The sequence below is a fragment of the Pseudomonas sp. NPDC077408 genome (assembly GCF_050269105.1).
Lineage (GTDB): Bacteria > Pseudomonadota > Gammaproteobacteria > Pseudomonadales > Pseudomonadaceae > Stutzerimonas.
In genome coordinates this window covers 57,137-112,608 of record NZ_JBNNHS010000011.1, presented here as the reverse complement: position 1 = coordinate 112,608, position 55,472 = coordinate 57,137, and the positions used below count along the sequence as shown (strand labels likewise).

The 55,472-nt window shown below is 58.7% G+C and carries 54 protein-coding genes and 3 pseudogenes (2 of these 57 running past the window's edge); 37 read left to right on the top strand and 20 right to left on the bottom strand.

Annotated features, from left to right (window positions below; all coding sequences use genetic code 11):
- Positions 1 to 33, bottom strand: the 5' portion of a protein-coding gene (gene ytfE, locus ACQKEK_RS20775; protein ID WP_499143483.1) for an iron-sulfur cluster repair protein YtfE. The gene continues 639 nt to the left of window position 1, outside the view; the window shows 33 of its 672 coding nt (coding positions 1-33); its start codon is at positions 31 to 33; its stop codon lies off the left edge, out of view.
- A gap of 147 nt (positions 34 to 180) precedes the next feature.
- Here ytfE and norR point away from each other — a divergent pair, with 147 nt between their 5' ends.
- The 5 genes from norR to ubiT all read left to right on the top strand — a co-directional run bounded on the left by norR (position 181) and on the right by ubiT (position 4,714).
- Complete coding sequence (norR, locus tag ACQKEK_RS20770; protein ID WP_499143512.1) at positions 181 to 1,710, top strand: nitric oxide reductase transcriptional regulator NorR; 1,530 nt, start codon at positions 181 to 183, stop codon at positions 1,708 to 1,710.
- Positions 1,711 to 1,816: 106 nt separating this feature from the next.
- Positions 1,817 to 2,026, top strand: a complete 210-nt coding sequence (locus ACQKEK_RS20765; protein WP_045430036.1) for a hypothetical protein — start codon at positions 1,817 to 1,819, stop codon at positions 2,024 to 2,026.
- 291 nt (positions 2,027 to 2,317) lie between these two features.
- A complete protein-coding gene (gene ubiU / locus ACQKEK_RS20760) occupies positions 2,318 to 3,313 on the top strand; it encodes a ubiquinone anaerobic biosynthesis protein UbiU (protein ID WP_045430034.1) in 996 nt (331 codons plus the stop codon).
- A 22-nt stretch (positions 3,314 to 3,335) separates the two neighbouring features.
- Positions 3,336 to 4,226, top strand: a complete 891-nt coding sequence (locus tag ACQKEK_RS20755) for a U32 family peptidase (protein WP_127838501.1) — start codon at positions 3,336 to 3,338, stop codon at positions 4,224 to 4,226.
- Complete coding sequence (gene ubiT / locus ACQKEK_RS20750) at positions 4,220 to 4,714, top strand: ubiquinone anaerobic biosynthesis accessory factor UbiT (protein WP_499143485.1); 495 nt, start codon at positions 4,220 to 4,222, stop codon at positions 4,712 to 4,714. The genes ACQKEK_RS20755 and ubiT overlap by 7 nt, the downstream gene beginning before the upstream one ends.
- 238 nt (positions 4,715 to 4,952) lie before the next feature.
- Here ubiT and ACQKEK_RS20745 read toward each other — a convergent pair whose 3' ends face one another.
- Together ACQKEK_RS20745 and ACQKEK_RS20740 are read right to left on the bottom strand one after the other, a co-directional pair.
- Positions 4,953 to 5,348: a putative zinc-binding protein gene (locus ACQKEK_RS20745; protein ID WP_499143487.1), complete on the bottom strand. Its 396-nt coding sequence runs from the start codon at positions 5,346 to 5,348 to the stop codon at positions 4,953 to 4,955.
- A gap of 97 nt (positions 5,349 to 5,445) precedes the next feature.
- Positions 5,446 to 6,123, bottom strand: a complete 678-nt coding sequence (locus ACQKEK_RS20740; RefSeq protein WP_499143488.1) for a Crp/Fnr family transcriptional regulator — start codon at positions 6,121 to 6,123, stop codon at positions 5,446 to 5,448.
- A gap of 236 nt (positions 6,124 to 6,359) precedes the next feature.
- Here ACQKEK_RS20740 and ACQKEK_RS20735 point away from each other — a divergent pair, with 236 nt between their 5' ends.
- From ACQKEK_RS20735 to ACQKEK_RS20725, 3 genes are all read left to right on the top strand, one after another.
- A complete protein-coding gene (locus ACQKEK_RS20735; RefSeq protein WP_499143489.1) occupies positions 6,360 to 8,366 on the top strand; it encodes a ribonucleoside triphosphate reductase in 2,007 nt (668 codons plus the stop codon).
- Positions 8,367 to 8,457: 91 nt separating this feature from the next.
- Positions 8,458 to 8,622, top strand: a complete 165-nt coding sequence (nrdD, locus tag ACQKEK_RS20730; protein ID WP_045430017.1) for an anaerobic ribonucleoside-triphosphate reductase — start codon at positions 8,458 to 8,460, stop codon at positions 8,620 to 8,622.
- 2 nt (positions 8,623 to 8,624) lie between these two features.
- Positions 8,625 to 9,320, top strand: coding sequence for an anaerobic ribonucleoside-triphosphate reductase activating protein (locus ACQKEK_RS20725; RefSeq protein WP_499143491.1), 696 nt, complete (start codon positions 8,625 to 8,627; stop codon positions 9,318 to 9,320).
- 223 nt (positions 9,321 to 9,543) lie between these two features.
- Here the strand turns inward: ACQKEK_RS20725 and ACQKEK_RS20720 are convergent, their stop codons facing one another.
- From ACQKEK_RS20720 to ACQKEK_RS20700, 5 genes are all read right to left on the bottom strand, one after another.
- A complete protein-coding gene (locus ACQKEK_RS20720) occupies positions 9,544 to 10,002 on the bottom strand; it encodes a GNAT family N-acetyltransferase (RefSeq protein ID WP_128121577.1) in 459 nt (152 codons plus the stop codon).
- Positions 10,003 to 10,355: 353 nt separating this feature from the next.
- Positions 10,356 to 11,732 (bottom strand): 4Fe-4S binding protein, encoded by a 1,377-nt coding sequence (locus ACQKEK_RS20715; RefSeq protein ID WP_499143493.1) that lies wholly within the window; start codon positions 11,730 to 11,732, stop codon positions 10,356 to 10,358.
- Positions 11,729 to 12,586 carry an FTR1 family iron permease gene (locus ACQKEK_RS20710; protein ID WP_499143495.1) on the bottom strand — a complete coding sequence of 286 codons (858 nt, stop codon included), beginning with the start codon at positions 12,584 to 12,586 and terminating at the stop codon, positions 11,729 to 11,731. Before ACQKEK_RS20710 ends, ACQKEK_RS20715 begins: the two co-directional genes overlap by 4 nt.
- 21 nt (positions 12,587 to 12,607) lie before the next feature.
- Entirely contained in the window at positions 12,608 to 12,940 is a 333-nt protein-coding gene (locus tag ACQKEK_RS20705) for a cupredoxin domain-containing protein (RefSeq protein ID WP_045430005.1), read from the bottom strand.
- Positions 12,941 to 12,953: 13 nt separating this feature from the next.
- Positions 12,954 to 13,487: an iron transporter gene (locus tag ACQKEK_RS20700; RefSeq protein ID WP_046164086.1), complete on the bottom strand. Its 534-nt coding sequence runs from the start codon at positions 13,485 to 13,487 to the stop codon at positions 12,954 to 12,956.
- 328 nt (positions 13,488 to 13,815) lie between these two features.
- On the opposite strand from ACQKEK_RS20700, the gene mdtD reads away from it, so the two are divergent.
- Positions 13,816 to 15,225 (top strand): multidrug transporter subunit MdtD, encoded by a 1,410-nt coding sequence (gene mdtD / locus ACQKEK_RS20695; RefSeq protein ID WP_128121580.1) that lies wholly within the window; start codon positions 13,816 to 13,818, stop codon positions 15,223 to 15,225.
- An 11-nt stretch (positions 15,226 to 15,236) separates the two neighbouring features.
- On the opposite strand, the gene ACQKEK_RS20690 is transcribed toward mdtD, so the two are convergent.
- Entirely contained in the window at positions 15,237 to 15,452 is a 216-nt protein-coding gene (locus tag ACQKEK_RS20690; RefSeq protein WP_045432156.1) for a hypothetical protein, read from the bottom strand.
- A 458-nt stretch (positions 15,453 to 15,910) separates the two neighbouring features.
- Here ACQKEK_RS20690 and ACQKEK_RS20685 point away from each other — a divergent pair, with 458 nt between their 5' ends.
- Positions 15,911 to 16,162: a hypothetical protein gene (locus ACQKEK_RS20685; protein WP_499143513.1), complete on the top strand. Its 252-nt coding sequence runs from the start codon at positions 15,911 to 15,913 to the stop codon at positions 16,160 to 16,162.
- 26 nt (positions 16,163 to 16,188) lie between these two features.
- Here ACQKEK_RS20685 and ACQKEK_RS20680 read toward each other — a convergent pair whose 3' ends face one another.
- Both ACQKEK_RS20680 and ACQKEK_RS20675 read right to left on the bottom strand, forming a co-directional pair.
- A complete protein-coding gene (locus ACQKEK_RS20680; RefSeq protein WP_499143497.1) occupies positions 16,189 to 16,938 on the bottom strand; it encodes an MBL fold metallo-hydrolase in 750 nt (249 codons plus the stop codon).
- Positions 16,939 to 16,950: 12 nt separating this feature from the next.
- Complete coding sequence (locus tag ACQKEK_RS20675; RefSeq protein WP_128121582.1) at positions 16,951 to 17,385, bottom strand: hypothetical protein; 435 nt, start codon at positions 17,383 to 17,385, stop codon at positions 16,951 to 16,953.
- A 184-nt stretch (positions 17,386 to 17,569) separates the two neighbouring features.
- Between ACQKEK_RS20675 and ACQKEK_RS20670 the strand changes: the two genes are divergently transcribed.
- Entirely contained in the window at positions 17,570 to 17,908 is a 339-nt protein-coding gene (locus ACQKEK_RS20670) for an ArsR/SmtB family transcription factor (protein ID WP_499143498.1), read from the top strand.
- Positions 17,909 to 17,996: 88 nt separating this feature from the next.
- Here ACQKEK_RS20670 and ACQKEK_RS20665 read toward each other — a convergent pair whose 3' ends face one another.
- Entirely contained in the window at positions 17,997 to 19,379 is a 1,383-nt protein-coding gene (locus ACQKEK_RS20665) for an ATP-binding protein (RefSeq protein WP_499143499.1), read from the bottom strand.
- Positions 19,376 to 20,071 (bottom strand): response regulator, encoded by a 696-nt coding sequence (locus ACQKEK_RS20660; protein WP_045429985.1) that lies wholly within the window; start codon positions 20,069 to 20,071, stop codon positions 19,376 to 19,378. Before ACQKEK_RS20660 ends, ACQKEK_RS20665 begins: the two co-directional genes overlap by 4 nt.
- A gap of 206 nt (positions 20,072 to 20,277) precedes the next feature.
- Here ACQKEK_RS20660 and dsbD point away from each other — a divergent pair, with 206 nt between their 5' ends.
- The 9 genes from dsbD (at position 20,278) to ACQKEK_RS20615 (ending at position 30,934) form a co-directional block, all read left to right on the top strand.
- Positions 20,278 to 22,023 (top strand): protein-disulfide reductase DsbD, encoded by a 1,746-nt coding sequence (gene dsbD, locus ACQKEK_RS20655; RefSeq protein ID WP_499143500.1) that lies wholly within the window; start codon positions 20,278 to 20,280, stop codon positions 22,021 to 22,023.
- Positions 22,023 to 22,838 carry a TlpA family protein disulfide reductase gene (locus tag ACQKEK_RS20650; RefSeq protein ID WP_499143501.1) on the top strand — a complete coding sequence of 272 codons (816 nt, stop codon included), beginning with the start codon at positions 22,023 to 22,025 and terminating at the stop codon, positions 22,836 to 22,838. Before dsbD ends, ACQKEK_RS20650 begins: the two co-directional genes overlap by 1 nt.
- A complete protein-coding gene (gene dsbG, locus ACQKEK_RS20645) occupies positions 22,835 to 23,614 on the top strand; it encodes a thiol:disulfide interchange protein DsbG (RefSeq protein ID WP_499143502.1) in 780 nt (259 codons plus the stop codon). Before ACQKEK_RS20650 ends, dsbG begins: the two co-directional genes overlap by 4 nt.
- A gap of 58 nt (positions 23,615 to 23,672) precedes the next feature.
- A complete protein-coding gene (locus ACQKEK_RS20640; protein ID WP_499143503.1) occupies positions 23,673 to 24,320 on the top strand; it encodes a c-type cytochrome in 648 nt (215 codons plus the stop codon).
- Positions 24,317 to 25,234, top strand: a complete 918-nt coding sequence (locus tag ACQKEK_RS20635) for a c-type cytochrome (protein WP_499143504.1) — start codon at positions 24,317 to 24,319, stop codon at positions 25,232 to 25,234. The genes ACQKEK_RS20640 and ACQKEK_RS20635 overlap by 4 nt, the downstream gene beginning before the upstream one ends.
- A gap of 363 nt (positions 25,235 to 25,597) precedes the next feature.
- Positions 25,598 to 26,368 (top strand): hypothetical protein, encoded by a 771-nt coding sequence (locus ACQKEK_RS20630; protein ID WP_499143505.1) that lies wholly within the window; start codon positions 25,598 to 25,600, stop codon positions 26,366 to 26,368.
- Positions 26,369 to 27,345: 977 nt separating this feature from the next.
- On the top strand, positions 27,346 to 28,848 hold the full coding sequence (locus ACQKEK_RS20625) for a CHASE2 domain-containing protein (protein WP_499143506.1): 1,503 nt from the start codon (positions 27,346 to 27,348) through the stop codon (positions 28,846 to 28,848).
- 364 nt (positions 28,849 to 29,212) lie between these two features.
- Positions 29,213 to 30,679, top strand: coding sequence for a M48 family metalloprotease (locus tag ACQKEK_RS20620; protein ID WP_499143507.1), 1,467 nt, complete (start codon positions 29,213 to 29,215; stop codon positions 30,677 to 30,679).
- 15 nt (positions 30,680 to 30,694) lie between these two features.
- Positions 30,695 to 30,934, top strand: coding sequence for a phage integrase (locus ACQKEK_RS20615; RefSeq protein WP_499143514.1), 240 nt, complete (start codon positions 30,695 to 30,697; stop codon positions 30,932 to 30,934).
- Positions 30,935 to 31,348: 414 nt separating this feature from the next.
- On the opposite strand, the gene ACQKEK_RS20610 is transcribed toward ACQKEK_RS20615, so the two are convergent.
- Positions 31,349 to 31,966 (bottom strand): HAD family hydrolase, encoded by a 618-nt coding sequence (locus tag ACQKEK_RS20610; RefSeq protein ID WP_019407037.1) that lies wholly within the window; start codon positions 31,964 to 31,966, stop codon positions 31,349 to 31,351.
- A gap of 95 nt (positions 31,967 to 32,061) precedes the next feature.
- The gene (locus ACQKEK_RS20605; RefSeq protein ID WP_026006656.1) at positions 32,062 to 32,313 is read right to left on the bottom strand and encodes a PIN domain-containing protein; all 252 of its coding nucleotides are present in this window, start codon (positions 32,311 to 32,313) and stop codon (positions 32,062 to 32,064) included.
- Positions 32,314 to 33,230: 917 nt separating this feature from the next.
- Here ACQKEK_RS20605 and ACQKEK_RS20600 point away from each other — a divergent pair.
- From ACQKEK_RS20600 to tnpC, 6 genes and pseudogenes are all read left to right on the top strand, one after another.
- Complete coding sequence (locus tag ACQKEK_RS20600) at positions 33,231 to 33,635, top strand: DUF6957 family protein (RefSeq protein ID WP_017246334.1); 405 nt, start codon at positions 33,231 to 33,233, stop codon at positions 33,633 to 33,635.
- A complete protein-coding gene (locus ACQKEK_RS20595; protein WP_041016061.1) occupies positions 33,635 to 33,949 on the top strand; it encodes a hypothetical protein in 315 nt (104 codons plus the stop codon). Before ACQKEK_RS20600 ends, ACQKEK_RS20595 begins: the two co-directional genes overlap by 1 nt.
- 53 nt (positions 33,950 to 34,002) lie before the next feature.
- A complete protein-coding gene (locus ACQKEK_RS20590) occupies positions 34,003 to 34,377 on the top strand; it encodes a hypothetical protein (protein ID WP_080585104.1) in 375 nt (124 codons plus the stop codon).
- A gap of 94 nt (positions 34,378 to 34,471) precedes the next feature.
- Positions 34,472 to 35,125 (top strand): 3'-5' exonuclease, encoded by a 654-nt coding sequence (locus tag ACQKEK_RS20585; protein WP_017246335.1) that lies wholly within the window; start codon positions 34,472 to 34,474, stop codon positions 35,123 to 35,125.
- 811 nt (positions 35,126 to 35,936) lie between these two features.
- Positions 35,937 to 36,401, top strand: a pseudogene (locus ACQKEK_RS20580) (Tn3 family transposase); the annotation flags it as partial.
- Positions 36,398 to 36,761: pseudogene (gene tnpC, locus ACQKEK_RS20575) on the top strand (Tn3 family transposase post-transcriptional regulator TnpC). The pseudogenes ACQKEK_RS20580 and tnpC, both read left to right, overlap by 4 nt.
- A 25-nt stretch (positions 36,762 to 36,786) precedes the next feature.
- Here the strand turns inward: tnpC and ACQKEK_RS20570 are convergent.
- Positions 36,787 to 36,957: pseudogene (locus ACQKEK_RS20570) on the bottom strand (arsenic resistance protein); the annotation flags it as partial.
- Positions 36,958 to 36,998: 41 nt separating this feature from the next.
- Positions 36,999 to 37,706: an HAD family hydrolase gene (locus tag ACQKEK_RS20565; protein ID WP_230697813.1), complete on the bottom strand. Its 708-nt coding sequence runs from the start codon at positions 37,704 to 37,706 to the stop codon at positions 36,999 to 37,001.
- Between the two features lie 228 nt (positions 37,707 to 37,934).
- Here ACQKEK_RS20565 and ACQKEK_RS20560 point away from each other — a divergent pair, with 228 nt between their 5' ends.
- From ACQKEK_RS20560 to ACQKEK_RS20515, 10 genes are all read left to right on the top strand, one after another.
- On the top strand, positions 37,935 to 40,298 hold the full coding sequence (locus tag ACQKEK_RS20560) for a heavy metal translocating P-type ATPase (protein ID WP_081002777.1): 2,364 nt from the start codon (positions 37,935 to 37,937) through the stop codon (positions 40,296 to 40,298).
- Positions 40,299 to 40,402: 104 nt separating this feature from the next.
- Complete coding sequence (locus ACQKEK_RS20555; RefSeq protein WP_014822249.1) at positions 40,403 to 40,783, top strand: hypothetical protein; 381 nt, start codon at positions 40,403 to 40,405, stop codon at positions 40,781 to 40,783.
- Between the two features lie 92 nt (positions 40,784 to 40,875).
- Positions 40,876 to 42,129 (top strand): TolC family protein, encoded by a 1,254-nt coding sequence (locus tag ACQKEK_RS20550; protein WP_003292652.1) that lies wholly within the window; start codon positions 40,876 to 40,878, stop codon positions 42,127 to 42,129.
- Positions 42,126 to 43,577 carry an efflux RND transporter periplasmic adaptor subunit gene (locus ACQKEK_RS20545; protein WP_019407035.1) on the top strand — a complete coding sequence of 484 codons (1,452 nt, stop codon included), beginning with the start codon at positions 42,126 to 42,128 and terminating at the stop codon, positions 43,575 to 43,577. The genes ACQKEK_RS20550 and ACQKEK_RS20545 overlap by 4 nt, the downstream gene beginning before the upstream one ends.
- On the top strand, positions 43,574 to 46,732 hold the full coding sequence (locus tag ACQKEK_RS20540; RefSeq protein WP_017245528.1) for an efflux RND transporter permease subunit: 3,159 nt from the start codon (positions 43,574 to 43,576) through the stop codon (positions 46,730 to 46,732). Before ACQKEK_RS20545 ends, ACQKEK_RS20540 begins: the two co-directional genes overlap by 4 nt.
- 239 nt (positions 46,733 to 46,971) lie before the next feature.
- Positions 46,972 to 47,280 (top strand): hypothetical protein, encoded by a 309-nt coding sequence (locus ACQKEK_RS20535; RefSeq protein WP_017245527.1) that lies wholly within the window; start codon positions 46,972 to 46,974, stop codon positions 47,278 to 47,280.
- A gap of 98 nt (positions 47,281 to 47,378) precedes the next feature.
- Positions 47,379 to 47,735, top strand: coding sequence for a copper-binding protein (locus ACQKEK_RS20530; protein ID WP_017245526.1), 357 nt, complete (start codon positions 47,379 to 47,381; stop codon positions 47,733 to 47,735).
- A gap of 140 nt (positions 47,736 to 47,875) precedes the next feature.
- Positions 47,876 to 48,190: a co-regulatory protein PtrA N-terminal domain-containing protein gene (locus ACQKEK_RS20525; RefSeq protein WP_041016062.1), complete on the top strand. Its 315-nt coding sequence runs from the start codon at positions 47,876 to 47,878 to the stop codon at positions 48,188 to 48,190.
- A gap of 216 nt (positions 48,191 to 48,406) precedes the next feature.
- Positions 48,407 to 49,780, top strand: coding sequence for a heavy metal sensor histidine kinase (locus ACQKEK_RS20520; protein WP_017245525.1), 1,374 nt, complete (start codon positions 48,407 to 48,409; stop codon positions 49,778 to 49,780).
- Positions 49,781 to 49,786: 6 nt separating this feature from the next.
- Positions 49,787 to 51,553, top strand: coding sequence for a hypothetical protein (locus tag ACQKEK_RS20515; RefSeq protein ID WP_230357661.1), 1,767 nt, complete (start codon positions 49,787 to 49,789; stop codon positions 51,551 to 51,553).
- Between the two features lie 63 nt (positions 51,554 to 51,616).
- Here the strand turns inward: ACQKEK_RS20515 and flgB are convergent, their stop codons facing one another.
- Positions 51,617 to 52,030: a flagellar basal body rod protein FlgB gene (gene flgB / locus ACQKEK_RS20510; RefSeq protein WP_017245523.1), complete on the bottom strand. Its 414-nt coding sequence runs from the start codon at positions 52,028 to 52,030 to the stop codon at positions 51,617 to 51,619.
- A gap of 147 nt (positions 52,031 to 52,177) precedes the next feature.
- Positions 52,178 to 52,537, bottom strand: a complete 360-nt coding sequence (locus tag ACQKEK_RS20505) for a co-regulatory protein PtrA N-terminal domain-containing protein (protein WP_026006590.1) — start codon at positions 52,535 to 52,537, stop codon at positions 52,178 to 52,180.
- 397 nt (positions 52,538 to 52,934) lie between these two features.
- Here ACQKEK_RS20505 and ACQKEK_RS20500 point away from each other — a divergent pair, with 397 nt between their 5' ends.
- Positions 52,935 to 54,695 (top strand): glycoside hydrolase family 15 protein, encoded by a 1,761-nt coding sequence (locus tag ACQKEK_RS20500; protein WP_037000675.1) that lies wholly within the window; start codon positions 52,935 to 52,937, stop codon positions 54,693 to 54,695.
- 51 nt (positions 54,696 to 54,746) lie between these two features.
- Here the strand turns inward: ACQKEK_RS20500 and ACQKEK_RS20495 are convergent, their stop codons facing one another.
- On the bottom strand, positions 54,747 to 55,472 hold the 3' portion of the coding sequence (locus ACQKEK_RS20495; protein WP_017245520.1) for an SDR family oxidoreductase. 273 nt of this gene lie beyond the right edge of the window; only the last 726 of its 999 coding nucleotides appear in the window; its start codon lies beyond the right edge, outside the window; its stop codon occupies positions 54,747 to 54,749.

Below are 55,472 nucleotides of genomic sequence, written 5' to 3'. Positions count from 1 at the left end.
GCCCAGGGTTTGCTCGGTAAGCGCAGTCGTCATGGTGGCGTTTCCAAGGGTGGAAGTACTCAGAACAACGCAAGCGCTATGCCATCATCAAGTTATTGATTTATAAGGTATAAATATTGGTAGTGGTGAAATGTACCTGGGCGGTATAGGGTTTAAAAAACCTTAGGGGTAGTAATGACCATGATGGAAGAAGCACTGCTGGCTGACCTTGTCACCGAACTGCCCAATGCGGTTCGCCTGCAACGCCTGGTGCACACGCTGCATCAGCGGTTTCGCTGTGGTGCGGTGGTGCTGCTACGTCTCGACGAGGACACCCTGCGCCCTCTGGCTGCGGTGGGGCTGGTGCAGGAGGCCCTTGGCCGGCGCTTCGTGGTGGCTCAGCATCCGCGGCTGGCCGCCATCCTCTCGCAGCGTGAACCCACCTGGTTCGAGCCCGACAGCCGTTTGTCAGACCCCTACGACGGGCTGCTCGATGCGCATGTGGGCGAGCCCCTGCCAGTGCACGATTGCATGGGCGTGAGTCTGTTCGTGGAGGGCAAGCTGTGGGGCGCGCTGACACTCGATGCGCTGCATGCCGGCACCTTCGATGACGAGGCGCGGCGTGATCTGCAGCGTTACACGCTGGTGATCGAGGCAGCCATCCGCATCACCCGGTTGGAACACGAAAATCGCGGCCTGCGGCTGGCCCGTAGCGACGTGCTGGAAACCACCCCGGTGCCGGGCGACGGCGAGATCCTTGGGCAAAGCGTTGTGATCCGCGAGCTGTTGCGTGAGCTGGAAGTGGTTGCCGACTCGGAACTGCCAGTGCTGCTGCTGGGCGAAACCGGCGTGGGCAAGGAGTTGTTCGCGCGCTGGCTGCATCGACATTCGCGGCGCCGCAACAAGCCGTTGGTGCTGGTCAATTGCGCCGCGTTGCCCGAATCGCTGGCCGAGAGCGAGCTGTTCGGGCACGTCAAGGGGGCCTTTTCCGGCGCTACCACGGACCGTCCCGGACGTTTCGATGCAGCCAACGGCGGCACGCTGCTATTGGACGAGGTAGGCGAGCTGCCGCTGGTGGTGCAGGCCAAGCTGCTGCGCACCTTGCAGAATGGGGAGATCCAGCGCCTCGGGGCCGACAAGCCGCGTCAGGTGGACGTACGCATCATCGCGGCGACCAACCGCAACCTGCGCGAAAGTGTACGAGACGGACATTTCCGCGCGGATCTCTATCACCGCCTTTCGGTCTATCCGGCGCCGATCCCGCCTTTACGCGAGCGTGGCAACGATGTCCTGATTCTGGCCGGCTACTTTCTCGAGCTGAACCGCGCCCGGCTGGGCTTGCGCAGCATGCGGCTGTCGCCGGCCGCCGAGCGGGCATTGCTCGGCTACGCCTGGCCGGGCAACGTCCGCGAGCTTGAGCATGTGATCAGCCGAGCGGCGCTGCGGTTGCTCAGCCGTGGCGCCTCGCGCAGCGAAATCCTCACGCTCGAGCCGGAGCTGCTGGATCTGGACAGCGAACACGTCGGCGCCTTCGCTCCGGCTGCTGAGGTCGAACCCCTGGCGACGGAGGCTGAGATCGTCTCGTTGCGCGAAACCGTCTATGGCGCCCAGCGCCAGGCAATCATCCGGGCGCTGGAGGCCTGCGGCGAAAACTGGGCGCAGGCGGCGCGATTACTGGATGTCGACTCAAGCAACCTGCACAAGCTGGCGCGGCGCCTGAGGTTGAAATGAACGCGCGCTGGGACGGGATACAGGTGGGTCCTGTTCCGCCAGTCGGCGTGAGTCGTCTTTGTCGGATGGCGGTCTAAGCTTTCACCATCACGACGAGGAGATTTCCATGGCTTTGGACCATGACCAGTTCAACCAGCTGCTGAGCGAGGCCCAGGCGCACGCCGACCGAGCAGCCAGCGAGAACAATCCGCAGCATTATCAGCAGGCGTTCGAGTCGAGCCTCAAAGCGATGCGTCTGCTCGCCGAAGAGTCCGGAAACTGGCGGGACGCCGTTGTTCGCGCGACTGAGGAATATCAGGGCGACGAAGGGATATAACGCAGCATCAAGTCGGACGGGCATCGCAATGATTGCGCCGTCCTGATTGTCAGGCCAGCGCCCTTTAGGAGCGAGCTTGCTCGCGAGCCTGGGCTCGAAGGGCCCAGCTTGGTGTTGCTTCAGTGGCTGGTTTTGTTCTCTTGGCTTCGTTGCCCTGCCAGCTTCGTCCCCTTGACGCTTATCAATGCCTCTCGTCGGAGGCCTACCTAGACTGCCGACTTTCCGTCCGTCCCGGACGGGCACCGTTGCCGTTGGCAGGGTGCGCATGATTCCGCATGTCTAGGAGTTGCCATGCACTTGGTCTGTCCAGCAGGTAGCCTGCCCGCGCTCAAGGCTGCCGTTCAGCAGGGTGCCGACGCCATCTACGTCGGTTTTCGTGACGACACCAATGCCCGCCATTTCGCCGGCCTCAACATGGATGCGAAGCAGCTCGACAAGGGACTGCAGCTGATCCGCGAGAAGCGCCGCCAGCTCTACATCGCCGTCAATACATATGCCCAGCCACAAGGCTGGTCCCGTTGGCAGCGTGCGGTGGACCAGGCCGCTGACCTGGGCGTGGACGCACTGATCGCCGCCGATCCGGGCGTGCTCGGCTATGCCGCCAAACGCCACCCGCAGCTCAATCTGCATCTGTCGGTGCAGGGCTCGGCGACCAATGCCGCCGCGCTGGATTTCTATCAACAACGCTACAACATCAAGCGCGCGGTGCTGCCGCGGGTGCTGTCGCTCAAGCAGGTCAAGCAGGTTGCCGCCAGCAGTCCGGTGCCGATCGAAGTGTTTGCCTTCGGCAGCCTATGCATCATGGCCGAGGGCCGTTGCCACCTGTCTTCTTATCTCACCGGCGAATCACCCAATCTCTGTGGCGTCTGCTCGCCAGCCAAGGCGGTGCGCTGGAGCGAGGAGCCGGAGGGGCTGACCTCGCGGCTGAATAACGTGCTCATCGACCGTTACGCCGAAGGCGAGTCAGCCGGCTATCCGACGCTGTGCAAGGGCCGCTTCATGGTCAATGGCGAACGCTTCCACGCACTGGAAGAGCCCACCAGCCTGAATACCTTGGACCTGATTCCTGAGCTCGCCAACATCGGTGTCACGGCAATGAAGATCGAGGGGCGGCAGCGCAGTCCTGCTTATGTCGAGCAGGTCACCCGCGTCTGGCGCTCGGCGCTGGACGCCTATCTGCAGGCGCCGCAGCGTTATGCCGTGCAGCCAGGCTGGCGCGCAGTGCTCGATGGCTTGTCGGAGGGCTCGCAAACGACCCTCGGCGCTTACCACCGGGCGTGGCAGTGAATCTCTTCAGCAAGGAGCAGTTATGAAACTCAGCTTAGGCCCCGTGCTGTTCTATTGGGATCGCCAGCAGACGCTGGACTTCTATGCCGACATGGCAGACATGCCGCTCGATGTGATCTATCTCGGGGAAACCGTCTGCTCCAAGCGCCGCGACATGGGACTGGACGACTGGATTGGTCTGGCGCGTGAGCTGAAACAGCAATCAGCAGCGCAGCTGGTGCTGTCCGGCCTTGCGTTGGTCGAGGCGGCTTCGGAGCTGTCCAGCCTGCGTCGGCTCTGTGAAAACGGCGAGCTGATGGTCGAGGCCAATGACATGGGTGCGGTGCAGTACCTGTCCGAGAAGGGCGTGCCGTTCGTGGGCGGCCCGGCGCTCAACCTCTACAACGGCCATGCACTGGCCGAACTGGTCAGCAGCGGCATGCAGCGCTGGGTGCCGCCAGTGGAGATTTCCGGGGCGATGATCCGCGACGCGCGTGCGCAGCTGTCCCAGCTCGGTGTTGCCGTGCCGGAAATCGAGATCTTCGCCTACGGCCACCTTCCGCTGGCGTACTCGGCGCGTTGTTTCACCGCCCGCGCGGAAAATCGGCCGAAGGATGATTGCCAGTTCTGCTGTCAGAACTACCCAGAAGGCATCCCGCTGTTGAGCCAGGAAGGCGAGGCGCTGTTCACCATCAATGGCATCCAGACCCTGTCGGCCTCGGTCAGCAATCTGTTGGCGGACTATCCGGCGCTGGTCGAGAGCGGTGCCGAGCTGCTGCGGCTGAGCCCGCGCGCATCGGGCATGATCGAGGTCGTTCAGGCATTTGATGCGGTGCGCAAAGGTGGCCTGCCACCGCTCGCCGTCGACGGCTGCAACGGTTACTGGCATGGCCAGCCTGGCATGCTGCGCGCCGAGGAGGCCGGACTATGCTGAACCCTCGTGCACATTTATTGAAACTGGGCGAGCACCTGTTGCCGCTGGCCGCGCGAACCCCATTCGCGCTGCAACGTATCGCCTTGGAGCGCAGCCTGAATCAGCTCTTCGCTGAGCCATTGGCTGATGATGCCTTCGAGGCCTTGGAAGGCCGCTGGATGCGCCTGGAAGTCGCCGACCTCAAGCTGGCCTGGTGCCTGAGCTGCGACCGGCAGAAGTTGCGCATCGCCGAGCAGGCGCCGGTCCAGGTCACCATCCGTGGCAACTGGCGTGAGTTCCTGTTGCTCGCCAGTCGTCAGGAAGACCCGGATACGCTGTTCTTTCGTCGCCGGTTGGTGATCGAAGGCGACACCGAACTCGGCCTGGCAATCAAGAACCTGATCGACAGCCTGGACCCGGACCTGCTGCCGCCGTGGCTGTGGAAAGTGCTGCAAGGCGCTGGCGAGGAAGTGGCGCAGGCCGGCCGTGCGCAGCCAGCGAATGCTTGAGCGAGCGCTTGAATGGTTACGCTGCTGCCGGCAATGGCGATGCCGTTCACTTAAGCAATTCGCCCCGCGTGACGCCCGCGCCGAGCTGCTTCTGTAGGAGGCGCGCCCCGCGGCGAAAGCGAATCGGCTCCATCCCAAAAGCAAAGCTTCGCCCCGAGGGCGGGCCTCCTACGGAACCAGCCGGTGCACCATGGCTGCGAGAGGTACGCCTTTGCGGCTTTGCTCACGCACCGCACGTTTACACCGAGTGCAGCCGGTGCCGCGGTTTCATTCGGTCGCTGGCAATGATGTTGCGCATGTCCTCGAACAGCGCATCGGCTTCGGCTTCGGAGCAATCTTCACGGTAGCGCTTGCGCAGTCCGTAACTGCTGAGGGTGATATGGACGTTGGCGACAACGCCGTGTTGCGCCAGGCAGGCACGTGCGCAATGCAGCGGGCAGCCGTCGATAGCCAGGATCGCTCGGCCAGAGTTGGCCTTATTGACCAGCGAACTGACCCGGCCGCCGACACCGGCAATGCAGGACATTTCGGCCAGACCGGCACGGTCCAGGCGCACCGCAAGGGTATTGGCCAGTTGCGCCACGTTGGAGCAACCCGAGCAGGCATAGACGAGTGGCAGGCGGGGTGCGGGCATGCGGTTCTCCCGATTCGAAAGGGCCCGCGAAAGTATCCGGGCCAATGCAGCGGTGGCCCATGACGATCGTCAAGAAGCTGGGGCAATCCGTCGCAGTTCAGTCCTGATAGGCGGCCAGGCCCCGGCTGTCGAGTATCTCGATGCGCCGGCGCTGCACGCTGATCATTCCTGACTCGATCAGCCGGTGCAGGATGCGTGAAAAGGTTTCCGGCTGAATGCCCAGCTTGGAGGCGATCAGACGCTTGGGCACATCGAGGGTCACCACGCCGCTGTCGTCCTCTTGCGACTGATAGAGAAAGCGCACCACGCGATGACTGGCGTTGGCCAGCGTCAGGGTGTCGATTTCGTTCAGACGCTGATGCAGCCGAATGCTCAGGGTGCCGAGTATGTCCAGGCAGATGCTCGGATGTTGCTCGAGCATGCGCCGGTAGTGCGGGCCGTTGAGGCTGGCGAGGAGGCTGGCCTTCAGTGCCGTGGCACTGACCGGATAGTTCGGCGCACCAGTGAACAGCAAGGCTTCGGCAAACGACTCACCAGCGCGGATGACCTCGACCAGTTTTTCTTGGCCGTCACAAACTACGCGGTGCAGTTTCACCTGACCGCTGAACAGAAAATAGAACCGCTCCGCCTTGTCGCCCTGATGAAACAGCGAGGCACCGGCGGGCAGCCGCTTGAGGTTGGCCAAGGCGCACACTTCCTGTAGCGCGGCTTCGGGCAACCGGCTGAACAGGTGGTGTCGGCGGAGGTCCGCAACGAGGGATGTTTCGGTCAGCATGGTTCCTCCACCGGCACCTGTCCGGGATTGTTCGACGTTGCATCCTAGGAGCACGCATCGCCCACCTTCCTTGATCGCAGACAAGATCGTCGGCCGCGGTTGCCTCGGAGTCATTTTAAAAATACGGCCAAGGTGAATTGACGATGGTCAATTCGCTCATCGTCGCAATTGCCTACATTTCACACCATCTAGTGTTTAAAGAAGTTTTTGTAACTACATATGGTGATGGAGGCGTGATGCTGGGGCTTGAAGAAGTGAATCGACCGGTCTCGCTGCGCAAGCGAGATGGGAGGCTGGTCGCGTTCGAACTGGACAAGATCGGCGCTGCAATCGAGGCCGCAGGCCTGGCTACCGGTGAGTTCGAACAAGCCACTGCCCAGGCGCTGGCTGCTCAGGTCCTGGTGCGCCTGCCGCAGCGGGTGGTGGAGGTCGAGCAGGCACAGGATGCGGTTGAGCGCGTTTTGATGGAGGCTGGTTACTACGACACGGCGCGCGCCTACATCGTCTACCGCGAGCGACATGGTCGGCTGCGGCGTGATCGCAAGTCACTGGTCGATGTCGCCTCGTCGATGAACGAATACCTCTCGCGCGAAGACTGGCGGGTACGCGCCAACGCCAACCAGGGCTATTCGCTGGGCGGGCTGATTCTCAACGTGTCGGGCAAGGTCACTGCGAATTATTGGTTGGACGAGGTCTACAGCCCGGAAATCGGCATCGCCCATCGCGAGGGCGATCTGCACATCCATGACCTGGACATGCTCGCCGGCTATTGCGCGGGCTGGTCGCTGCGCACCTTGCTCAACGAAGGCTTCAACGGCATACCCGGACGCGTTGAGGCGGGACCGCCGAAGCACCTGTCCAGTGCGCTGGGGCAGATGGTCAACTTCCTCGGTACCCTGCAGAACGAGTGGGCCGGTGCCCAGGCGTTCAGTAGCTTCGATACCTACCTGGCGCCGTTCGTGCGCAAGGACGGCCTGGGATTCGCCGAAATCCGTCAGGCCATCCAAGAGTTCATCTACAACCTCAATGTGCCGTCGCGCTGGGGCACCCAGACGCCCTTTACCAACCTGACGTTCGACTGGGTCTGCCCCGAAGACCTGCGCGAGCAGATTCCCTACATCGGCGGTGAGGAGATGCCTTTCGCCTACGGTGAGCTACAGGCCGAGATGGAGTTGATCAACCGCGCCTATATCGAGGTCATGCAGGCCGGCGACGGGCTGGGCCGGGTATTCACCTTTCCGATCCCCACCTACAACATCACCCACGATTTCCCCTGGGACAGCGAAAACGCCGACCGCCTCTTCGAGATGACCGCGCGTTACGGCCTGCCGTACTTCCAGAACTTCCTCAATTCGGATATGCAGCCCAATCAGGTGCGCTCGATGTGCTGCCGCTTGCAGCTGGACGTGCGCGAATTGCTCAAGCGCGGTGGTGGGTTGTTCGGTTCGGCCGAGCAGACCGGCTCGCTCGGCGTGGTGACGGTCAACTGCGCACGCCTGGGCTACCTGCATTCAGGCGACTGGCCCGGGCTGATCGAGCATCTCGATGCGCTGCTTGAACTGGCCATGCAGAGCCTGGAGGTCAAGCGCAAGGTGATCCAGCACCACATGGATGCCGGGCTCTATCCTTACACCAAGCGTTACCTGGGCACGCTGCGCAATCACTTCTCCACCATTGGCGTGAACGGGCTGCACGAGATGGTGCGCAACTACACCGAGGATACCGAGGGCTTGCACACCGAAGCTGGCCGGCGTCTGGCCGTCGACCTGCTCGACCATGTTCGAGCCGTGCTGGTGCGTTTTCAGGAGGAAACCGGCCACCTTTACAACCTCGAAGCGACGCCCGCCGAAGGCACCACCTACCGATTCGCCAAGGAAGACCGCAAGCGCTTCCCGGAAATTCTACAAGCGGGCTCTGCCGAAGCGCCGTATTACACCAACTCTTCGCAGCTTCCGGTGGGCTTCACCGACGACCCGTTCGAAGCCCTGATGCTGCAGGACGAGCTGCAGACCAAATACACCGGCGGCACCGTTTTGCACCTGTACATGGCCGAGCAGATCTCCTCGACACAGGCCTGCAAGAACCTGGTGCGCACCGCGCTGGGACGCTTCCGCCTGCCTTACCTGACCATCACCCCAACGTTCTCGATCTGCCCCGTTCACGGCTACCTGAGCGGTGAACACGAGTTCTGCCCCAAGTGCGACGAGGTGCTGGCCGCCAAGCAGCAAAGCTGCTGCGCCTGATCTGGTTCCGTAGGAGCCAGCTTGCTGGCGATCATCTATCAGCGCGCCAACTGGCGCATCGGTCGAAAACCCAACCCTGAAGGAGCGACACATGACCCAAACCACTCAACTCCCCGAAGCCCAACGTCAGCGCTGCGAAGTCTGGACCCGCGTGATGGGCTATCACCGTCCGGTCGCGGCGTTCAACCCGGGCAAACAATCCGAGCACCGGGAACGCACCCATTTCACCGAGCAGGCCGCCGGTTTGGCGCGTTAGTCATGGGCGCCGCGCTACGGGTCGGGGGCATGGTGCCCCTGACCACCCTCGACTTTCCCAATCATCTGGCCTGCGTTCTGTTCTGCCAGGGCTGTGGCTGGCGTTGCCGCTATTGCCACAACCCGGAGCTGATCCCAACTCAGGGTGCGCAAGAGCGCAGCTGGCAGGAAATTCTCGACTTTCTCGATCAGCGTGTCGGCTTGCTCGAAGCGGTGGTGTTCAGCGGCGGCGAGCCGACTCTGCAACTGGCGCTGCCGGACGCCATTGCCCAGGTGCGCGAGAAAGGCTTCAAGATCGGACTGCACAGCGCCGGTATCAAACCGAAACTGTTCCGCCAGGTACTGCCGCTGGTGGACTGGGTGGGGTTCGACGTCAAGGCGTTGCCCGAACATGGCCGGCTGATTACCGGGGTCGAAGGCAGCGGCGCTGCCAATTGGAAAAGCCTGGAAGCGCTGATTGCGAGCGGGGTAGACCATGAGTGCCGCACCACGGTCCATTGGCAGCTGTTCGATGCTGAACGCCTGTGGGACATGGCCCAGCGCCTGCGCAAACTCGGTGTCGAGCGGTTCGCTGTGCAATGCGTGCGCACGGCGAAAATGCTCGACGACGGCCTCGCCGATAGCCGTGCACCCTACGATCAGCAAAAACTCTGGGACCGGATGGGGAGGCTGTTTCCGTCGTTCATACTGCGAGGGTAAGGGGAGGAGGCCGTCGATGCGGCGTGCGGTGGGCTAAAGCCCACCCTACGGGCGGTACATAGCGGTAGGGTGGGCTTCAGCCCACCGTCTGCGTAAACGATCCACGGCCTCTCGGCGCCGTAAGGGCCGATAACCTTCAGCCTTCACGCCTATCGCTCTGGCAGGAGCCGGCGTCGGTATCCAGCGGCCAGACGATGCTGCCCCGAGCGGCTGTTCCGCGCGGTTATCCGAGATCCCGGCGCATGCCAATGTGCGGGATCCCGTCCTCGAGGTACACCGCGCCCACCGGTTCGAAACCGTACCGGCCGTAATAGCCTTGCAGGTGGGCCTGGGCGGACAAGTAGATCGTGCGCCCCGGCCACTTTTCCCCGGCATGGTCGAGTGCCTGCACCATTAATTTATGTCCAATGCCCTGGCCGCGAGCCGAAGGCGCAGTAACGACGCGGCCGATGATTACCTCGCCGCCTTGCTTAATCGGGTCGAGCAGGCGCAGGTAGGCGACCAATTGCTCCTCTAGCCAGGCCATCAGGTGGCAGGTATCGCCCAGCAGGTCCTGGCCGTCCACATCCAGGTACACGCATTGTTGCTCGACCACGAAAACCTCAGCGCGCAGGCGCAGAATTGCGTAGAGCTGCTGCGGGCTGAGTTCGGTGTGGTGTTTGCAGATCCAGTTGATAGACATAACGCCGGCTCGCTGAGAAAAACCTGCAGCGAATACTAAAGGTATTGCGCGCCCAAACGCTGTCGATGATTCCTCTTCGGGGCAGTCGGCGCCCTCCGACTATTTCGGTGCTGGCGCGCTCCTGCAGAAGCGGGCTTGCTCGCGAAGCGCGAGATCAGAGTCAGCCTTGGCGCAGTAGCGACACCCGTTAACCTGTGCGCTGGTCCAGCGACGTGGCGGTGGGCTGAAGCCCACCCTACGGTCGAATACCTAACAGTAGAGTGGGCCGACGAGGTTCCGCCGCAGCCTATCCACCGGCACGAGTGATTCAGCCAGGTAGGGTGGGCTTCAGCCCACCGTTCTGACTGTACGAATCAGCTCCAACCCCAGAATTGCAGATACCAGCCGTAACCAACCACAGCGGTCGCCAGCCCCAGGCAACCGTATGCCGCCATCCGCCGCAATCCATTGGCGCCGTGGCGGCTGATCACGCGCCAGGCCAGGTAGAGACTCCAGCCGACGGCACCGGCCAGCAGCAGCGCGCGGGTCGGCTGCGCCCAGGCAAGGATGAAACCCTCGTAGCGCAGCAGTTTGATGGTGGTGGCTGAAAGACCGAGAAAAAGTCCGGCGCCGCCCAGCGGCGTCAGTGTCAGCGCCAGGTGATGAAACACGTTGTCGCCGCGGCTCATCAGCCTCACCGCACCTTGCAACAGCAGCCACAGCGCACCGCCGATCAGCAGTGAGCTAGCGCCGATGTAGGTGAGAATCGCCGCACCGTCGAGCCAGGTGAACGCATCGTTGTTCTGCGGATAATGCGTCAGCAGCCACCACGGCGCGTTGGCCTCCAGCGGCCAAAAGATGTCGCGATCGACCAGCCACTCGGCTGCGCTCTGCTTGAGGGTGATGAACCAGGGGCTGACCGTCCACTGAAAGGCGCCCATGGCCAGCCCGATCATGCCAAACAGCAGCAGCGTGCTGTCCCAATGACCTTGTTGCGGCTGGTTGCCGACAATGAGGATTTCCTGATTCGGCGAGCGGGCGGTGAGGGCGACGGCGCCTCGCTGGCTGCTGCAACGCCCACAGGCGTGGCACTCGCTGTTGCCTTGCATGCGGCGGATGTCGATCAGCGGGGCGCAGTTGGGCGTGGCCAGCTTAGGGCCCTGGTTGGCCTGCCACAGCTCCTCGTCGACTTTGTAGTGCATCGGCGCCAGCCGGGCGAGCAGGCCGAACACGCCGCTCACCGGGCACAGGTGCCGGCACCAGACGCGCTTACCACGGCCATAGAGGAAGCCAACGATCATCGCGGCCACCGTCGAGCCGCCAAGGATCAGCGCGGCGGCGCGGCCATAGTCATAAACGCTGATCAGCTGGCCATAGACGGTGGTCAGCACGAACGCGATGGTCGGCCAGCCGCTCCAGCGAATCCACTGCGGGGTGCGCTTGTTCAGCCCGCGCCAACTGATCCATTCACTGAGCGAGCCTTCCGGACAGAGCACACCGCACCAGAGCCGGCCGAACAGCACCATCGACAGCAGCACGAACGGCCACCACAGCCCCCAGAACAGGAACTGGGCGAACACCGTGATGTTGTCCAGCATCCTCGCTTCTGAGGGCGGCAGCGAAAGCACTGCAGGAATCAGCAGCAGGACCAGATAGAAGCCGACCACCAGCCACTGGATCAGGCGGATGGTGGCGGCGTGCTGACGCAGCAGGTCGCCAATGCGCGCCAGCCAGGGGGCGTTGGTGATCATGCCGTGCGAGCCTCCAGACGAGCCTCCGGTTTCGGTCGCAGCCAGGCCCAGACGGCCAGCCAGTACAGCGCCATGACGATCACCGCGGCCAGCGAAGGCATGGCGCGGTAGCCGGTCAGCCCGGCAAGGGTGCTACCCAGGGTGCCGCCGTCATCGAGCAGGCCCGAGGTGTCCCAGATCGGGTCACCGAAAAAGGTGTAAAGCACTTCAGGCACGTCCATGCCCATCAGCTGGCCGCTGAAGCGGTCGAGACCAGCCATCAGCAGGGCCGCGCCGAGCAACAGCAGCAGCGCCTCGCTGACTTGAAAGAAACGCTTCCAGGAGAACAGCCGGCTGCCAGCCTGCAGCGCCGCGTAGCTCAGCAGCGCGAGCGCAAAGCCAAGCACACCGCCGATGACGAAACCGGTCAGGTCCGAACCGTCCTGCTGATGGCCGATGCCATACAGAAACACCACCGTTTCGCTGCCCTCACGCGCGACAGCGAGCATCGCCAATACCAGCAAGCCGATGCCGCTGCCCTGGCTGAGGTGCGCGGCGGCGCTGTCGACCAGATTGCGTTTGAGGTCGCGCCCATGGTGGTGCATCCAGCCGACCATCTGCAGGATCAACAGTGCGGCAGCCAGCAGCATGGCGCACTGGAACCACTCGCCGGCGGGACCGGCCAGCCAGTCGCCGGCGCTGAGAATGCCCCAGCCCAGCAACGAAGCCAAACCGAGGCCGGCAACAACGCCGCCCCAGAGCATGCGCAGCGCATGACGGTTGCCTGGCTGCTGGCTCAACCAGGCGTGCAGAATGCCGATGACCAGCAACGCCTCGACGCTTTCACGCCAGACGATGAACATTGATTGGCCCATGTCGCTTCTCCTGTGAAGAGACTACTTGGCGATGATTTCGCCTTCCGGGAGGTCCATGTGGAACTCATCGAAGAAGGGGTAGCGGCCGGGTTTTAGCGGATGAATCACGACAAACGAGGTGACACCGGGCGAGAGCACCTTTTCCACCCGCAGGGGTGTGCTCTCGAATTCGGTCGGCCCCTTGCCGGCATTGATCACGACGATCTTGAAGCGCTGGCGAGCCGGCACTTCGATGGTTGCCGGCTCGAAATGGCCGTCGCGGATGGTCAGCTCATAGGTCGGCAGACCGGCCTGGGCGCCGCCGGCAAAGCCGGCCGCGAGCAGGGCGAGGGCTGGAAGCAGGATGCGTTGCATGCTGACCTCCGGCTCAGTAGCCGCCTTTCTTGCCGATGCCGGCGTAGGTGAACTCGTAGTTCAGCGTGCACTGTTCGAACCAGGGTGCGACGCCGGTTTCCTTGTCAACGTGACGGCCAAACATGGCGTGCTTGCCGTCCGGCGGCGAGACGGTGAAGGTCAGCTGGTACTTGCCTGGGCCCATCAGCTTGACGTTATCGCCATAGTGCGGGCCGTCGTTGGCCACCATCGGGTGAAAGTCGCCTTCGATTTTTTCGTCCGAGCCTTTCTTGCTCAGCGAGTAACGAATGTTGAGATAGGACACGAAGCTACCTTCCTGCCAGCCGTTGCGGTTGCCTTCGGTGGCGGCGATGTCGGCTTCCAGATGCACATCAGATTTGGCGGCGTCGAGCATCATGCCGGCAGGCTCCATTTCGACCGGCTGCAGGTAAACGGCACCGACCTCCATACCGCCGCATTGTTGCGGTTCACCGATGGGGTATTCCTTGGCTTGGGCGAGGGGAGTGAGCAGCAACGACGCGATGGCGAGGGTAGCGGGAATGCGCATGAAGCCTCCGAAGAGATGGGATGGTTGACGCAGAAAGGTTCGCACCTGTGATGCTTAACGATAATGATTCGCGTCAATTTTGAATGAAATACTTTGTAACGTATACCCCGGATCGTCCTGTATCGCTGCGTTTGATAACGCGGAAGGCGGCGTCTTGAGGGGCTTTTGAGTCGTTTCTGCGTTGTGTTGTCACACCCTGATCGCGTGTTTTGGAAAAGCGTTCTAATCGCTGCGGCTATGGCCGGTCGTAGTGCCGAGAAATCGATTAAATGCTGCGAGAGAGATCGATAGGGGCCTACCATATGCACTTTCGGAGTCGGGGAATTTCATGACTCAAGCTGTACTGGATGCCAGGACCGCCCGCGTACTGCCCTGGCTGGTCGCCATCGCGTTCTTCATGCAAACCCTTGATGGCACCATCCTCAACACCGCCTTGCCGGCCATGGCACGCGATCTTGCCGAAGACCCACTGCGCATGCAGGGAGTGGTCATCGCCTACATGCTCACCGTGGCGTTGTTGATTCCGGCCTCGGGCTGGGTAGCGGATCGCTTTGGTACCCGGCGGATCTTCTTTTCCGCCATCGTGCTGTTCACGCTCGGTTCACTGTTGTGCGCGATGAGCACCAGCTTCAATCAATTGGTGATGTCGCGTGTGGTGCAGGCGGTAGGGGGCTCGCTGATGCTGCCGGTGGGGCGTCTGGTGATATTGCGGGCCTACCCGCGCAGCGAATTCGTTCGCGTGATGACGTTCATCGCTCTGCCCGGCATGGTCGGGCCATTGATTGGCCCGACGCTCGGTGGCTGGTTAGTCCAATACGCATCCTGGCACTGGATTTTTTTGATCAACCTGCCGGTGGGATTGATTGGCTGCATCGCGGCCTTTCGTTTCATGCCCGATCTGAAAAGCGCTGAGCGAATGCGCTTCGATACCTTCGGCTTCGTGCTATTTGGCAGCGCCATGGTGCTGATCACCATTGCCCTTGAAGGCCTCGGCGAAATGCAGATGCCCCATGCTCGGGTGCTACTGCTGGTGGTCATTGGGAGTGCTTGCCTGGCGGCCTACTGGTTACGGGCGGGGCACATCGACAAACCGCTGTTCAGCCCGTCCCTGTTTCACACCCGCAGCTTTGCAGTCGGAATTTTCGGCAATCTGTTTGCGCGCCTGGGCAGCGGAGCGTTGCCGTTTCTGCTGCCATTGCTGCTGCAGGTCGCGTTGGGCTATTCCCCGGCGCAAGCGGGCATGACCATGATTCCGTTGGCGCTCGGCGCGATGTTCATCAAGCCATTGGCCAAGCCACTGATCGACCGCCTCGGCTATCGGCGCATTCTGATCGGCAACACCCTGCTGCTCGGCAGCCTGATCGCCAGTTTGGCGACCATCGACGGGCAGACTCCGACGGTACTGTTGCTCGCGCACCTGAGCCTGATCGGCATGGTTAACTCGATGCAATTCACCGCGATGAATACCGTGACGTTGGTAGGGCTCAGCAACCAGAACGCCAGCAGCGGCAACAGCCTGCTATCGGTCGTGGTGCAACTGTCGATGAGTCTGGGCGTGGCCTCGGCCGGCGCCTTGCTGGGCGGCTTCACTGTGCCAGGCGCGGATGACGCGGCCGTACTGGACGCGTTCCACCTGACCTTCCTGTGCATCGGGGCGATGTCGATGCTGGCAGCGTCATTGTTCTTTCAGCTGGACAGCAAGCAGGCCATGTCCGCCGGGCCCATTGACGCTGACTGATCGAGTCGGGATCAGCCGATACACAGCTCGGCTTCTTCCTCGTCCTCGGGGATCTCATCCGTGACAATCACCCGCGCATGCTGGGCATTGTCCTCCTCCAGACGGAGGCCGAAATACCGAGTGTCATACGCATCCCAGAACGCCTCGACCTGCTCCATCGTGGCGGCCTCGAGGAGTACCTCCAGGCTGTGCTCCAGGACAATGGTGTAGAGTTTTTCGGAAGACATGATTAGCAGGCTCGTGCTCAATTCAGGAGATGGCTGCTCCTCTGCAGCCGTGATGTCATTCTGACAGCTGACGAGCATTTGGTAGCTTCCGCTCATCGCCTGAAAAGAGATTCCCGCTGAACGGTTAGCCTCGTTTTGGAACTGTTTGAACCGAGCAGTTCCGGTCAATGTTCTGTTCAGCCAGCCCTCGAGTCGCGCATCGATATGTCGTTATTTACGACATAGCGGTTCGCTTGCAGGTCATTGCTGAAGTCTCCTCTCTCTTAGCCTTCTGGCATGCAGCACCAGGTTTGCCGCCGCTGAGAACACCCTTGGGGCCCTCATCGGCTTCGCCCGGAACCCGCTGCCTTTGTTTACCTGTACGGGTAAACATTATCGACCTGTCGTTTATGACGACATAATGTCTAACCATCGCTGGATGTGCCGGTGGCAACAGAAGGACTTGATCTATGGGAACAATGGGAACGTTCTGGTTGGTGACGGGAGGCTCGCTCTGTGCGGTTCTGGTGCTGGTCATCATTTTGTGGCTGCAGTGGCTGCAGCTCAGGCAACACAGGGTGGAGCTCGCCGTGCTCCGCGAGCTGCTACAGGGACTCGGCGGGATCATTCAGCGGCTGGAGCAAGAAAAGGCCGAGCTGACTGCAGGCCTGCGAGCGGAGACGGGGCAGGTCGAGTTGCTCAAGCGGCAACTGAGCCAGCTACGTGGATGACTCAGTCTGCTCGCTCGGTTTGCGGCCTAACCCTGGGGGCTGTGTTCGACCTGCTCGCAATATTTCCGGTAGCTTTCCGACAGGTCTGATGGACACACGCCGCACTGTCGATTGCCAGGGACGGCGTGGTCGATGAACTTCGGATATGGCAGATCCAGCTCTGCCATGATCGACCTGAATTGCTCCAGCCTCACGGCCTCACCCAGCCGCGGGTTGCGTCGCTTTTCCTGGGCAATGGTTGATACGCGGCGGCCATGGTAGTCGTGGCCGGGATAGACCAGGGTGTCGTCCGGCAAGCTGAATAGTTTGCCTCTGACGCTATGGAAAAGATCGTCCGCACTGCCGTTCTGGAAGTCCGTCCTGCCGCAGCCGTCTATCAGAAGGGCATCGCCACTGAACAGTCGATCGCCGATCAGGTACGCGAAGTGCCCATCCGTATGGCCCGGCGTGTGCAACGGCACCAGCTGCAGGCTGCCGACCTCAAACGGGGTGCCTTCCTCGATGCCCACGTCGGTGCAGGCCAGCTTGTCGATGGCAGGGCTTGCGATGCGGCAGCCGGTTTTCCGCTTCAGTTCCAGCGCCGCGGTGATGTGATCGGCATGTATGTGGGTGTCGAGCGTAAACGCCAGCTTCAGGCCGAGGCCCGCCAGCTCGGCCAGATCGCGCTCCATCGCGGAAATGACCGGGTCAATCAGTACTGCTTGTCCGGTTTCTTCGCAGCCCAGCAAATAGGTGTAGGTGGAGGAAATGGGCTCGAATAGCTGGCGAAAGATCATTGTCATCTCCGTTCAGTGATGAGAGGGCTGCGGCGTTTGGTCCAGCATTTCCAGCAGCGCAAACTTCTCACGATCGATCTCGCCGCGCGTACGGATACCTAGACGGCGCATGATTGGAAGCGGTGGGCACCAGCCTTGGAGGCCGTGTTGCAGAAGAAACGGCAGCACAACGCCCGGGAGCAGAAACCATTTCCGGTTCACCGTCAGCCCCAGCAACAAGCCGGACAGTGCGAGCGACGAAGCGTTGACCTCCAAGGCCCGCTCAACATCCCACTCGCGATCCAGCGCCTCGATGCGCTGCATGATTGAGTGTCTATCCAGACGGCTGAAGTGGCGAATGTTGTCGTCGGTTTGTTGATCAATTGCGTGATTGAGGGCCGCGGATGTCGAGCGGCGAACTCGATCCGCCTGGTCACTTGTGGCAATGTTCTGATGGTTCGATGTCATGGCAGTCTCCTGTTGCACGCTGTGCCTGGTGGGGCTGGCGTGGCGAGAAAATGACTACCGGAACTGGGACGAGTCTGTGCGACGCCCTGAGCTCCGATGAGAACCGCTCCGACGAGCAGGAACACTTTACTGAGATATATACCGGTAAAATGTTCCGTCAATCTGTCCTGATCAACGGTGAAAAATGGCCTCTGCGTCAGAAATTGATATGGAAACGCTTCGCAGCAGTGCGGCCGAAGCCTGCGGTCTGCTCAAGGTTCTGGGTAACCCGGACCGGTTGCTGCTGTTGTGCCAGATGACTCAGGGCGAGTACTGCGTGGGCGATCTGGCGACTCTGACCGGTATCACTCAGCCGACCCTTTCTCAACAACTGACCGTGCTGCGGCACAACGGCATGGTCAGCACCCGTCGTGAAGGGAAACAGGTCTACTACGGCATCGCGAGCCCACAGGCGATGGAGGTCATGCAGGTGCTGTACAAGCTCTACTGTCAGGCGCCTCAAGCCGCGGAGCACGTGAGCTGAGCGTCGGGCTGGCGTTTGGCCCTGCGCGCCCTGCGAGACGCGACCGCCCTCCGCTGGCAGCGCAGACCATCGGATAGCGGCGCAAACGTTACTCCATCGGCGGTTGAGCTGGACGGTCATTCAGCCGCGCAGTCCCGTCTAGAGGGATCTCCTGCAGACCGGCGATCAGCTCGACCTGAAGTCCATCGCCATGGGCGGTGAACCTCAGATCGCAACCGCAGCGCTCGGCGATGGCCTTGACGATGGAGAGCCCGAGTCCGCTGCCGTCACCCTCGCTGTTACGCCAGAACCGTTCGGTAAATCGCTCGACTTGTTGTGCGGCAATGGCTGGCCCGTGATCGGCCACCCTAAAGCAGACCTTGTCTTCAGCGAGCTGCTCCAGTGACAGTTGAACGTGGGACCCTGGGCGCGTATGCCGGCGTGCGTTGTCCAGCAGATTGCGCAGCGCCGCGATGGCCAAGGCGGGCGGCATGGCCAGCTCACGCAGCGGCACGTCTGCCGCCACGTTTAAATCGATGCAGGGTCCCGGCTGCTGGCTGGCGTCAGCGATCGCCTGTTGCGCCACCTCGGCGGACGTACATCGAAGGCCGTCATCGAAGGAAACAAGCCCCTCCACGCGTGCCAGCATCAGCAATTGCTCCAGCGTTCGGTGCAAGCGATCAGTGCCGATCTCCGCCTGGGCCAATGCTCGTCTGGCGGTGTCGCCCTCGGTCATGGCCGCGACCTGCAGATGAGTCTTGATGGCGGTCAGCGGGCTGCGCAGCTCGTGGGCGGCATCATCGGTCAGCCGCCTTTCGCGTTCGAGCGTTTGTGCAATCCGTGCAAATAGCTGGTTCTGCGTTTCCACCAACGGCACTAGCTCCGGTGGCAGCCGTTCGACGTGCAACGGTTCGACCGAGTCAACGCTGCGCTGCGCCAGGGCGGTGCGGATTCGCCTGAGTGGCGACAGGCCTTTGCCAATGCCAATCCAGAGCACGACCAGACTGCCGAGGAGGGCGACCAGTACCGGCAGTGCCGCAGCCAGTAGCACCGATCGCTTGAGCGTCGCGCGTTCATCGAGACGATCAGCCGTGGTGATGCGCATCCCATCGCGGATCATGGTAAAGCTTCGCCAGGCGGTGTCGCCGATCAGTTGGTCATGAAAACCGGTGCGCTGGGCATCAAGCACGCTGTCCGGCGCCGCATGGCTGCGCGCCAGGACCTCACCGCGCAAAGAGCTGACCTGGCAGGCCAATCCGTTCTCGATGCCGAGCTGCTCTGCGCTCAGGCGAGCGATGCCGCCTTCACCCAGCTGCGGCTGCGGCAGCTGCACCAGCAGGCCTGCGACCATCCGAGCCGATGCTGCCAGACGCTGATCGAGTGACAGCATCAGCTGGTTACGCACATCGAACAGCATCCAGGTGGCCGCCACCGACCAGAGCAGCACAAAAGCGGCGCCGAGGGTCAGGGTCAGACGCAGGCGCAAACTCATGAGTCGGGAGCTCTGGCGGGCTCGGTTGTCTGCCCGGCGGGTCCCAGTCGATAGCCGAGGCCCCTGACGGTTTCGACGATGCCATTACCCAGCTTGCGACGCAGATGATGGATGTGGACGTTGAGCGCGTTGCTTTCGACCTCGTCGTCCAGTCCATACACCGCGTCTTTGAGTTGCTCGGCCGAAAGCACCCGGCCAGGGTTCTGCAAGAGCGCTTGCAGCAGCGCCTGTTCGCGCCGGGACAGGTCAACAGGTTCGCCTGCCATGGAAGCCGCGCAGGCAGCCGGGTCATAGCTCAGTGGGCCGTGTTCGATCAGGTGCGTCGTTCGTCCGGCGGCCCGGCGCAGCAAGGCATGCAGACGGGCTGCCAGTTCGCGCAGATCGAAGGGTTTGACCAAGTAGTCGTCGGCGCCCGCCTGGAGCCCTGAGACACGCTCGGCCACCGCATCGCGGGCCGTCAGAACGAGCACGGGCAATTCGAGCCCGCGCCGCCGCAGTCGCTGGAGGAAGTGCAGGCCATCTTCGTCGGGCAGCCCCAGGTCGAGAATCATCAGATCGAAGCGGGCAGTGCGCAGCAGCGCGTCGGCCTGAGCAGCGGTCGCAGCATGGGCCACGCCGAAGCCCTGGGCTTGGAGCCCGGCAACGATGCCGCTCGCGATGAGTGCGTTGTCTTCTGTCAGCAGTACCTGCATGGGGGAGCTCGTCTTGAATGCACCGGCCAGTATCGCGCTTCTCGATTAACGGAGCGTTATCAAAGGGTACGCTGAGTTGCTCGCGCAGCGTCGCTTGTTGGCCTTTCTTCGTCGGTCATTTGTCAGCGCCAAGCCAATTCGTTAACGGCCACTTAATCCCCAGTCGCCATGCTCGCGTTGAATCTGGTGACGGGGGTGTGTAGTTCATGCGAGCGGTTCTTTTCTCTCTGGCCTGCTGCTTCTGGCTTGTGCAGCTGGCGAGCGCCGCGCCGTTTGCGCTTGGTCAGAAGCAGGAGACGTTCTTACCGGTAGACCAAGCGTTCAGCCTGCATGTGGAGCGCCCAGCCAGCGGCGGTGTCGTGCTGCGCTGGGACATCGCGCCGGGTTACTACCTGTATCAGGAGCGGCTGCGGTTTGGTGGCTTGGCAGCGAGTGGCGAACCGCAGTTGCCACCTGGGGAGCCTTATCACGACGAGTATTTTGGTGGTTCGCAGGTCTATCGCAACAGCCTGGAGGTCACCATCGCCGAGGCAGGCCTCGCCACGCTAGAGCTGGGATGGCAAGGCTGCGCCGATGCCGGTCTGTGCTATCCGCCGCAGACTCGCACGATCGATCTGAAGGGGCCTGATGCAGGGGCATCTGAGCCTGTTCAGGCCGATGATCAGGCACTGGCGAGCAGGCTGGCGCAACAGCCGCTTGGCTGGAGTCTGTTGATCTTCTTTGGGCTCGGCTTGCTGCTCGCCTTTGCGCCGTGCTCGTTGCCGATGCTGCCAATCCTTGCCGGTATTGTGGTCGGCAGCCGGTCCAGCCCTCGCCGCGGCATGCTGCTCGCCGCTTCCTATGTGGTCAGCATGGCGTTGGTCTACGCAGCGCTGGGTGTCGTGGCTGCGCTTCTCGGTGCGAATCTGCAGGGGTGGCTGATGCAGCCCTGGCTGATCGCCAGTTTTGCCGGGCTGTTCGTTCTGCTTTCCCTGCCGATGTTCGGTTTCTTCGAGCTGCAGTTGCCAGCCGGTCTGCGTGATCGGCTAGAGCAGGCCGGGCGCACGCGCCAGGGCGGCAGCCTGGCTGGGGCCAGCGTGCTCGGGGTGTTGTCCGGTTTGCTGGTCGGGCCCTGCATGACCGCTCCGCTGGCTGCGGCATTGCTGTATATCGCCCAGAGCGGCAGTGCCGTCAACGGAGGGCTGGTGCTGTTTGCCCTTGGCCTGGGCATCGGAACGCCGTTGGTATTGCTGGTGACGGTCGGCAATCGCTTCCTGCCGAAACCGGGGCCCTGGATGGACCGCGTCAAAACCACGTTTGGTTTCATTTTTCTGGTCGCGGCCCTCTATGTGCTCCGCCCGTTGCTGACGGATTCGTGGTGGGTGGGTGTGTGGGGTGCATTCTGGCTGCTGGTTGCCAACGGACTCCTGCAGCTGTCGCGGCAGCTCAAGCAGCATCGGGCGTTGCTCAGCGCCGTTGCTGCGTTATCCGGCGTATGGGGGGTTGCGCTGGTGCTGGGTGCGGCGGGTGGCGCCCAGGATCCGAATCGGCCGCTTGCCGTATTCACCAGCAACGTCGCTTCGGCAACTGAGGTCGAGGGCCCGCAGGGTTTCGTCGGTTTCGCCGATCCGGCTGTTCTTGATCGTGAACTCGCTGCCGCCAAAGCTGCCGGGCAATGGGTACTGATCGACTACTACGCGGACTGGTGTGTGTCGTGCAAGTTCATGGAGAAGGAAGTGTTTGGCAACGCGCAGGTGCAAGCTGCGCTCAAGGGCGTACGCATACTGCGACCGGATGTGACGCAAACCAATTCCGCCACCCGCGAACTGCTGGGCCGCTATCAGGTCATGGGGCCGCCGACGCTGCTGCTGATTGGCCCGGACGGGGCGGAGCGCCGTTCGCACCGCATAACCGGCGAGGTCGACGCCGGCCAATTCCTTAGCAGATGGAACGAAACGATGGAGCAAGGCTGATGATGACGATGAACGTGGGGCCGTTGGCCCTGGCCGTTCCCCATGTATTGCTACTGGTGAGCCTGTTTCTGGCGATGCTGACCGGCTGGTGGGTTGGGCGGCGCAGCGAGCGCAACCCCGAACAGCAGTTGTTCAGGCTGCTACTGGTGGCGCTGCTCGTCGCGCGGCTGTCATTCGTGCTGGTCTATGCCGAGCATTTCCGTGATGAGCCCTGGCGCGTGATCGATATTCGTGACGGCGGGTTCATTGCCTGGCCGGGCGTGCTGGTGGCTGTGCTGCTTGGCGTCTGGCTAGCCTGGCGGGAGGGCAGTTTGCGCAAGCCGCTGGGTGCTGCGGTCGCTGTAGGTGTGCTGAGTTGGGGGTTCGGGACCTTCGCATTGCATGCCTTCGAGCAGGGCACGCGTCTTCCCGAGTTGGGGCTGCGCGACAGCCAGGGCAAACCAGTTGCCTTGCAGGATTTCGTCGGTAAACCGCTCGTCGTCAATCTGTGGGCCACCTGGTGCCCGCCCTGCCGGCGAGAGATGCCGGTGCTGGCCGAAGCACAGCGCAACCAGCGCGACGTGACCTTTCTGTTCGTCAACCAGGGCGAAGGCGAGCGGGTCATCGCGGACTTCCTAAGCGCCGAAGGGCTCGGTTTGGATAACGTGCTGCTCGACACCGGCGGCCGTCTCGGCCAGCACATAGGCTCTTCGGCGCTACCGACAACGCTTTTCTACGACGCCGACGGACGCCAGGTCGGCAGCCACCTCGGTGAGCTGTCTCGCGCCAGTCTGGCACGCGCCCTTGAACAACTGGAGGTAACCCATCAGCCATGAATCACCTACGACCGATCTCTTTTTTCTGTTCAACGCTGGCCTTGCTGCCAGCACCCGTGGCGCTGGCGCAGGCCCTGCCTCCTGCGGTCCAGGCCGTTGAGGCTCGCGGCGCCGAAGTGGTCGGCAGCTTCGAGGCGCCGGGAGGATTGAAGGGTTACGCAGCACGCTACAACGGGCAGGGCATCGCGCTGTACCTGACGCCCGACGGTGACCACGTTCTGATCGGCAGCTTGCTCGATGCCAATGGCGAAGACCTGACGCGTGCGCCCCTTGAAAAGTTGGTTTACGAACCCCTCAGCAAGGAAATGTGGCAACGGCTCGAGAGCAGCACCTGGATTCAGGACGGCGCTGTTGAAGCGCCGCGAGTCGTCTACATGTTTTCCGATCCGAACTGCCCGTACTGCAACATGTTCTGGAAGCAGGCCCGACCGTGGGTCGAGTCCGGCGACGCCCAGCTTCGCCATGTCATGGTCGGCATGCTACGTCCGGACAGCGCGGGTAAATCTGCTGCGCTTCTGGAAGCCGAGGATCCAGCGGCCGCCTTGAACACACACGAGACAGCAGGAAAGGCGAGCAAACTGGAACCGCTTGAGGACGTATCGCCTAAGCTGACAGAGAGGCTCGAGGCGAACCTGACGCTGATGGCGGAAATGGGTGCCTCGGCAACACCGGCCATCTACTACCTGGACGACAGTGGACGTCTGCAACAGCAGCAAGGTGCGCCTCGTCCCGATTCGCTGACCAAGATCATGGGGCCGCTGTCAGCGAAACGTTAAAAAGGGCCAAACAGCACTCCCGTGCTGCCAAAACAATAAAAAACGATCTGGAGGCTTTATGAATATCGCTCGCTGGCCGCTGACAGGAGTGCTGTTAGCAGCCTTTCTGCCCGCCCATGCCGCCGATTCAATGGTTGTCTACACGAAGGGCGGGGCCAACCCTGCCGCGATGGCATGCATTACCTGTCACGGGGCTGAGGGCGAAGGGATGGCGGCAGCTGGCTTCCCCAGGCTTGCCGGTCTCTCGGCGGGTTACATGAGAAAGCAGTTGGCCGACTTCGCGTCTGGAGCCCGCGCCAACCCCATCATGCAGCCCATCGCCGCCGCCTTGAGTGCCGAGGAAGCGGACGCGGTCACGGCGATGCTTGCTGACAAGCCAGGACCGGAGGTGGAGCGGATCGGCCGAACTGCGGCGGTCGAAGGCCCAGGTGAAACGCTGGCCCTGCGTGGTGCCTGGGAGCGCAACATCCCTGAATGCGTCGCCTGCCACGGCCCCAGCGGAGTGGGGGTCGGTGACGCCTTTCCGCCGCTGGCGGGGCAATCCGCGCAATACCTGGCCGCGCAGCTGAACGCCTGGCGTCAAGGTACGCGCAAGAACGATCCCAACGACCTGATGGGGCACATTGCCCGTAGCCTGACCGATGACGAGGTCAAGGCCGTCTCGGCGTACTTCGCCGGCTTGACCGACCAAGGAGCAGCAAGATGAACACCCAAACCAGCGTCTTGCTGTTGATCGCCCTAGCTGTACCTGCCTATGCCGATGACATCGCGATGGACGACCAGTCGCAGATCCTTACCGGGGCGGGCGAGCCGGCCAGCAGCCGGTACTTTCAGCCACCCCAGGAAAGCGAACTTCCCGACAATGCCTACGGCAAGCTGGTCCAGGAAGGCCGCGCCATCTTCGTCGACACCAAAAACCGAGCCCCGGAATACGTGGGCAACGGCCTCGCATGCGCGAACTGTCACCTTGAGCAGGGCCGCAAAGCCAACTCCGCTCCGCTGTGGGCGGCATACACCATGTATCCGGCGTACCGGAAGAAAAACAACAAGGTCAACAGCTACGCCGAGCGGCTACAGGGCTGTTTCCAATTCAGCATGAACGGCAAGGCCCCAGAAGCGGACGGACCGGTGATCGCGGCGCTGACGGCCTATTCCTATTGGCTGGCAACGGGCGCCCCGACTGGCCAGGAACTACCCGGTCGTGCCTATCCGGAAGTGCCAAAACCGGAAGGCGGCTATGACTTGGCCAAAGGCGAGCAGGTCTATGCGGCCCAGTGCGCCGTATGTCATGGGCCGAACGGAGAAGGGCAGAAGTCCGGTGACGATTATGTCTTCCCTCCGCTATGGGGCGGGGACTCGTTCAACTGGGGTGCAGGCATGCATCGGATAAACACCGCCGCCGCGTTCATCAAGGAGAACATGCCGTTGGGCAAGGGCGGGACCTTGTCGGATGAAGACGCCTGGCACGTGGCCGCGTTTATGAACAGCCACGAACGGCCCCAGGATCCGCGGCTGATCGACGGTTCGGTCGAAAAGACCCGCGACAAGTACCACGCCAACGACGGCGTGAACCTCTACGGTGAAACCGTCAACGGCACGATGCTGGGCAAGGGCCTTTAGTCGGCAGGGATCGTATCGCAGCGGGCAGCGGCCGCCCGCTGACGAAAGACCGTGAGCGTCGATTGTTTTCCGGCGGCGATGCATTCGCCGCCGGTTGAGCGCGGTGCTTTTTCAGACTGCTGAGCAGGCAAACGAACCGCCATCGGACGTCTCGGACGGCCAGCTGTGAACTGTAGAACCTGCCGCCTGACATCAGTGCTCAACCGGCCATCTGATCTGCGGCTGTCGATAATGGCTGCTGGCTACCGGTCATCATCCGAAAGAGGCAGATGGCACGATTTGAGGAACTGTCATGGCTATCACTCCCCAAAACTGTACGAGCCGCATTTTGCGGGCCGTGAAAGCAGAACGGAGGAGATACTGATGACACTCAAGCAATCGGCATCCCTATCGGCAGCAATACTCGCCGCAACCCTGGCCGTTGGCCTGCCCGGGGCTGCCGTCGCGCAGCAGACCGGCCAGACCAATCAGGCAGGCCAACAGGCTGGAGCGGGGATGCGGTCCATCTCCGTAGGCCATAACGTCGTGGACGCAGTGGACGATGTGCGCGAGACCAGTGCCGACTTCATTGGCGCGCTCCTTGGCGCCGAGGAAGGCCTGGGACTTGGCAATTGGGAGCAGCGGGAACAGCGGCTCAATCAGATCGAGGAACAGTTGGAGCAAATGGAGGCCGTGCTGGACGAAAAGGCCGAGGCCACGGACCAGGAGTGGATCGACTGGATGGGCGGTCCGGATTACAGCGTGACCGTGACCAAGCAGATCAAGAACCTCGGCGCCCATCTGGAGCAGGTCTCCAATATCCTCGCCGAGAATTGGCAGACCAAGGGCATCCAGGTACTGATCGGCAGCAACGTTCTGGATCAATTACGCGACCTGCGCGAAACGACCGGCGATCTGCTCAACGCGATGGAGAATGCGGGCAGCGACTACGGTTGGACGACGGATCCGAACCGGTTCAAGGAATCGCGGGAGCGGCTGACGAAGATGTCCAACGACATCGACCAACTGTTGGTCATGTCGGATGCTGACTGGCGTGCCTATCTAGAATCTGACCGATTCCATATCGTCATCCACGACAACGTGGCGACCCTGGCCGACGTTCTTAAGAACATGACCAAACCGAACCAAGGCTGACCGGCGCTACCACCCGCCATGCAAGCGGCGGCTTGCCCAAAGCCACCGCTTGCCATGCATGACGGAACACACGAACAGAAGTGCTCGTTAATAGCCGGCTGAGGGCGTTCGCTCTCCTCGAAGGTGGCGGCTCGTTTGTGTTCCGGCAGGTTGAAGTCGGTTCGAGTGGGCACGGCATTCGCTGAAAATACGGTCTTGCAGGCACAAAAAAAGACGTCCGAGGACCGAAGCACCTAAAGGAGGCTTCTATCAGAGCTGGGGTAGATGTATTGCTCGATCCGGCGCGTCCGTTAAGGATCGATTTTTCGGGGGGTGTGTTAATACATCACGTCGCCGAAGGTAGCGTTTCGCTTTATATCTGAGAGCCTGGCGGGCCCATCGATTGCGTACCCCCCGATCTGGTGCGACAGCAACATCGCTCGTTTCTTCGGCCGATGTTTTTCGCTCAAATCGTGTGGGCTTTATCGCCCGAGTAAGCCAAAAGTTTAGAGGACGGTAGCGTCAAAGCTGTCTACCTGTTGCCTGCGTAATGACCCAAATACGACTATCCATATCTGAGCTGAACCTCCCACAACTTGGGCTCACTGGTCCGTTGTGATGGAGTGGTGAGCCTGCAATAGCCAGAGCCGGCTTTACATGCCGAAGATCAACCCACCGGTGGACGCGATGTAGAACGTGCCTTGTTAGCATTAGCCTGCATCGCCTTGTGAGAATAGGCATAGAGCAACCGTGCGGGTCAGCAACAACGAGGCTAGATTTTCGCTACACCGAAGCGCTCTTCGCCAACGAGCGCAGCCAGGGAAACTAGCTGATCCGATCAATGGTTTGTGACTCAAGTCGTGCTTTCATAATGATGGCGTTATGATGCTGCCTGATCACTCAGGACTCGCATGGGCCGGATGGCTGCATGCTTCGGATGGACAGGGATGCCGAACGGGAATCACCAAGAGCCACGCCCTGGTGTCGCGTCAGGGCAAATGAAAGGCGTCGAAGACTACTTCAAGCAGCTTGCACAGCTGGTACTGATGTGTAGGCGGCCACGCCAGTTGCTGCATCGACTAGGCGCAGGCTTTGGTCGGCGCTGGCAGTTACTGCTCCGCTACTTCGCAAGCTTTCAGGATGACCGTTTAAAGAAAGTGCCGGGCTATCTGGTCGCCTGGGCAACTTTCTCTCGCATGGTTGTGATTTCCGTTGCGCTTATCATTCCCGCATGGCTGCTGGAGGTTGTCGATCCTTTCGGTCTTTCGGGCGCGGTGGAAAGACATTCGCAACAGATCGTGCAGAAGATAGCTGCGCCTTTTTACCCAGCAACCGCACAGTCGCGGATCGCAGTAGTACTCATCGATGAAGCCGCCTTGGCCGTACGTGGCGAGAGCTGGCCGCCCCGCTATCTGTATTACGAGGAGGTCGTTCGACGGATCGCCAAACAACGCCCATCTGCTATTTTTCTCGACGTTCTAGTTGAGGACCGCCGCTCTTATGATGCGTCCCTCCCGCTTGCACAAAGGGCGCTAGAGGAGACCCTGAAGGAAACGGGGGTCCCACTGTACCTAGCGGTCCTAGATGGCGGTGAGCGCAACCTATTTGCAAAAGTCCCTGGAACTCACTTGGCAATGGCCGGTTGGAGTGGATATGGCGCTGACTATCCGCTTCTCGTGGATCGCAGCCATCGCTTTGGCGCGACGCCGCCAGAAAGTGACAACCGATGCGGCACCAATAGCCTGCCGACTGCGGCCTTCGCTCTGTATCGCCAACTCTGCGAGCGTGGCGAGCAGAAGGGCTGTGGTGACGCCTCGACGGAAGGTGGCGTCGGCGCATTCTGTGCGCCGATGGTTGTTCAATGGGGATACAACGTTGCGCCGCAGATCCGTGCTCGGGACCTGCTCTCGGCGAGTCAATGCGCGCCATCTGAGGAAAGTGCTGGAACCCGACTCTTCGACTCCGCACGGATCCTGTGGTCAAGCTTACTTGCCAGCTTCGATAAAGAGTCCGAAGCCCAAGGCCGTCAGCCATGCCCCTATACATTGACGGTGCGCGAAGAGGACCTGAGTAGCGCTCGGGTTCGCGGACTATTGAAAGACCGGGTGGTCTTGGTCGGAACGAGCCTTGCCGGCATCCATGACCTCGTAGGAAGCCCCGTCCATGGGCAATTGCCAGGCGTCTATCTGCATGCCATGGCGCTGGATAACTTACTGACCTGGGACGATCACTATTTCGCTCGGGCTGAAGGCACCCCCACGCTTCTAGTCCTCGGGCTGCTCTTGGCCTGGGTGTCTGCGGCTCTCATTCGTGCCAACCCAGCACGCTTGGATTTCCTGTTGCACGCCTTCGCTGCGTTGCTGGTGCTCGGCGTTAGTGCTTTTTTCTACCTGGTGTTGCATCGCCCTCCGCTTGACTGGCTTGGGCTTCTGCTCATTTTCGAACTTGCCCGGAGGATATTGGAATCCTCTGCCAATCGGCGACAGCCGTCCGTAAATTAAGGAAGAACTCCATGATCCGATCTGTCATTTGTCTCGCTTTCGCCGCTGGCTTGCCGCTGAGCTGCCTTGCCGATTCGCAGGTTACTGAAGCAAACGTCGACCCCGTTAGTGTGTACGAGCGTCAAGCAGACGGGCTGTACGTTCGAACTGGCAAGCGTTCGGTCGAGGAGTTGTCGTTACCGTTGGCGCTGCTCGAGCAAAGCCCTAGGGGCTACCTGAAGGTTTCACTCAGTGGGCAGGAGCTTTGGCTCGACAGCATGGATGTCGAAGTATTTCCGCCGCCGAGTATAGGAAACAGTGGCTGTGTGCCGACGCTTCAGGACTCAGTAGCGGCCGTCTCGCGCGGAGCCGGGGAGGGGTGCCCATGAAGCGGCTTGTTTGTGCCGCGCTGTTTCTGGCTGTAATGGGTGGCTGCGCGCAGGTTAGCGTGCCGAAATTGCCTATAGTCATGGGAGCCGATGACCCAACCATTACGCTATTCGACTCGCGTTTCCCTGGCGCGGCAGCTAACAAGGAACAGGTGAGCCTGCAGACCACCGATAGCTTTTTGCTGCAGCACCGTGCATTAGGCACTGCCGAAAATCCGCGTATCGACGAGTACACAAACTCAATCCTCAAGAAACTCCAGCGAACGTTACCGGGAACACCCGCTGCGGGTCGGATATACATCACGCCAAATACTGAGTTCAGCGCAGCGAGCTATGAGGACGGCGGGATTTACATCCCTTACAAGGTGCTAGGTGCGCTCGAGAGCGAAGACGAGCTAGCGGCGTTGATCGCACACGAGTACGCGCATGTTCTATTGAACCATCACAAGACTAATTGGCTTGATACTGCCTCTGGTTTGCTCTACAGCGCCGGTAAGCTGTACATCGGTCAGCGACAGGCTGATGTGGTAGAGAGCGATCTGCTGCGTATGCTTGCCATCAACGAGGCTGGGCTTGGACTGTCTCAGATCGGTCTTATTCCTGGTTTGACGCGTTCACAGGAGGACGAGGCTGATCGATTGGGTGCCGATCTCGTAATCCGGGCAGGATACTCTTATATCGGTGCCCATAAATTGTTGAGCCGCATCAGGACTTGGGATGATGCGACCAAGGCCCAACGCGAGGCACGTAAGAAAGACTATGTCCAGCTGTTTAAGCCTAGCGACAATAGCTTACTAGCTAAGGCCATTGACGGTCAGGTGGACAAACTCGAACATCAGGCCGAGAAGCTTATCGGGAAGTGGAGCCGGCACCATGATTCGGGAGGAGCTCGAATGGATGGTCTGCGCAGCTATATCAAGCAGCATTACGCTGAAGTGGAGCGGCCGTCCCTCCGTGTTGACGCTTATAAAAAGGTGATGGCCGCCTCTGAGGCTCGTCGTTTCTTCGAAGGATTAGACAAAGCTCATGTCTCCTCGCTTGCCCTAATGAAGCAGGACCGTAAAGACGCTTTGTCCCGTGCACGTCAGGCTGGGCAAACCCCTGCATCCAATGCAGCTTTTGCGCGTCACGTACTGATCAATGCGTTGAGTGTGAACGGCCTCGAACGCGATGCGGTCGTTGAGCTTGAAAGCATCGTTTCTGATGAGCGGGCGCTCTACAGCGACAACTTGCTCATGGTGGAGATGTTACGTGAGCGTGAGCCGGAGAAGGCGCTGACACTCGCGCAGCGCAGCTACGATCGCTATGGTGAGCCGGTTGAACTTCTGCCTGACCTCATCACGCTTAACAAGCAGTTAAACCGGAACTGGATCGTGATGAAGCTGTACGGCGTTTGCGCCGCGAGGGCGATGGCCGCTACCGATAACGCACTGTTAGACAGCTGCAACAAAGCCAAAGGGTGAGCGGTTGATAGGCGCATTCAAGCGTACCAACGTCGTAAGAAACTCGATGCATTGGCCAAGCGCTTGCGAGATCCCATCGCCTCGCGGATCGATCCTCAAGCCTATGCCCATGACCGCCAAGTGCGTATGGAGGCGGGCGCCTCACCGAAGACGCTCAACTTCGACACCCGCTATCCAAGAAAGCAAAAACCCCTGAAATTCGCTAGGAAAATCAGGGGCTTAAGTGTTTCGAATTGGTGGGCCGGGGGGATTTGAATCCCAAACTTCAATATCCCGGCCAAATCAAGGCTTCAGCGCATTATGCAAGAAACCTTGATTTGTTGGATTGCTCACAGTGAGCGCGAGTATATGAACCTTTCGAGCCTTGTCAAGCATCGCATTCACCTATCTGTGAGAGTGGCTTTGCGTGCGTTGGCGAGTAGAGCTGCCCGCAGTCGGTTGGGTTTAGGCTGCGTTGAAGCCAAACGCTCCTGAGTTTGAAGTTACCAATGATCTAGGGAGGCGCCTTGGGTTTCTAAGGTGTTCCCGTTGGCACCCGATCATAATCACCTCAACTCAATTTACGGTCTTATTTTGACTGCGGTTCGAGGTTCATGGAGCAGGATTGCCTGGTGTGATTCCAGGTTTCAATCGCGAGGTGCGAAAATGGATGGGGCTGACATCGCTCGCTCAACGCGCGGTTGCCAATACCTTACGAGCGAACGTAACCAATTCAGGGCAGTCACCGTTGGTGCTGTTTCGGTCAACAAAAAAGCCTCGGATGCCTACTGCCGTTGGCCCATCTCGGTCGCAACGTTGGGAGTCACCGATCATCCACGATGCGGTCGGGGACGCCCCAAGCTGATCGCAAATCCAACTGTAGATGGTGGGTTCGGGCTTCATTACGCCTAAATCACAGCTAAACGCATATGCGTCTAGCATGGGGTAGCAACGCAGGACGGCTTGCCGGTACGGGAAAGCCAAATTCGAGCAAACACCGATTCGAATGCCTTGCTCTTGGAGCAGTTTCACCGCTTCGAGCCCGTCAGGATATGCCTCAACGGCTGCGATCTCTTCTGCCAGGACAGTTTCCAGAGTGCTCAATTGTTCAGGGCTTGCAGTGATCCCCAAATGCGCTGCGGCTTGCGTCAACGTTATCGCAGATTTCATCAGGAAAGACGCGTCGTCCGGGCGGGGGCGCCGCCCATGCGCCTTTCCGATCTTCATCAACTGTCGGTACGGATGCGACCCATCTTGAATCTTTATCAGTGTCCCGAAAGCATCAAAAATGACGGCTTGTATGGTCATTAGACATCCCGTTACGACAGGGTATGAAGGCTGGCGCATTCAACCGACGTGCTTGATTGGCCCCGAATACTTCGCTGTAGCATGATTATTGGTTACTAGGATGAAGCCTTCCGAAGCTGCTTGTCCGATGAGCATCCGATCAAATGGGCGCTGTGAAGGAGAGGCGAGGCCGCAGCCGTAATGGCGTGTCGGCTGGTCACGGACAGCTCCTTGTAGTCGCCGTCCAGAAGAGACCTTCTTAGTACTCCTGAATCGAACTGAAAGCTTGCTTTGCCCATCGCGTTTTGGCCGATTTCCCAGATGCTAGCGGCGCTGATGAACAGCTCATTGGCGCGATCCTCGATCATCTCCACAGCCCCGAGTTAGCTAACCCACTTAGTCTATCCCCTCATTGGAGGGGCAGCTGTCATGGTCAATTGCAGGCTGTAAACAATTGCGGTTTTTCCGTGACGCTGCGGTTATATGGAATTATGGCTCAGCCATAATTATTGCTGACCCATAATTTCCATCATTTTGTGGCCTCGCCGTACAGCTCGACGCGTGGCGCGCTTCGTGCGTGCACTAGATAGGTAGCTAGGTGTTAGTGAGCAGATCTCAGCGTACGCAGACTTTCTCGAACCTTCCCCTCGCTACAAATTACTCAGATCATCCGCTTTCGTTTGTATTTTAAGCAGTCGCGAGGAGTCGCGGTACCCTTCCGCGTCACAGACGCGCCTCGCTTGTGGTGATTACCAACGGTGCGAAATTTCAAAATTCGAAAAGACGACTCCGAGCCGGTTGGATCAGCCTCGCATCGTCCGTGGAGATGTCTTGATCTCAAATAGTCATTGACCGCGCCCAGGGTAAGTCCGATAAGGATTATCTTCTTGCTCTTCTGGTGCATGTGTTCTGGCAATCCTTGTCAATATATACGTATTAAAAATACCGATGGTCAGTGGTTGGCTTTTTCTTTTCTAAAAGTGCTTGACGAGCAGTCGTTGGAGCTGGATTATTTTATTGCATAGGTTTCAGGTTGCTGTTTTTTGTCCAATACTGAGCGTATTGAGCGACGCCATAGGCTTGCATCGATGAATAAAGTACTTGGTTTAATAATGGAGGTTGATGGGGTTGCGCTGCTCGCCTTTTAGACTCAGACCATATATAAAAAAGTCAGAACTGACGCTCATTGGGAAACAAGCTTTTCATACTTGGTAGGTTTGTCAAGGCAGGGACGTTTTGCCCAGATTCTGCCTTTAGACATCTATAGCTCAGATAGAGAGACGGTATGGACGATTTAAAGAAAGTATCTCATTTGTTATACGCCCCGGGTGAGGTAATGCCCGGTATCGAGATGTCGTTAGCAGAGGCGTGCGCGCGTGGTTCAGCGGCTGCGTTGCATGACGAGGTGCCTTTCTGTGTTGTGCGTGACTGGATCTGGATCGATCTCATCGTGCCTGACGCGATACGAGAAACGTTACAGGCGTCCGGGCAACAGCCCGCGATGGTGTATGCCGGGCGCGTGTTGTACGACAGTGCCAACCGTTTCCAAGAGGGTGACTGGGTGCGTACAACACAACTGATTGAGTTTGCCGATGGGTGCATTTTCAGAACGCGCAATACGCGATATGTGCTTGCTGGCCCAGGGGCTCGCAAAAGCGCCGAGCTCACTACTGTGTTGAAGATTTTTTGATGCGTAGTCAGATATTGGCGGGCATGGACGTACCAGACAACCGACACCCCGATGTGCCTTGCGACGTCTGTGGTACCTCCATGCGAGTGCCTGGGTACGGCGAACAGTTCGGTGTGCTGCAAGCGCACTGGGGATACGGCGCGCGACATGACGGTGAGCGTTATCGCGTACGGATGTGTGAAACCTGCTTCTTCATGACCTTGGCGTATTTGCGACAGGAGCGACGCATACATCATTTGTTTGGCGAAGCCCCGCAGCATGAAGACTACAAGTTTGGGCGTATTGCTCGAGACGATTATTGGTTGGACAGCTAGCCGTTATTGGGGGGTAGGCAAAGAGTTTTGATCCGAATTTGGGTGCTGACACGATGAGTTCAACTAAACGAAGTATCGACCAAGCACGTGATGTATCTGACGCGTTGTTGCGAGCAATGGGTATGTCTTTTGGTAGGGAAGTTACGGCGTATCTCACTGACGCTTATTTAATCTCAGGCTGTTGTATCGGCGTGGTTCATCGTCACGTGCGGGCGGATGTGTATGGAAGGTTCCAGGACGGTCACCGGGTTCGTACCTCGGATGTACTGAAAGCTCATCAGCAAGGCGGATTTTGGGCGCTGTTTACCGCCACGGGCAGCTTGTACGTTATTGTGACTTTCAAAGAAGACGGCGGGCGCCTGTCACTGGATTGGCTGTTGGCACAGAGGGCAAAAGGCATACACGCAACCCCAGTAACGATTCAGTGATCCGTTTCTCGTGTCACTACTATAAAACTGAGCCCACGGTCCGTGCTGATGCTCGTAGGTTTATATCCTCTGAGGAAAAGAAGGGCGGGGTGTCATGCAGGTAAAGCGTTGGGGGCAGCTTGATGCGCTTCGTCAACAACTTGGAGAAAGTCGCTGGTTACTTTGCGTGGATCTGGAAGCGACTTGCGATGACTACCCTGCCGGCCTAAACGAGGCGGCCCGGAACGCTCACATATTGGAGGTCCAGCGCGACGAGATGGAGACGATCGAAATTGGCATCGTGCTGTTGGATGTCCAGTTGGAGTACAGGATTGTCGATCATTTCGGACAGTTTGTCCGGCCGCTACTTCGCCCCACGCTAACTGAGTTTTGCACGGGGCTGACCGGCATATCTCAATCTGACATCGATACTGCAAAGCGTTTCGCGGAGGTACAAGATCAGCTTGGTGACTGGCTGAGGCCGCGAAATACAGAAGGCTGGCGCTGGTGCTCTTGGGGCGATTACGACCGAAACCAGCTGAAGGAGGACGCTATCAGAGCCGGGGTAGATGTATTGCTGGATCCGGCGCGTCATATCAATCTAAAGAAGTGCTTTTGGAAAATTTTCGCTTGCCATGCGCTAGGGCTGAAGCGTGCAGTGGAAAGCATAGGCCTTTCCTGGGAGGGTGAGCATCACAGGGCCATCGCCGATGCGCGTAATCTGGCACGGTTAGCGCAGTTACTGCTCAGCGCGAGGCAGCCGACGTAGTAGGGCGAACGGCGCTGTGCCTGCTCATCAATTCTACCCCGTGGCCGCCCGGCTCGCATCGAGCCGCCATCTCACCAGTGCATACGGAACACATCTGGATAACATCATAAAGAGATTCAACACGTAGCTTGGCGCGAGGTATTGGCTGATGCACCCGAATTGCCGATACTGCTAAATGGCCAGCATGCTTGTATAGGGAGTCGAAGCGATGGCAGGGAAGCGTAAGCGCAGCAGCAAGTCTGGTGTATCTGGAGCGATGGTTCTGTGTGCCCTAGTGATTGGGGGGCTAGCTTCCGTTCCCAAGGGTGTTTGGGTTTTCTTGGGCGGAGCACTCATTGTCGGCATAGGCGGGTGGCTAGTAATAAAGGCCTTCAGCAAACCGTCAGTCATGTCTTCGGCAACAACTATGCGGCCACCTCAAGGGGGAACTCGTTCAATTTCCTCGGACCTCGGCATAAGCACCGGCCTGACGTTTTCATTGGATGAGGTCTCGCCACTAAGTGAGCCCTCTGCTCCTGCGCAAGTCTCGGCGTCGCCCCGGCAGGTTTCGGCAAAGCGAGACGACTCTGGCTTTTTTACCGTAACTTTGGAGGCCACTGAGCGGCCTTCCCACCGAATTCCGAGCGCGCCGGCGAACCTGAATAGTGCCAACGTGCGGTGGCTCTCTGCTGGCGAAACCATCGAAGTGGCGGGCGAAAATATCACTATTGGCCTGATCTACGTCGGGGAAGATAAAAACAGGCGCTATGGATCTTCGGAACCGTCACTGATCAACCCGAGACTGAAGGTCGCACGGGGCATCGTCGATATATCTGAGCGTCTGGGCAGCGTGATCCGCACGATCTTCCTGCTCAACTGGATCGGTAGCCGCGAGTTGCGCCAGGAAGTCACTGCGAACACCAATAAAATCGAGTCCTACAACGGTTTCTCGAAGTGGCTTTCGTTCGGTGGCGACGTGATTGCTGAGAACGATCCGGACGAACAGCAAAAACGTCTGCGCTACAACGACATGATGGCCTCATCGGTGATCCTGCAGAACACTGTGGATATGATGCGCATTCTGCAGAAATTGGCCCGAGAGGGTTGGCAATTCACCGACGAGGACGTGTCCTTCCTCAGCCCCTACCAGACCAGCAACGTCAAGCGCTTCGGCGAATTCAACCTCAAGCTCAACCGGCCACCGGAGCCCTGGATCAAGGACTCGGTGTTTCAACAAGCTGCCGGCTCGCTGCGGGTGATCACACCTCGCCAGCTAGATACCGAGAAAACCACATGATCAATGTTCCTCCCGCATCCTTTCGCGTTACACCGTACGGCGAAGTCGATGCAGTGGCGTTGGAAAACTTTGCGCGACGGCTTCGACACCTCTCAACTGCTCCGGCTGGTTGATCGATTGGACGCCTGCTCGCTAGAAATGGGCGGAACCACCGCCATTCGCGATGAGCTGCTGAGATTGCATGCGATGGTTCTGACGATAGTTGAGGGCATCGCTCTTACGGTGCCTGCCGAGAGTGCCTGTATCTGGGCAGAGGCCGAATCTCTACAGACGGATCTTGAGGCGCTGGTTTCCTGGGCTCGCACTGCTCAGCTCCTCATTGCGCCGCTTATCAGTCTTGCACCAAACCGCGAGGCATGAGCACTCTGGCCGATTTCGCCCAGATTCAACTGTTTCTGACCATGGCTGGAGTCGCCCGCAAGTAGATCAACTCACCAGTCAGTTCTACGAGTGTCTGAGTGATCACAGCCGCCGCGGCCAGCGCGCGAATGGACTCTAGGAGCGCCAACCCCAGGGGAAGCACTGCAAGCGAGTTGCGAGTGTCTGAACTGAAGGCCGATAGATTGAGGTGGCGTCAATGTGTGCTAGTGCTGCTTTCTAGCGAGAGCGCCCATGACCCAAAATGTAGTCTGCAAATTCGCTCAGGCTAACGAATCGCTCAGGACTACTGATGGCATCGCGTTGTAGGTGGAATCCATGTATTCCCAGCCTATCGGGACCGAGCACATCGGCCTCCAATGTATCGCCAATCATAGCAATGGAAGACGCTTTGCAATCCAACCGCTTTACCAGATGATCGTAGATCGCCGGCTCCGGTTTGATCGCGCCCACCTCGAAGCTCCAGGCATAGGCGTCAAACTCAGGCAGTAGCAACATGGCTGGTATGGCATAGGGGGTAGCCAAGTTGGAGCATAGCGCCACTTTTAGCCCCGCTCTCTTAAGGCTTTCCAGTGCCCGCAGAGCGTCATCATAGGGACGCACGCTTGCCAGTTCCGCGTAGAGATCAAGCTCCAGAGTAGCAAGCTCAACGTTACCTAGTTGTGTACCAAACAGATTGGCGGCGCCGGCCAGCCCCACGTTTTGTGTCATCAATGTCCTGGCATCATCGGCCCTAGGTTGACGACCTTGGCTGCGTGCCTGTTTTAAGAGGTTGCGAAATGGCCGCCGCCGTTCACCGATTTGCAGGAGCGTGCCATAGACATCAAAAATTACGGCTTCTATCAAAACAGAGTACCTGCGCTTTGGCTTTTGCACGGTTCGGTATTCATCAAAATGAAGCGGCCGAGCATCGAACAATGGAGGCATAGGCTAGGCCAGCAGGCGGTATCTGCGCGAGCTACTTTTTCAGCAGCTCGCTTCAACATACATACGACCTGACATACCAGAGAACCTGACAGAAATGTAATGGTTACTTCAGCCTTTGGTCAGGACGCTTTGCATATATTGGCTGTCAGACGCTGCAAGCATTGAAAAACCGCAAATGTCCCTGCAATAGGCCAAGTTCGTCGCTAACCAATCCATAAGGTGCCCCGTATGTCCTCTCAGCAGTGCCATCACCAGCCCGACCAAACGAAAGGTACTGCAGCACTCACAGACCCCGTCTGCGGGATGAAGGTGGAAGAGGATAGCGAGCATCAAGAGCATTATCAGGGAAGCACTTACCGCTTCTGCAGCCAGGGTTGCCAGACCAAGTTTCGTTCCGACCCTGCTCGATATCTCGCTGCACCGCAGGCTCATGGGACCTCCTCTCGGGCATCTACCCCACCCGCACAGAAACCACCCGCCGGTGATGCAACGACAGAGTACACCTGCCCGATGCACCCTGAGATCCGCCAAATGGGTCCAGGTGATTGCCCTATCTGTGGGATGTCATTGGAACCTCTGATCCCTGAACTCGACGAGGAGGAGAATCCCGAACTCAAGGACTTCTCGAAGCGATTCTGGTGGTCTCTGCCCCTGACCGTAGCAGTAACCCTGTTGGCAATGGCGGGACATGCGATACCGCTGTTTCACGGCGCTAGCCAGAACTGGGTTGAACTAGCCCTTACGACCCCGGTTGTCTTGTGGGCAGGTTGGCCATTTTTCGTGCGCGGTTTCGCATCAGTTAAGCATCGCAGCCCAAACATGTGGACGTTGATCGGGCTTGGCACAGGGGCTGCGTATATTTACAGCATCGTAGCAACCGTCTTACCGAGCATATTTCCAGAGTCATTCACTGTGGGCGGCCGGATAGGCGTTTACTACGAAGCCGCAGCGGTCATCATTTCACTGACGCTTTTAGGTCAGCTGCTCGAACTGAAGGCCCGCTCTCAGACATCTTCCGCAATCAAGTCCCTGCTTGGCTTATCACCCAAAACAGCTCGCCGTATCGCCAAGGATGGTTCCGAGGAGGACATCCCGCTCACACATGTTCACGAGGGCGACCATCTGCGCGTTCGTCCTGGTGAAAAGGTACCCGTTGATGGAGAGGTGTTAGAGGGCGAGAGCGCCGTCGACGAATCCATGCTAACGGGCGAGCCGGTTCCGGTGACGAAGCGGACAGGCGATTCGCTTATCGGCGCGACGATGAACACGAGCGGCTCGCTTGTCATGCGAGCCACCAGGGTTGGCTCCGGGACTATGCTTTCACAAATCGTCCAGATGGTTGCGAATGCGCAACGCTCCAAAGCACCCATGCAGCGAATGGCGGACACGGTTGCGGGTTATTTCGTGCTGACGGTCATTGGTATCGCCTTGCTGACATTCTTTGCATGGGGCCTGTTTGGACCCGAGCAGGGCTGGGTATTCGGCCTGATCAATGCAGTTGCGGTTCTGATCATTGCTTGCCCTTGCGCACTTGGCCTTGCAACGCCTATGTCGATCATGGTTGCCACAGGCAAAGCGGCTGGAAGCGGAGTGCTTTTCAGAGACGCAGGCGCCATCGAGAACGTCCGTAAGGTAGACACGCTGATTGTCGATAAAACAGGAACCTTGACCGAGGGCCGACCTGTCTTCGATCGGGCCATAGGCGTCACGCCGTTTGACTCGCAGGAAGTCATCCGTTTGTCTGCCAGCTTGGATCAAGGTAGTGAGCATCCCCTAGCCCACGCGATCGTAGACCATGCCAGAAGCGAAGGTATCCAGCTGGCGAAGCCAGAGACCTTCGAGTCAGGGTCAGGTATCGGAGTCCGTGGTCTGGTGGAAGGCAAGCAGCTACAACTAGGCAACACCGCGCTTATGGAAGATGCGGGTGTGAGCGTCGAGCCGTTGAGAGATCAGGCAGAAAAAATGCGCGAGAGCGGTACCAGCATTGTGTACCTGGCTGTTGATGGGGCACTTGCCGGCTTGCTGGCCGTATCGGACCCAATCAAACCGACTTCCAAGGAAGCTGTAGCGCGGCTCCAAGCGGAGGGCGTGCAAGTCATCATGGCCACCGGCGACGGGCTTACCACTGCCCGCGCGGTGGCTCGTGAGCTATCGATCGATGAGGTGCATGGCGAAGTGAAGCCGCAGGACAAGGAGGCGCTGGTGGTTAAGCTACAAGCCCTAGGTAAAGTAGTCGCCATGGCAGGCGACGGAATAAATGATGCGCCGGCGCTCGCCAGGGCTGATGTCGGCATAGCGATGGGCACGGGCACTGACGTCGCCATGAACAGCGCCCAAGTTACGCTCGTTAAAGGTGACCTGATGGGGATACTGCGCGCGCGCACGCTTTCGGTGGCGACGGTTCGCAATATGCGTCAGAACCTTCTGTTTGCCTTTATGTACAACGGGTTGAGCATCCCGATTGCCGCAGGTCTGCTCTATCCGTTCTTCGGACTGTTGCTGTCTCCGATGATTGCTGCCCTGGCCATGAGCCTCAGCTCAGCATCGGTTGTGTTCAACGCACTCCGGCTCCGTCAAACGCGTGTAGTTTGAAGCCTGTCGGCTTAGGCTTAGGCTTAGGCTTAGGCTTAGGCTTCGGTTGCGAAGCGACCGATTGCCTAATTGATTGCTCATGAATTGCCCCGTAAGCTGGAAATATGAAGTCCTACATGCGCTCCTTCCTTATCCTGCTGCTAGTGCTTGCGCTTCCGATCAATGGGATAGCGGAAATGCTCATGCCGGTTGGATCGTCCGGGCATCACGTGATGTCCGATATGGAAGGTGTGGGCGCCATGACGACCGACCACGCTTCGATGGTTGGCGCCGATGACGGTGCTGAACACGAGTGCTGTGAAGCGAATGAGCATGGAACGGCGACCGTCTGCAAGACGGGCCAAGAATGCAAAACTGCAAGTATCCTTCAGCTTGTCTCAATAAAAGCCCAGCTGATGCCTGCTGCTAAACCCGTGACCACTCCCTATAACGGCCTGATCCCCTCTAGCCTTTTAGACGCCGTCTGGCATCCACCCCGCGTCTAATTCCGATCAAATTATAGGAACCGCCCGAGTGAGCATTCGGGCCGGCTACCGCGCGCCTTTGGCTCGCATGAAAGATCAGGAATCCTTCGCAAATGAAACCCCGTATTTATTGGGCGCCGCCGTACGTGGCCGCCTTGATCATGGGCGCGCTCTCGTTTCCAGGGTTAGCGTCCGCTTTGACCTTAGAACAAGCTCTGAGCGTGGCCGAGCAAGACGCGCCTTCGCTGCATGCGCAAGCCGCCAACCTGGTGGCCGCACGCAGCGCTGCAATCCCTGCCGGCGAGCTTCCTGACCCTAAACTTAAGCTTGGACTGCAAAGCGTGCCCATCGAAGGTGACGCTCGCTGGCAGTTGGAGCAAGAGGCCATGACCATGCAAATGGTTGGGGTCATGCAAGATGTGCCAAACCGAGCGAAAAGGCGCGCTCGTGTCGAGGCCGCGCAGGCTAGTGTTGCGCTCGCAAACGCCCAGCAAACGGTTGAACGTCTCGGTGTGCGCCAAGCAACCGCCGAGGCATGGATCGCTAGCTTCGCGGTCGAGCAGAAGCTAAGCCTTTTCAAGCAGCTTTACAGCGAGAATCAGCTCCTTTCGCGGGCTGTTCAGGCCCGCATTGCTGGCGGCAGCGGACAAACCGCAGACAGCGTACTTCCGAGGCAAGAGGCAGCATTGCTGGCTGAACAAGAGGATGAGCTGCTGCGTAACCAGGCTGTTGCGCGGGCCGGCCTCCGGCGCTGGATAGGCGAGCTAGCAGGCCAGCCGCTTACAGGTGACTGGCCGCAATGGCTTGCCGCCGTTGATAACTATCAGCACAACCTGAACCGGCACCCGGCGTTACTCGCCTTCGACCCGATGACTCGTGAAGCGGAGGCAAAGGTTCACCAGGCCATCGCAGAGAAAACACCGGATTGGAGCTGGGGGATCGACTACCTGCGACGTGGCCGTGAGTACGGCGACATGGTGAACCTCAGCGTCAGCTTCGACCTGCCGCTGTTTACCAGCTCTCGGCAGGATCCGAAGATCGCGGCCGAACGAGCTCGCCTTGCCCAGATCGAGGCTCAGCGCCAAGCGACCTTGCGCCTGTACAACCAAGAGCTGAGTACTGACCTCGCTGAGTATCAGCGTCTGGACCGCGCACTCATCCGCCTCGACAAAACCTTACTACCCCTCGCTGAAGAGAAGGTCCGCCTTGCCATGGCCGATTACCGCTCCGGAAGCGGTGAGCTGACCGCTGTGATCGAAGCGCGACGACAGCTTGTGGAGACCCGGCTACGGCGTATTGACGTCGCCCGCGATCGATCGTTGAGCAATGCCCGCCTGCATTTCGCCTTTGGAGATACACGACCATGACATTCCAACACAAGCGGCTGGTACTCGCCTTCAGTCTGCCTCTGATGATTAGCGCTGCAGCGCTAATCGGTCTGCCTACCGCAGCCTTCGGACAATCGCCTGCAGAAGAAGACAAGGAAGTGCTCTATTGGTATGACCCTATGGTCCCCCAGCAAAAGTTCGATAAGCCGGGCAAGTCGCCATTCATGGATATGGAATTGATTCCACGCTATGCAGATGAGGGAAGCGACGGGGCATCGATCAGTATCGACCCGAGCGTGACGCAGAATCTCGGCGTGCGCTTGGCAACCGTAACGCGTGAATCGATCAGCCAGTCGCTCGAAGCGACAGGCGCGTTGATGTTTGACGAGCGAGACGTGGCGGTTGTGCAGGCGCGTGCCGGTGGCTTTGTCGAGCGCGTTTACGACCGAGCACCGGAGGATGTCATCGAAAAAGGCGCGCCGTTAGCCGATCTTTTGGTTCCCGAATGGGCTGCCGCACAGGAAGAGTACCTGGCGCTCAAAGGGGTCGGCCAACCCCAGCTGCTCGCAGCGGCTCGCCAGCGGTTGCGCCTTGCTGGCATGCCGCCAGAAGTCATAGTGCAGCTAGAACGAACTGGTAAAGCGCGCCCTGTTTGGACAGTGAGGAGTCCAATAGGCGGCGTGCTGAACAGCCTCGACGTTCGCGAGGGCATGACCGTATCCACTGGTGCGTCTCTGGCACGTGTTAATGGGCTGGAAAAGGTATGGTTAGAAGTTGCGGTGCCTGAGGCGCAGGTTGCAAATGTGGCGCCTGGGCAGCTGGTCAACGCGCGCCTCCCGGCCTTTGCAGGTGAAGTTCTGGAAGGGACGATCCAGGCCGTACTACCACAAGCCAACCTGGATAGCCGCACTGTGCGTGTCCGGGTCGAGCTACCTAACCCGCAACAACGGCTTCGTCCCGGCATGACGGCCGAGGTGACGTTGAGTCGCAACGTCGAAGATGTCTTGGTCATCCCGTCCGAGGCGGTCATTCGCACCGGTCGGCGCGCATTGGTGATGCTGGCCGAGGATCAAGGCCGTTACCGCCCGATTGAGGTTCGCACAGGCCGGGAATTCGATGACCAGACAGAGGTGCTTGAAGGGCTGGAAGCCGGTCAGAAGGTCGTGGCGTCCGGTCAGTTTCTCCTGGATTCAGAGGCGAGCCTACGCGGGCTGACCGCTCAGGGTTTGGAGGAGCCTGCAACTTCTACAGAACCTGCGCTGCACGAGGCTGAAGGTACGATCGTCAGCCTGGAAGATGGCATGGTTGGCCTGTCGCATGGGCCGTTCAAGACGCTGAACATGCCTGGGATGACCATGTCCTTTCCGGTTGCGGATCAATCCCTGCTGTCAGGCTTGCAAGTCGACGACCGCGTCCGTGTGGGCGTGCGTGAAAGCGAAGAGGGCCTGGTCATTGAGCACATCGAGAAGCTGGGGGGCCAGCCATGATCGCAGCCATAATTCGCTGGTCAGTGGCCAACCGCTTTCTGATCCTGCTGGCTACTGTGTTCGCGGTGGCTTGGGGTGTCTGGTCGGTCAAAAACACCGCTGTTGATGCATTGCCAGACCTTTCCGACGTTCAGGTCATCATCCGCACGCCATACCCCGGGCAGGCGCCCCAGATCGTTGAGAATCAGGTCACCTACCCACTGACGACGACCATGCTGTCTGTCCCCGGCGCAAAGACGGTCCGCGGCTACTCCTTCTTCGGGGATAGCTACGTGTACGTCCTGTTTGAGGACGGCACCGACCTCTATTGGGCCCGTTCTCGGGTGCTGGAGTACCTGAGTCAGGTGCAGAGTCGGCTTCCCGCCGCCGCCAAACCCGCTTTGGGCCCTGACGCCACAGGTGTCGGCTGGATCTACCAATATGCTTTGGTAGACCGAACGGGCAAACATGACCTCTCGCAGCTGCGCTCTTTGCAAGATTGGTTCCTGCGCTATGAGCTCAAGACACTGCCCAACGTGGCGGAAGTCGCGCCCATAGGCGGGATGGTCAAGCAGTATCAGGTCGTACTGGATCCCGTGCGCATGGCAAGCAGGGGCGTGACGCAGCAGCAGATTGCAAAGGCGATCGATGAAGCCAACCGTGAAACCGGCGGGAGTGTTCTGGAACTCGCAGAAACCGAGTTCATGGTCCGTGCGACCGGGTATCTCAAGACACTCAAAGACTTTCGAGCCATTCCTTTGCGTCTCGACGGCGGCGTGCCAGTGACGCTAGGGGACGTTGCGCATATCCAGCTCGGCCCGGAAATGCGCCGGGGCATCAGCGAGCTTGACGGTGAAGGTGAGGTAGTCGGCGGCGTGGTGATCCTGCGGAGCGGCAAGAACGCTCGGGAAACCATCGCTGCCGTTCAGACCAAACTGGATGAGCTGAAAGCGAGCCTGCCCCAAGGCGTCGAAATCGTCACGACGTACGACCGTAGCAAGCTGATCGACAGTGCCGTTGAAAACCTCACGCACAAGCTCATCGAGGAGTTCATTGTCGTTGCGTTGGTTTGCGCGATTTTTCTGTGGCATCTGCGCTCGTCGTTGGTCGCCATCGTGTCGTTGCCGATCGGCATCCTGATTGCTTTTGTGATCATGCAGCGGCAAGGCATCAACGCCAACATCATGTCGTTGGGTGGCATCGCGATCGCGATCGGAGCGATGGTCGATGCAGCAATCGTCATGATCGAAAACGCCCACAAGCACATTGAGGCCTGGCACAAGCGGCATCCTGACTCCACCTTGAAGGGCCAGGAGCACTGGAAGGTCATTACTGACGCGGCTGTTGAAGTGGGGCCGGCATTGTTCTTCAGCCTGCTGATCATCACGCTGTCGTTCATTCCAGTGTTCACCCTGGAGGCGCAGGAAGGCCGGCTGTTCGGTCCACTGGCGTTCACCAAAACCTATGCAATGGCAGCCGCCGCGGGCCTGTCTGTCACGCTGGTTCCGGTGCTCATGGGGTATTGGATCAGGGGCAAAATCCCTGACGAACACCGTAATCCACTCAACCGTGGCCTCATCTGGATCTACAAGCCGGCCCTGGACGCGGTACTGCGCTGGCCCAAGATGACTCTGCTGGTGGCTGTTCTGGTCTTCCTGACAGGCTTGTGGCCGGCCTCTCGCCTTGGTGGGGAGTTCTTGCCCCCGCTGGATGAAGGTGACCTCCTTTATATGCCCACTGCGCTTCCAGGCCTCTCCGCTCAGAAGGCTTCTGAGCTACTGCAGCAGACGGACCGGCTCATAAAAACGGTTCCAGAAGTTGCACACGTGTTCGGTAAGGCTGGTCGAGCCGACACCGCTACAGATCCCGCCCCGCTGGAAATGTTCGAGACGACCATTCAGTTCAAGCCGAAGGATCAATGGCGCCCTGGGATGACGCCTGACAAGCTGGTTGAGGAGTTGGATCGCACCGTACAGGTACCTGGATTAGCCAATCTGTGGATCCCGCCGATTCGAAACCGTATCGATATGCTGGCGACGGGTATCAAGAGCCCGATCGGGGTGAAAGTGTATGGCACTGACTTGGCACAGATCGACAAAGCCACCCAGGCAGTGGAAAAAATCGCCAAAACGGTGCCTGGGGTCAGTTCGGCGCTTGCTGAGAGACTGACCGGCGGCAGGTATATCGATGTGGATATCGATCGTGTCGCCGCCGCACGCTACGGCCTGAATATCGCGGACGTGCAATCGATCGTGGCCGGTGCCATCGGTGGTCAAACCATTGGTGAAACCGTGGAAGGGCTCGCCAGGTATCCGATCAACCTCCGCTATGGCCGCGAGTGGCGCGACTCGATATCCGATCTGCGCAACCTACCGATCTACACGCCGCAAGGCAGCCAGATCACGTTGGGGACCGTGGCCAAAGTACAGGTGACAGACGGACCGCCCATGCTTAAAAGCGAAAACGCAAGGCTGTCGGGCTGGGTTTACGTCGATGTTCGTGGCCGCGACATGGCGGCTGTGGTGGGCGATCTGAGGGAAAAGATCAGCAAAGGGGTCCAGCTCGAATCCGGCATGAGCATCAGCTATTCCGGCCAATTCGAATTCATGGAGCGCGCTAACGCGAAGCTGAAGCTCGTCGTTCCGGCTACCTTGCTGATCATTTTTGTATTGCTCTACCTAACGTTTGCCCGCTTTGGCGAGGCGCTGCTCATCATGGCTACGCTGCCATTCGCTCTGACCGGGGGCGTCTGGTTCCTATATCTGCTCGGGTACAACCTATCCGTAGCGACAGGAATCGGATTCATCGCACTGGCAGGCGTTTCTGCTGAGTTCGGCGTCATTATGCTGCTGTATTTGAAGAACGCCTGGACGGATCGGGTTAACGCTGGAGCCCATGGCGAAGGCGTCCTGCTCGACGCCATTCGTGAAGGTGCTGTCCAGCGAGTGCGCCCCAAGGCCATGACCGTCGCCGTGATCATCGCTGGCCTGCTGCCCATCCTTTGGGGCGGCGGGACCGGCAGCGAAATCATGAGCCGTATTGCCGCGCCCATGGTGGGCGGGATGATCACCGCGCCGTTGCTCTCCCTGTTCGTTCTGCCGGCAGCCTACCTGCTGATGCGCCGCCGGCAATTGCAGGCCCAGCACGCAACCAAACCCACTGGTGAACATCCGTGAAAATCAAGCACCTCAGCCCTCCTTAAAAGACGGGGCCTGGTTGAATGTAGAGTTCATCTTGAAAAGGCATGGTTTCGACTATTCGATTCACATAAAAAGCAAAGGAGCAAGCGACCGCCACATACGCGGCGGTCGCAGCAATACAAAAGGTTGCGCTTACAGCTTTGTAATTTGAAGAACAGCTTACTGTAAGTGTTGTGCCATTAAGCTATAGGCATCAAACAATCAGGAGTTTAGTCATGAAAGCCATTAGCAAAACCATCCTTTTTACTATGTTCGCTGCCGCCTCCTCTTTCGCAATGGCAGAACAAAATTCTGATCAAGTTATTCAGCGCCATAAAGAAGCCAAGCCAGTACTTAAGGCGCTACTTGAGGAAGGCAAAGTGCTAAGTGTAGGGCCTGCAGGTGCCACAGGTAAAAGTGGGGTTATGCAAAGGAGCAAGTATGATGGCCGTCCCCAAACGTTTGAGATAAAAATCAGAACGCCTGATGACGTGACCCATATCGTGGAATTCCGAGGACTGCCCTTCGGACTCAATAACGGTTAAGCAACGCAAAAAACCACACTCAAAGGATAGATAGATTTTTTCTCTTGCGCCGCCGGCAATTGCATACCGCAGCAACCTACAGATCTGGAGAGACATTCATGAACATCATGTCCATTACCCTTGCCACACTTTTCTTGGTCCCAGCCGCCTATGCTGCCGACAAGAAGCCCATGGATGGCATGCCTATGGATCATAAAGGCATGAACATGCAAATGGACCATAAATCAGCCGCACAGACCGCTACGGCTACTGGCACGATCAAGAAGGTGAATACCGAAAGCGGGACCGTCACCATTGCCCACGGCCCGGTCAAGGCCTTGGGCTGGCCCGCAATGACGATGGGATTCAAAGCAAAGCCTGACCAGCTCCAAAAGCTAAAAGAAGGCGATAAGGTCCAGTTCGATTTCTCCTCGCAGGGAATGGACTCCACGGTCACCCGCATCGAAAAACAGTAAGTGCAGAACCGCTCGCCGTATATGCGACGGGCATAGCTCGATTAAAAGAGAGAAATTACAGCTTTGTAACGTTGAGAACAGCTTCTTGTAAGTCTTGCACTTATAACATATCGGTATCAACTAACCAAAGGGTCAAAACCATGAACCGTATGAACAAAGTGATTTTCCCGCTTATTCTAACTGCTGCTTCATCTTTTGCGTTAGCTGAAGGCGGAAGCGAACGCACGCTGCATCGTTTGAATGATCCGGAAACCAAGTCCACTCTTAAGGAGTTGGTTAAAGAAGGTAAGGTGCTTAACATTGCACCTGCAGGGGCGAACGGCAAGACTGACATGATTCAAAACTATCGTACTAACGCCAAAGTCCAAACCTACGAGATGAGGGTAAAGACACCTGACGGGAAAATTCATACGGTAGAGTTTTTGAGCACCCCGATTGGCGTAAATAACGGCTAACCTGTCAAAGTTAATATCAAGGGTAGGCGACATGCGAGGAATGATGAAAGGATGTGGTGGATGAAGGAGACCGTCAAAGCCGGAAGCTCGCTAAAATGGTGAAGGTCCAGACCAGGTCTTGAATACGAACGATACTGCAACGACCATATCGAAGCAGGTAAGGCTCCTCCGGACGCCCTGCCTGCTTTTGTGCTTGGCCTAACCAGGACCGTACTGATGGAAAAAGTTTCACTGACGAGCAGAATGGCGGTGGCTTTCATGCTCGTGGTTACGGTTGTGCTGATGGTCGCCGCAATCAGCTTCTATTATTTCTGCCAGCTGCATTTCGAGCGCAAGGATGCGCAAGTGCTGAGTGAAAAAGCCGCTGCCGTAGAGCATATGCTACGTAGCAGTACGGCTTTCGGACAGGAGGCCACCTCAAAGATCGATGCGGTCATTGAGCACTCTTTCGGGTTTGCAACTGCGGTAGTGATAGACGGCAAAACGGTTTACTCACACCACAATTTTTCTGAGCGCTTGCTTCCTCTCGTCACGGATAATCAAGAGGAACGCTGGGCAGTAAATTTCGATGGGCACCGGTACAGTGGCATTACCAGAAAAGTAGATCAGTGGGTCGAAGGGCAAGACGCAGTCATCTATCTGGCTTTGGATGTAACGCATCGAGTCCACTTCTTCGAGATGATTCAGCAATGGTTTGCTTATACGCTCGTGATCAGTGCGCTTCTAAGTGGGGCACTAGGTTTTGTTCTGATCAAAAAGGGCTTGAAGCCCATTGGCGAACTATCCAAGACATCTTCAACCGTAACCGCCAACTGCTTAGATACGCGGATTCCGACCGAGTCAGTACCAGGCGAACTTCATGAACTCGTTGCTAACTTCAATGAAATGCTCTCGCGCTTGGATGATTCTTTCCTCCGGCTGTCAGGTTTCTCAGCGGACATCGCGCATGAGCTAAGAACGCCGCTGAACAGCATGCTTACCCAAATGGAGGTCGCGCTCTTGCGCGACCGCGAGAATACCGACTACAAGAACATTTTGTATTCCGCCCTCGAAGAACTTAGGCGCATGTCAAAGATGGTCGATGACATGCTGTTCCTAGCCAAGGCGGACAACGGAAAGATTACGCCCAGTGCCGAAGATGCCAGCATAGCTGAGATTGCCGCTAGCGTTATCGAATATTACGAGCTAGCAGCCGAGGAAAAAAATGTAAAAATCGCTCTTTCAGGCGATGGATCGGTGAATGGGGACAAATCAATGCTAAGACGGGCTATTTCAAACATAGTCTCTAACGCAGTTCGGTATGCGGAGGAACGCAGCACCATAAGCGTTGAAATAAGCGAGAGCGGCGCTTCGGTTTCCACGGCTATTTCCAACCGCGGCATAACTATTCCAGCCGAGCTTCAAACCCGGATATTCGACCGTTTCTACAGGGTCGACACCGCAAGGCGCGAAGGTACTACGTTGAACGCGGGCCTCGGCATGGCTATCACTCGTTCAATAGTAGAAGCGCACAAAGGGCGCATCGCTTGTGAATCAGCTGAGGGACGCACGACTTTTACAATGACGCTTCCAAGGCTTATGTCTAGTTAATGGCAGATGCCCACAACGACCCTGACCTACGCTTTAGAGAAATGCCTGGCTGAACCGAAAGAGGTCACGCCTTTCGAACCTGTATGTTTGATCCTGGAGGTTCCCGTGACAGCGTCCTCATCGAGAAAATGCGGTACGACGGCCGCAGCGCTCAACGAAGCGTGCTTCTGCGTGAGCCTGGATCAGGTTGCGCTCACAAATGCATTGTCCGAACAGCTTGGAAATCCCGAGTTGTCAGAGCTATTGAAGTCACGTTGCCCCCATGTATTTGCTGCTCGACCGGTATTTGTTTCGCCGTCGCGACTGCGTCAGGTGCGTGAGGTCATCCAAGCCATCGAGCGAACCGTGAGTTTGCCCGCTTGGCGCGAGCATGCTCTGGATTCCGCCCCCCCTATTGCGCAACACAACCCTCGTCGCGCGCGGGGCGTCTTCTTTGGCTACGATTTTCATCTGGATGAGGACAAGCTTGGGCTCATCGAAATAAACACAAATGCGGGCGGAGCGATGCTAAACGTATTGCTCGCCCGCGCGCAGCGCAGTTGTTGCAGCGGCGTAGTCGGACTATCGCCGGGGCAGGAATGGCCCGGAGGCTTCGAACAATCGATTCTGCATATGTTCGCCCAAGAATGGTCTGCGAGCGGCGAGCAACGTCCGCTCACGCGCGTGGTGATCTTGGATGAAAGCCCACAAGCCCAATACCTGTATCCGGAGTTCCTTCTTTTTCAGCGGTTATTCGAGTCAGCAGGAATCGACTGCCTAATCGCAGACCCAGCCGATCTGGCCTTTCACAACGAGTGCCTCTTGGTCGACGGAAAGCCTGTGGATCTCGTCTATAACCGACTCACCGATTTCTATCTGGAAGGTGACAATTGCAGCGCGCTGCGCAGCGCTTATTTGGCTGATGTCGTGACGGTAACGCCGCACCCTCAGGCCTATGCCCTTTATGCCGACAAACGCCGGTTGGTTGACCTAACCAACGGACGTTTTTTGGAAGAGATTGGCGTTGGTCAGCAAATCCGAGCCGTATTGGCCCAATACGTCCCGCTTACCGTGCCTGTCGGGCATGGTAACGCAGAGCACCTCTGGCAAAACCGCCGTAGCCTCTTCTTCAAGCCCGTCAGCGGGTTTGGTAGTCGCGGTGCATACCGAGGAGACAAGCTCACCAAGCGCGTTTGGGAAGAAATCGTTGGCGGAAACTACGTCGCCCAGTCCCTTGTAGCTCCTGGCGAGCGTAGAACCGTCGCCGACCCTCAGGTACGACCGATGAAGTTTGACCTGCGCGCGTACGCTTATGCTGGCGAGGTGCAGTGGAACGCTGCCAGGGTCTACCAAGGCCAGACGACCAACTTCAGAACAGAGGGGGGCGGTTTTGCTCCTGTGTTTACCTTAGGCGAGGAAGAGGAGCGAGCCGGTTCTACAGAGCAACCGTCGCACGCCTCGTTCACGTTCTTGCTCGACGAAACCAGCGCCGTAGAGGAACTGCCGCACCCGCTATATCTGGCGCTGGTTCGAGCCGAAATGGCTACTTCTAAGCTTGCCGGTAAGCGTTTCCGATTGGCGGACTGGTATGTCGCAATGGAGGATGGCCATCCTTCCAAAGTCATCCGAGAATGGTACGGCTGGGTTGCATTCGACGCAGATGGCGCTTACCACCCTGAAATTGGCCCACCGGAAAATCGCCAGCCGAATAGTGATGACAAGGTAAATTCAACCGCTCTACCGACACGGGAAGAACACGATCGAATTGAGGCACTGTTGTTTAAAAGCGGGTGAGAGCCTGTCTCGCACAGCCCAGATGTTCCTTACGGGGCGCAGAGCCAAAGGAACATTGCCTTTTCACCCACCTTTCAGGGCCATCATTAAACCCTTGAATGCGCCGTTCAGCCGAGTAAATGCAGCCTGGAAACGAATCGAATTTTCCGCATATTTTGCTTGTTCAACCTGAACGTCGACTGTGTTCTGATCAAGCGACGGTTGATTGGGAACCCTATAGAGTAGGGCCGCATCGCTAAGAGTAACCTCCAAGCCACCAGTATTTATATGACTCTGGTTAGTTTTGGCCAGTGAAAACTCAGTGTTAATTGCCTGCTTGTTTTGAGCGGCAAACACCGAGGCAAAATTCAAATCCCTGGCTTTGAAATTGGGTGTATCAGCATTGGCTATATTGTTGCTCAGCACCTCTGCTCTTTTGGCAGTGTAGAGGAGCGCTTTTTCTGGCCCGCCTAGAGCCTTTTCGAAACTAATCCTCATCAACGATCCTATCAAGTTTGAAAAAAACAGTGCTGATCAGAATTACGTCGATCAGCCTGTAGGATTTACTCCCGACCTGGCACTTGGTCGGGCGGTGCAAAGCCAGAGAGCGTCCGTAATCGTAATGGCTGGAAGAGTAGCGATTTATTACGGATGACACTCCCTATTAGCCGTCATCAGCTTATGTTCGCGAATCATTTGTTTTAGTACATCGTCTACCAATTTGTCGTGCTTCTCCATCCAAGCCAAATGCTCCTCGGTAGAGACGTCTGGCCCTGGATGATCTTTATGGAGCTGGCTCATCATTTCTTCGAGCATTCCCATATGTTCTTTCATATGCACTTGGCGCTCGCAGACTGGCGCTTTCTCTGCTTGAACCAAAACCGCTTCAGCTTTATCGCGCAGTTGCTGAAGGCGCTCGAGAGTGCGGTCGCTTCCTCCTTCAGCCCAAGCTATGGGAGACAGCATCATCGATCCGACAAGGTAAAAAGGTATCAACAATTTCATAAAGGTGATCTCCGTATTAAAGATTCGGCCGCTGCTACTGAGCCTGTTTCGATGGGCTAGGACCATACTTATGCCGCCTCTCAGACCATCTATTTCTGCAAATTTGTTCATATACCCTGTCATGAAGCTGAGCTAGTGATTACATTTTTGTAAGCATTTGGCTTTTCGACCGAGCGAACCGCGCACCCGGCATAAGCTGTCCATCATTAGGGTTAATAAAGCAGGCTTACCTCGGGTTGCTCTTCATGTCAGCTCCGAAGTATTTATAAACTCAACGCGAGCCTGCCGCTTTGAAGCAGCAGTCTAGACTGGCCTTTGAATCGCCTGTAAGCGCACCGACATGAAGAGAACTATGAGAATTGATCAGCAGCTGACAGCTGGAAAGGCAGAATATCCAATGATCGCTTCGCTGGCGGCCGTCGGTGATGGTCGCTCCATGGCATTGGTCGGCCCAGATGGCAACGTGGAATGGTTCTGTCCCCGGTGCTTCGATGGCACACCGCTGATTTGGCCGCTGCTCGATCGCGATCGTGGTGGGCGCCTGCAGCTGTCGACACCGGGTGACCTCAAAACGCATTATCTGGACGATTCTGCAGTATTGGAGTTCGAGGTGCACAGCGCGTCCGGGTCCGCCCGTGTCACGCTTTGTATGGAGTGGCCTGGATCAGACGATCAGCAAAGCTTGCTTTGGCAGGTAGACGGACTAGCTGGCCGTTGTGAGTTCACGCTGATGTTTGAGCCCCGTCCAGATTTCGGAAGCGTAGCCGGTGAGGCAAGCCTTTCGGCCGAAGGTTTAATCTATTCGTATCAGCGGCAACAGCTATTGCTTCAAGCGGACTGCGCACTGTATCCAGACGGTGAAGGCTGGCAGGGAGTCCTCTCAGTAGATGCAGGAGGGAGTGCCGGAATTTGTCTAAGCGTTTCCTTAGAGCAAGATGCCCCACCCGTTCCTGTATCGATTGAATCAGTGCCAGCTCGGATTGCGGCGACGTTGAAAGCGTGGCGTGACTGGTGTGCAGCGCTGGATTGCCCCGCTAGTTATCGGGCCGACGTCGTGCGTAGCGCTATCACTCTTAAGTTGCTGACATACGAACCCAGCGGGGCGGTTGTAGCTGCTGGAACGACATCCCTACCTGAACGCTTGGGCGGCGAGCGTAACTGGGATTATCGGTATACCTGGTTCCGAGACGCGGGGCTGACACTTGGTGCTCTCTTCGGCCTCGGTTGTCGAGATGAGGCACATCGTTGGGCCCAGTGGATGCAGCGAACCATTGAGCAGCATGGGACGCCGCTGGCCGTGCTATACGATGTAAACGGTGCTGCGCCGCCGCCAGAACGTAATATCGAAGGGGTTGATGGCTATCGCGGCTCGCGGCCGGTGCGTGTAGGTAACGCTGCCGACGGCCAGTTTCAGCTGGATGTTTATGGCGAGTTGCTGGAGTGCGTGAGCATCTGCGATAGCATGGGTGACGATGCGATGCGGGCGCACTGGCCTCATATGCGCGCCGCTGCTGATTTCATTGCCGCGCACTGGCAGGAGCCTGACCAAAGCATTTGGGAGATGCGCAGCGCGCCGCGCCACTATGTGCACTCCAAGGTTATGGCGTGGGCCGGCCTACAGCGTGCGCTTTGGCTGAAGCGCCGCCATGACCTAGATGGAGATGAGGAAAGCTGGGTCAATCAGGCCGAGGCTCTACGTCAGTTAGTCCTGCGTCGTGGTGTCAGCGCCGACGGCAGCCATTTCATCCGGGCCTTCGATGACGATAGGCTTGACGCCAGCCTTCTGCTGTTAGCACGTGTTGGTTTCATCGAAGGCAGCGACGAGCGTTTCATCAATACGGTCGATGCGATCCGTAAACAACTGGACGAAGGCGGCGTCGCGCTACGGCGCTACCCTGCTGAAATTTCGGATGGGCTACAGGGCCGAGAAGGCGCCTTCTTCATATGCAGCTTTTGGCTCGTCGAGGCATTAGTGCAAACCGGCCGGCCTCGAGAGGCAAAGGAATTTTTCGAACAGCTGCTGCAACGCAAGGGTGAGCACGGCCTGTTCGCTGAGGAGTTCGACACCCGAAGCGGCCAGCATCTAGGCAACATACCGCAGGCCTTTTCTCATGTGGGTTTGATCAATGCCGCACTGAGCCTCGGTTCTTTTGATTAACGTGCCCGCGTTCAACGGGCGCTTTTGCCTGATCCAATTGATGCGACCCGGCTAGCTGGCAATAGCAACAACTACCGCTACGCCAAACACCATTACCAACGCCAAGGCACCCGCAGCCAGCTTGCCCACGGTTTCGGAGCTTAGGCCCAGTGCCTTTCCTTTTGTCTGGTCGCCGAAGCGCCCTTCGAGGCGATGCAGCCCAACTACCGGCTGGAACAAGTTGTCCGGCTGTTCATCGCTAGCCGGTTCGTCGGTCATCTGCCCGTTCCAGGCCTGCTTGGCCATCATCCGATCAAGCAGGCCGGGCATGAACATATTGCCAATGATGGCCTGGAACGAGGCGCGCCCCAGCCAAAGTTCGCGGGGTGCGTCGGTCGCTGCACGGAGGATGGCGCGCGCGGCGACCTCTGGCGTATGGATAGGAGGGACTGGCTGCGGACGCTTTTGCATCTTGTTGCGCGACCAGTCGAACTGCGGCGTGTTGTGTGCCGGCAGCTGCACCATGGTCAGCCGTACGCGGCTGTTGGTATGGATCAGCTCGCAGCGCAGCGAGTCGGTAAACCCGCGGATGGCGAACTTGGCGGCGCAGTAAGCCGATTGCAAGGGAATCGCGCGATAGGAGAGGGCCGAGCCCACCTGGACGATGGTGCCTCGGTTGCGCGACTCCATATAGCGCAGCGCTGCCAGCGTGCCGTGAACGAAACCGAGATAGGTCACCTCGGTCACCCGCTTGTATTCCGCCGCGCTGGTTTTGTTGACCGGGCCGAACACCGTAGC

Bases quoted from the DNA above. Each gene is read 5' to 3' on its own strand.
- norR (WP_499143512.1), top strand. From the start codon at position 181: ATGATGGAAGAAGCACTGCTGGCTGACCTTGTCACCGAACTGCCCAAT.
- ACQKEK_RS20765 (WP_045430036.1), top strand. From the start codon at position 1,817: ATGGCTTTGGACCATGACCAGTTCAACCAGCTGCTGAGCGAGGCCCAG.
- ubiU (WP_045430034.1), top strand. From the start codon at position 2,318: ATGCACTTGGTCTGTCCAGCAGGTAGCCTGCCCGCGCTCAAGGCTGCC.
- ACQKEK_RS20755 (WP_127838501.1), top strand. From the start codon at position 3,336: ATGAAACTCAGCTTAGGCCCCGTGCTGTTCTATTGGGATCGCCAGCAG.
- ubiT (WP_499143485.1), top strand. From the start codon at position 4,220: ATGCTGAACCCTCGTGCACATTTATTGAAACTGGGCGAGCACCTGTTG.
- ACQKEK_RS20745 (WP_499143487.1), bottom strand. From the start codon at position 5,348: ATGCCCGCACCCCGCCTGCCACTCGTCTATGCCTGCTCGGGTTGCTCC.
- ACQKEK_RS20740 (WP_499143488.1), bottom strand. From the start codon at position 6,123: ATGCTGACCGAAACATCCCTCGTTGCGGACCTCCGCCGACACCACCTG.
- ACQKEK_RS20735 (WP_499143489.1), top strand. From the start codon at position 6,360: ATGCTGGGGCTTGAAGAAGTGAATCGACCGGTCTCGCTGCGCAAGCGA.
- nrdD (WP_045430017.1), top strand. From the start codon at position 8,458: ATGACCCAAACCACTCAACTCCCCGAAGCCCAACGTCAGCGCTGCGAA.
- ACQKEK_RS20725 (WP_499143491.1), top strand. From the start codon at position 8,625: ATGGGCGCCGCGCTACGGGTCGGGGGCATGGTGCCCCTGACCACCCTC.
- ACQKEK_RS20720 (WP_128121577.1), bottom strand. From the start codon at position 10,002: ATGTCTATCAACTGGATCTGCAAACACCACACCGAACTCAGCCCGCAG.
- ACQKEK_RS20715 (WP_499143493.1), bottom strand. From the start codon at position 11,732: ATGATCACCAACGCCCCCTGGCTGGCGCGCATTGGCGACCTGCTGCGT.
- ACQKEK_RS20710 (WP_499143495.1), bottom strand. From the start codon at position 12,586: ATGGGCCAATCAATGTTCATCGTCTGGCGTGAAAGCGTCGAGGCGTTG.
- ACQKEK_RS20705 (WP_045430005.1), bottom strand. From the start codon at position 12,940: ATGCAACGCATCCTGCTTCCAGCCCTCGCCCTGCTCGCGGCCGGCTTT.
- ACQKEK_RS20700 (WP_046164086.1), bottom strand. From the start codon at position 13,487: ATGCGCATTCCCGCTACCCTCGCCATCGCGTCGTTGCTGCTCACTCCC.
- mdtD (WP_128121580.1), top strand. From the start codon at position 13,816: ATGACTCAAGCTGTACTGGATGCCAGGACCGCCCGCGTACTGCCCTGG.
- ACQKEK_RS20690 (WP_045432156.1), bottom strand. From the start codon at position 15,452: ATGTCTTCCGAAAAACTCTACACCATTGTCCTGGAGCACAGCCTGGAG.
- ACQKEK_RS20685 (WP_499143513.1), top strand. From the start codon at position 15,911: ATGGGAACGTTCTGGTTGGTGACGGGAGGCTCGCTCTGTGCGGTTCTG.
- ACQKEK_RS20680 (WP_499143497.1), bottom strand. From the start codon at position 16,938: ATGATCTTTCGCCAGCTATTCGAGCCCATTTCCTCCACCTACACCTAT.
- ACQKEK_RS20675 (WP_128121582.1), bottom strand. From the start codon at position 17,385: ATGACATCGAACCATCAGAACATTGCCACAAGTGACCAGGCGGATCGA.
- ACQKEK_RS20670 (WP_499143498.1), top strand. From the start codon at position 17,570: ATGGCCTCTGCGTCAGAAATTGATATGGAAACGCTTCGCAGCAGTGCG.
- ACQKEK_RS20665 (WP_499143499.1), bottom strand. From the start codon at position 19,379: ATGAGTTTGCGCCTGCGTCTGACCCTGACCCTCGGCGCCGCTTTTGTG.
- ACQKEK_RS20660 (WP_045429985.1), bottom strand. From the start codon at position 20,071: ATGCAGGTACTGCTGACAGAAGACAACGCACTCATCGCGAGCGGCATC.
- dsbD (WP_499143500.1), top strand. From the start codon at position 20,278: ATGCGAGCGGTTCTTTTCTCTCTGGCCTGCTGCTTCTGGCTTGTGCAG.
- ACQKEK_RS20650 (WP_499143501.1), top strand. From the start codon at position 22,023: ATGATGACGATGAACGTGGGGCCGTTGGCCCTGGCCGTTCCCCATGTA.
- dsbG (WP_499143502.1), top strand. From the start codon at position 22,835: ATGAATCACCTACGACCGATCTCTTTTTTCTGTTCAACGCTGGCCTTG.
- ACQKEK_RS20640 (WP_499143503.1), top strand. From the start codon at position 23,673: ATGAATATCGCTCGCTGGCCGCTGACAGGAGTGCTGTTAGCAGCCTTT.
- ACQKEK_RS20635 (WP_499143504.1), top strand. From the start codon at position 24,317: ATGAACACCCAAACCAGCGTCTTGCTGTTGATCGCCCTAGCTGTACCT.
- ACQKEK_RS20630 (WP_499143505.1), top strand. From the start codon at position 25,598: ATGACACTCAAGCAATCGGCATCCCTATCGGCAGCAATACTCGCCGCA.
- ACQKEK_RS20625 (WP_499143506.1), top strand. From the start codon at position 27,346: ATGAAAGGCGTCGAAGACTACTTCAAGCAGCTTGCACAGCTGGTACTG.
- ACQKEK_RS20620 (WP_499143507.1), top strand. From the start codon at position 29,213: ATGAAGCGGCTTGTTTGTGCCGCGCTGTTTCTGGCTGTAATGGGTGGC.
- ACQKEK_RS20610 (WP_019407037.1), bottom strand. From the start codon at position 31,966: ATGACCATACAAGCCGTCATTTTTGATGCTTTCGGGACACTGATAAAG.
- ACQKEK_RS20605 (WP_026006656.1), bottom strand. From the start codon at position 32,313: ATGATCGAGGATCGCGCCAATGAGCTGTTCATCAGCGCCGCTAGCATC.
- ACQKEK_RS20600 (WP_017246334.1), top strand. From the start codon at position 33,231: ATGGACGATTTAAAGAAAGTATCTCATTTGTTATACGCCCCGGGTGAG.
- ACQKEK_RS20595 (WP_041016061.1), top strand. From the start codon at position 33,635: ATGCGTAGTCAGATATTGGCGGGCATGGACGTACCAGACAACCGACAC.
- ACQKEK_RS20590 (WP_080585104.1), top strand. From the start codon at position 34,003: ATGAGTTCAACTAAACGAAGTATCGACCAAGCACGTGATGTATCTGAC.
- ACQKEK_RS20585 (WP_017246335.1), top strand. From the start codon at position 34,472: ATGCAGGTAAAGCGTTGGGGGCAGCTTGATGCGCTTCGTCAACAACTT.
- ACQKEK_RS20565 (WP_230697813.1), bottom strand. From the start codon at position 37,706: ATGCCTCCATTGTTCGATGCTCGGCCGCTTCATTTTGATGAATACCGA.
- ACQKEK_RS20560 (WP_081002777.1), top strand. From the start codon at position 37,935: ATGTCCTCTCAGCAGTGCCATCACCAGCCCGACCAAACGAAAGGTACT.
- ACQKEK_RS20555 (WP_014822249.1), top strand. From the start codon at position 40,403: ATGAAGTCCTACATGCGCTCCTTCCTTATCCTGCTGCTAGTGCTTGCG.
- ACQKEK_RS20550 (WP_003292652.1), top strand. From the start codon at position 40,876: ATGAAACCCCGTATTTATTGGGCGCCGCCGTACGTGGCCGCCTTGATC.
- ACQKEK_RS20545 (WP_019407035.1), top strand. From the start codon at position 42,126: ATGACATTCCAACACAAGCGGCTGGTACTCGCCTTCAGTCTGCCTCTG.
- ACQKEK_RS20540 (WP_017245528.1), top strand. From the start codon at position 43,574: ATGATCGCAGCCATAATTCGCTGGTCAGTGGCCAACCGCTTTCTGATC.
- ACQKEK_RS20535 (WP_017245527.1), top strand. From the start codon at position 46,972: ATGAAAGCCATTAGCAAAACCATCCTTTTTACTATGTTCGCTGCCGCC.
- ACQKEK_RS20530 (WP_017245526.1), top strand. From the start codon at position 47,379: ATGAACATCATGTCCATTACCCTTGCCACACTTTTCTTGGTCCCAGCC.
- ACQKEK_RS20525 (WP_041016062.1), top strand. From the start codon at position 47,876: ATGAACCGTATGAACAAAGTGATTTTCCCGCTTATTCTAACTGCTGCT.
- ACQKEK_RS20520 (WP_017245525.1), top strand. From the start codon at position 48,407: ATGGAAAAAGTTTCACTGACGAGCAGAATGGCGGTGGCTTTCATGCTC.
- ACQKEK_RS20515 (WP_230357661.1), top strand. From the start codon at position 49,787: ATGCCCACAACGACCCTGACCTACGCTTTAGAGAAATGCCTGGCTGAA.
- flgB (WP_017245523.1), bottom strand. From the start codon at position 52,030: ATGAGGATTAGTTTCGAAAAGGCTCTAGGCGGGCCAGAAAAAGCGCTC.
- ACQKEK_RS20505 (WP_026006590.1), bottom strand. From the start codon at position 52,537: ATGAAATTGTTGATACCTTTTTACCTTGTCGGATCGATGATGCTGTCT.
- ACQKEK_RS20500 (WP_037000675.1), top strand. From the start codon at position 52,935: ATGATCGCTTCGCTGGCGGCCGTCGGTGATGGTCGCTCCATGGCATTG.